Annotated in this window: 51 protein-coding genes and 1 tRNA gene; 37 read left to right on the plus strand and 15 right to left on the minus strand. The window is 61.5% G+C overall.

Translation table 11 applies throughout. The features are described from left to right. The first annotated feature begins 117 nt into the window (after positions 1-117). The 6 genes from msub_RS16420 (at position 118) to msub_RS16445 (ending at position 8,716) form a co-directional block, all read left to right on the plus strand. On the plus strand, positions 118-1,170 hold the full coding sequence (locus tag msub_RS16420) for a TRAP transporter substrate-binding protein (RefSeq protein WP_048497239.1): 1,053 nt from the start codon (positions 118-120) through the stop codon (positions 1,168-1,170). Between the two features lie 115 nt (positions 1,171-1,285). Beyond that, complete coding sequence (locus tag msub_RS16425) at positions 1,286-1,924, plus strand: TRAP transporter small permease subunit (protein ID WP_048497240.1); 639 nt, start codon at positions 1,286-1,288, stop codon at positions 1,922-1,924. Beyond that, positions 1,924-3,288: a TRAP transporter large permease gene (locus msub_RS16430; protein WP_048497241.1), complete on the plus strand. Its 1,365-nt coding sequence runs from the start codon at positions 1,924-1,926 to the stop codon at positions 3,286-3,288. Before msub_RS16425 ends, msub_RS16430 begins: the two co-directional genes overlap by 1 nt. Positions 3,289-3,301: 13 nt before the next feature. Beyond that, positions 3,302-4,081, plus strand: coding sequence for a 3-hydroxybutyrate dehydrogenase (locus msub_RS16435; protein WP_048497242.1), 780 nt, complete (start codon positions 3,302-3,304; stop codon positions 4,079-4,081). Positions 4,082-4,097: 16 nt separating this feature from the next. Then, positions 4,098-6,086, plus strand: a complete 1,989-nt coding sequence (locus tag msub_RS16440) for an acetoacetate--CoA ligase (RefSeq protein ID WP_048497243.1) — start codon at positions 4,098-4,100, stop codon at positions 6,084-6,086. A 389-nt stretch (positions 6,087-6,475) separates the two neighbouring features. Continuing rightward, positions 6,476-8,716 carry an NADP-dependent isocitrate dehydrogenase gene (locus tag msub_RS16445; protein WP_048497244.1) on the plus strand — a complete coding sequence of 747 codons (2,241 nt, stop codon included), beginning with the start codon at positions 6,476-6,478 and terminating at the stop codon, positions 8,714-8,716. A gap of 135 nt (positions 8,717-8,851) precedes the next feature. Here the strand turns inward: msub_RS16445 and ybaK are convergent, their stop codons facing one another. Next, positions 8,852-9,322: a Cys-tRNA(Pro) deacylase gene (gene ybaK, locus msub_RS16450; RefSeq protein WP_048497245.1), complete on the minus strand. Its 471-nt coding sequence runs from the start codon at positions 9,320-9,322 to the stop codon at positions 8,852-8,854. A 234-nt stretch (positions 9,323-9,556) separates the two neighbouring features. Here ybaK and msub_RS16455 point away from each other — a divergent pair, with 234 nt between their 5' ends. Further along, the gene (locus msub_RS16455) at positions 9,557-10,738 is read left to right on the plus strand and encodes a GGDEF domain-containing protein (RefSeq protein ID WP_227506828.1); all 1,182 of its coding nucleotides are present in this window, start codon (positions 9,557-9,559) and stop codon (positions 10,736-10,738) included. 115 nt (positions 10,739-10,853) lie between these two features. Next, positions 10,854-12,140 (plus strand): serine hydrolase domain-containing protein, encoded by a 1,287-nt coding sequence (locus msub_RS16460; RefSeq protein ID WP_048497247.1) that lies wholly within the window; start codon positions 10,854-10,856, stop codon positions 12,138-12,140. A 10-nt stretch (positions 12,141-12,150) separates the two neighbouring features. Here the strand turns inward: msub_RS16460 and msub_RS16465 are convergent, their stop codons facing one another. Next, a complete protein-coding gene (locus tag msub_RS16465) occupies positions 12,151-12,495 on the minus strand; it encodes a hypothetical protein (RefSeq protein ID WP_048497248.1) in 345 nt (114 codons plus the stop codon). A 198-nt stretch (positions 12,496-12,693) separates the two neighbouring features. On the opposite strand from msub_RS16465, the gene msub_RS16470 reads away from it, so the two are divergent. Then, the gene (locus tag msub_RS16470; RefSeq protein ID WP_048497249.1) at positions 12,694-12,945 is read left to right on the plus strand and encodes a hypothetical protein; all 252 of its coding nucleotides are present in this window, start codon (positions 12,694-12,696) and stop codon (positions 12,943-12,945) included. 12 nt (positions 12,946-12,957) lie between these two features. On the opposite strand, the gene msub_RS16475 is transcribed toward msub_RS16470, so the two are convergent. Then, on the minus strand, positions 12,958-13,716 hold the full coding sequence (locus msub_RS16475) for a hypothetical protein (protein WP_227506829.1): 759 nt from the start codon (positions 13,714-13,716) through the stop codon (positions 12,958-12,960). A gap of 54 nt (positions 13,717-13,770) precedes the next feature. Between msub_RS16475 and msub_RS22250 the strand changes: the two genes are divergently transcribed. The 4 genes from msub_RS22250 to msub_RS16490 all read left to right on the plus strand — a co-directional run bounded on the left by msub_RS22250 (position 13,771) and on the right by msub_RS16490 (position 18,703). Further along, entirely contained in the window at positions 13,771-14,070 is a 300-nt protein-coding gene (locus msub_RS22250) for a hypothetical protein (RefSeq protein WP_227506830.1), read from the plus strand. Between the two features lie 130 nt (positions 14,071-14,200). After that, on the plus strand, positions 14,201-17,686 hold the full coding sequence (locus msub_RS16480; protein WP_048497250.1) for a response regulator: 3,486 nt from the start codon (positions 14,201-14,203) through the stop codon (positions 17,684-17,686). A gap of 33 nt (positions 17,687-17,719) precedes the next feature. Further along, positions 17,720-18,277, plus strand: a complete 558-nt coding sequence (locus msub_RS16485) for a hypothetical protein (protein ID WP_048497251.1) — start codon at positions 17,720-17,722, stop codon at positions 18,275-18,277. Between the two features lie 12 nt (positions 18,278-18,289). Further along, complete coding sequence (locus tag msub_RS16490) at positions 18,290-18,703, plus strand: response regulator (RefSeq protein ID WP_048497252.1); 414 nt, start codon at positions 18,290-18,292, stop codon at positions 18,701-18,703. A 40-nt stretch (positions 18,704-18,743) separates the two neighbouring features. Here msub_RS16490 and msub_RS16495 read toward each other — a convergent pair whose 3' ends face one another. Further along, positions 18,744-19,016 (minus strand): hypothetical protein, encoded by a 273-nt coding sequence (locus msub_RS16495; protein WP_048497986.1) that lies wholly within the window; start codon positions 19,014-19,016, stop codon positions 18,744-18,746. A 428-nt stretch (positions 19,017-19,444) separates the two neighbouring features. Next, on the minus strand, positions 19,445-19,969 hold the full coding sequence (locus msub_RS16500; RefSeq protein ID WP_048497253.1) for a 3'-5' exonuclease: 525 nt from the start codon (positions 19,967-19,969) through the stop codon (positions 19,445-19,447). A 185-nt stretch (positions 19,970-20,154) separates the two neighbouring features. Here msub_RS16500 and queC point away from each other — a divergent pair, with 185 nt between their 5' ends. Both queC and queE read left to right on the plus strand, forming a co-directional pair. After that, the gene (gene queC / locus msub_RS16505) at positions 20,155-20,820 is read left to right on the plus strand and encodes a 7-cyano-7-deazaguanine synthase QueC (RefSeq protein WP_048497254.1); all 666 of its coding nucleotides are present in this window, start codon (positions 20,155-20,157) and stop codon (positions 20,818-20,820) included. Beyond that, positions 20,820-21,476 (plus strand): 7-carboxy-7-deazaguanine synthase, encoded by a 657-nt coding sequence (queE, locus tag msub_RS16510; protein ID WP_048497255.1) that lies wholly within the window; start codon positions 20,820-20,822, stop codon positions 21,474-21,476. The genes queC and queE overlap by 1 nt, the downstream gene beginning before the upstream one ends. Here the strand turns inward: queE and msub_RS16515 are convergent, their stop codons facing one another. The 4 genes from msub_RS16515 to msub_RS16530 form a co-directional block, all read right to left on the minus strand. Further along, complete coding sequence (locus msub_RS16515; protein ID WP_048497256.1) at positions 21,477-22,550, minus strand: AraC family transcriptional regulator; 1,074 nt, start codon at positions 22,548-22,550, stop codon at positions 21,477-21,479. A 155-nt stretch (positions 22,551-22,705) separates the two neighbouring features. Next, a complete protein-coding gene (locus msub_RS16520) occupies positions 22,706-23,593 on the minus strand; it encodes an alpha/beta fold hydrolase (protein WP_048497257.1) in 888 nt (295 codons plus the stop codon). Positions 23,594-23,714: 121 nt separating this feature from the next. Further along, positions 23,715-25,478: an ExeM/NucH family extracellular endonuclease gene (locus msub_RS16525; RefSeq protein ID WP_227506831.1), complete on the minus strand. Its 1,764-nt coding sequence runs from the start codon at positions 25,476-25,478 to the stop codon at positions 23,715-23,717. Positions 25,479-25,487: 9 nt separating this feature from the next. Next, positions 25,488-26,390, minus strand: a complete 903-nt coding sequence (locus tag msub_RS16530) for a helix-turn-helix transcriptional regulator (protein ID WP_048497988.1) — start codon at positions 26,388-26,390, stop codon at positions 25,488-25,490. A gap of 271 nt (positions 26,391-26,661) precedes the next feature. On the opposite strand from msub_RS16530, the gene msub_RS16535 reads away from it, so the two are divergent. From msub_RS16535 to msub_RS16565, 7 genes are all read left to right on the plus strand, one after another. Beyond that, entirely contained in the window at positions 26,662-27,945 is a 1,284-nt protein-coding gene (locus msub_RS16535) for an MFS transporter (RefSeq protein ID WP_048497258.1), read from the plus strand. 164 nt (positions 27,946-28,109) lie between these two features. After that, complete coding sequence (locus tag msub_RS16540; RefSeq protein ID WP_048497259.1) at positions 28,110-28,535, plus strand: MarR family transcriptional regulator; 426 nt, start codon at positions 28,110-28,112, stop codon at positions 28,533-28,535. Between the two features lie 6 nt (positions 28,536-28,541). Then, entirely contained in the window at positions 28,542-29,933 is a 1,392-nt protein-coding gene (locus msub_RS16545; RefSeq protein ID WP_048497260.1) for an MDR family MFS transporter, read from the plus strand. Positions 29,934-30,158: 225 nt separating this feature from the next. Next, positions 30,159-30,728, plus strand: a complete 570-nt coding sequence (locus msub_RS16550; protein ID WP_048497261.1) for a TMEM165/GDT1 family protein — start codon at positions 30,159-30,161, stop codon at positions 30,726-30,728. Between the two features lie 53 nt (positions 30,729-30,781). Beyond that, complete coding sequence (locus msub_RS16555; protein WP_048497262.1) at positions 30,782-31,864, plus strand: L,D-transpeptidase family protein; 1,083 nt, start codon at positions 30,782-30,784, stop codon at positions 31,862-31,864. A gap of 88 nt (positions 31,865-31,952) precedes the next feature. Then, the gene (locus msub_RS16560) at positions 31,953-33,347 is read left to right on the plus strand and encodes an NfeD family protein (RefSeq protein ID WP_048497263.1); all 1,395 of its coding nucleotides are present in this window, start codon (positions 31,953-31,955) and stop codon (positions 33,345-33,347) included. Between the two features lie 39 nt (positions 33,348-33,386). Continuing rightward, on the plus strand, positions 33,387-34,175 hold the full coding sequence (locus tag msub_RS16565) for a slipin family protein (protein ID WP_048497264.1): 789 nt from the start codon (positions 33,387-33,389) through the stop codon (positions 34,173-34,175). Between the two features lie 42 nt (positions 34,176-34,217). Here the strand turns inward: msub_RS16565 and msub_RS16570 are convergent, their stop codons facing one another. The 3 genes from msub_RS16570 to msub_RS16580 form a co-directional block, all read right to left on the minus strand. Beyond that, entirely contained in the window at positions 34,218-34,499 is a 282-nt protein-coding gene (locus msub_RS16570) for an Lpp/OprI family alanine-zipper lipoprotein (protein ID WP_048497265.1), read from the minus strand. Positions 34,500-34,711: 212 nt separating this feature from the next. Further along, the gene (locus tag msub_RS16575) at positions 34,712-35,275 is read right to left on the minus strand and encodes a L,D-transpeptidase family protein (RefSeq protein WP_048497266.1); all 564 of its coding nucleotides are present in this window, start codon (positions 35,273-35,275) and stop codon (positions 34,712-34,714) included. Between the two features lie 107 nt (positions 35,276-35,382). Next, complete coding sequence (locus msub_RS16580; RefSeq protein WP_048497267.1) at positions 35,383-37,107, minus strand: potassium/proton antiporter; 1,725 nt, start codon at positions 37,105-37,107, stop codon at positions 35,383-35,385. 70 nt (positions 37,108-37,177) lie between these two features. Here msub_RS16580 and msub_RS16585 point away from each other — a divergent pair. From msub_RS16585 to nuoN, 14 genes are all read left to right on the plus strand, one after another. Continuing rightward, a tRNA-Gly gene (locus msub_RS16585) sits at positions 37,178-37,251 on the plus strand. A gap of 167 nt (positions 37,252-37,418) precedes the next feature. Further along, the gene (ndhC, locus tag msub_RS16590) at positions 37,419-37,829 is read left to right on the plus strand and encodes an NADH-quinone oxidoreductase subunit A (protein ID WP_048497268.1); all 411 of its coding nucleotides are present in this window, start codon (positions 37,419-37,421) and stop codon (positions 37,827-37,829) included. A gap of 73 nt (positions 37,830-37,902) precedes the next feature. After that, complete coding sequence (locus msub_RS16595; RefSeq protein WP_048497269.1) at positions 37,903-38,580, plus strand: NuoB/complex I 20 kDa subunit family protein; 678 nt, start codon at positions 37,903-37,905, stop codon at positions 38,578-38,580. 50 nt (positions 38,581-38,630) lie between these two features. Then, positions 38,631-40,385, plus strand: a complete 1,755-nt coding sequence (gene nuoC / locus msub_RS16600; RefSeq protein WP_048497270.1) for an NADH-quinone oxidoreductase subunit C/D — start codon at positions 38,631-38,633, stop codon at positions 40,383-40,385. Between the two features lie 2 nt (positions 40,386-40,387). Then, positions 40,388-40,918 carry an NADH-quinone oxidoreductase subunit NuoE gene (gene nuoE, locus msub_RS16605; protein WP_197083916.1) on the plus strand — a complete coding sequence of 177 codons (531 nt, stop codon included), beginning with the start codon at positions 40,388-40,390 and terminating at the stop codon, positions 40,916-40,918. Beyond that, on the plus strand, positions 40,915-42,285 hold the full coding sequence (gene nuoF / locus msub_RS16610; protein WP_048497272.1) for an NADH-quinone oxidoreductase subunit NuoF: 1,371 nt from the start codon (positions 40,915-40,917) through the stop codon (positions 42,283-42,285). The genes nuoE and nuoF overlap by 4 nt, the downstream gene beginning before the upstream one ends. 38 nt (positions 42,286-42,323) lie before the next feature. After that, the gene (gene nuoG, locus msub_RS16615; protein WP_048497273.1) at positions 42,324-45,080 is read left to right on the plus strand and encodes an NADH-quinone oxidoreductase subunit NuoG; all 2,757 of its coding nucleotides are present in this window, start codon (positions 42,324-42,326) and stop codon (positions 45,078-45,080) included. Then, on the plus strand, positions 45,077-46,054 hold the full coding sequence (gene nuoH / locus msub_RS16620) for an NADH-quinone oxidoreductase subunit NuoH (protein WP_048497274.1): 978 nt from the start codon (positions 45,077-45,079) through the stop codon (positions 46,052-46,054). The genes nuoG and nuoH overlap by 4 nt, the downstream gene beginning before the upstream one ends. Before the next feature lie 18 nt (positions 46,055-46,072). Further along, entirely contained in the window at positions 46,073-46,642 is a 570-nt protein-coding gene (nuoI, locus tag msub_RS16625; RefSeq protein ID WP_048497275.1) for an NADH-quinone oxidoreductase subunit NuoI, read from the plus strand. A gap of 18 nt (positions 46,643-46,660) precedes the next feature. Continuing rightward, positions 46,661-47,179, plus strand: a complete 519-nt coding sequence (gene nuoJ / locus msub_RS16630) for an NADH-quinone oxidoreductase subunit J (RefSeq protein ID WP_048497276.1) — start codon at positions 46,661-46,663, stop codon at positions 47,177-47,179. Continuing rightward, positions 47,179-47,487 carry an NADH-quinone oxidoreductase subunit NuoK gene (gene nuoK, locus msub_RS16635; protein ID WP_048497277.1) on the plus strand — a complete coding sequence of 103 codons (309 nt, stop codon included), beginning with the start codon at positions 47,179-47,181 and terminating at the stop codon, positions 47,485-47,487. The genes nuoJ and nuoK overlap by 1 nt, the downstream gene beginning before the upstream one ends. Next, on the plus strand, positions 47,484-49,358 hold the full coding sequence (gene nuoL / locus msub_RS16640) for an NADH-quinone oxidoreductase subunit L (RefSeq protein ID WP_197083896.1): 1,875 nt from the start codon (positions 47,484-47,486) through the stop codon (positions 49,356-49,358). Before nuoK ends, nuoL begins: the two co-directional genes overlap by 4 nt. Beyond that, positions 49,355-50,893, plus strand: a complete 1,539-nt coding sequence (gene nuoM, locus msub_RS16645; RefSeq protein ID WP_048497278.1) for an NADH-quinone oxidoreductase subunit M — start codon at positions 49,355-49,357, stop codon at positions 50,891-50,893. The genes nuoL and nuoM overlap by 4 nt, the downstream gene beginning before the upstream one ends. Continuing rightward, on the plus strand, positions 50,890-52,326 hold the full coding sequence (gene nuoN, locus msub_RS16650; protein ID WP_406564710.1) for an NADH-quinone oxidoreductase subunit NuoN: 1,437 nt from the start codon (positions 50,890-50,892) through the stop codon (positions 52,324-52,326). Before nuoM ends, nuoN begins: the two co-directional genes overlap by 4 nt. On the opposite strand, the gene msub_RS16655 is transcribed toward nuoN, so the two are convergent. The 3 genes from msub_RS16655 to msub_RS16665 form a co-directional block, all read right to left on the minus strand. Continuing rightward, on the minus strand, positions 52,323-53,633 hold the full coding sequence (locus msub_RS16655) for an NAD(P)/FAD-dependent oxidoreductase (protein WP_048497280.1): 1,311 nt from the start codon (positions 53,631-53,633) through the stop codon (positions 52,323-52,325). The genes nuoN and msub_RS16655 overlap by 4 nt on opposite strands. A gap of 206 nt (positions 53,634-53,839) precedes the next feature. Then, positions 53,840-54,445 carry a TetR/AcrR family transcriptional regulator gene (locus msub_RS16660; RefSeq protein ID WP_048497281.1) on the minus strand — a complete coding sequence of 202 codons (606 nt, stop codon included), beginning with the start codon at positions 54,443-54,445 and terminating at the stop codon, positions 53,840-53,842. Between the two features lie 70 nt (positions 54,446-54,515). Then, entirely contained in the window at positions 54,516-56,624 is a 2,109-nt protein-coding gene (locus msub_RS16665) for a NosR/NirI family protein (RefSeq protein ID WP_048497282.1), read from the minus strand. Between the two features lie 109 nt (positions 56,625-56,733). On the opposite strand from msub_RS16665, the gene yghU reads away from it, so the two are divergent. Further along, positions 56,734-57,606 (plus strand): glutathione-dependent disulfide-bond oxidoreductase, encoded by an 873-nt coding sequence (gene yghU, locus msub_RS16670; protein WP_048497283.1) that lies wholly within the window; start codon positions 56,734-56,736, stop codon positions 57,604-57,606. The last annotated feature ends 65 nt before the right edge of the window (positions 57,607-57,671 follow it).

The following is a 57,671-nucleotide window of genomic DNA, read 5'->3' on the forward strand; positions in this document are numbered from 1 at the left end:
GGACCCCCGATATTAACCTGTCCGTCTGTTCCTGCGTTGTCTGATTACCTTCAGACCCGGCCTTTCAGGTTGCCAGCCGCCAGGCCAGCCAAAATAACAAAGCTAGGAGACTTGCCAATGAAACTTCTCAAGGCGCTCACCGGTGTCGCCGGTGCGATCGTTCTTACCACGGGTACCGCGTTTGCAGATGACTTGCGCTGGAAAATGCCCGTAGCCTTCGCCACCAACCTTCCGGGCCTGGGTTCGCCCGCCGCCTGGGTTGCTGAAAATCTTACCACCGCCTCCGACGGCAGCATCCAGGTTCGGGTCTATGAGCCGGGCAAACTGGTTCCGCCGTTCGACATTCTGCAGGCGGTTTCCGATGGCAAGGTTGAGGCAGGCTATACCTGGATTGGTTACGACCAGGGTAAGGTACCTGCGATTCCCCTGTTTGCGGCGGTTCCCTTTGGTATGAAGCCTTGGGCCTACACGGCCTGGTATTACTACGGTGGCGGCCATGAGATGCTGCAGGAAGTCTATGCCAACAAGGGCTTCGATGTGCACGCCCAGCTGTGCGGTATTATCGGGCCTGAAACAGCCGGCTGGTATGCGAAACCCATCAAAACTCTGAAAGACTATGAGGGCCTGAAGATTCGCTTTGCCGGCCTGGGTGGCAAGGTCCTGGAAAAACTGGGTGCGTCCGTCACCATGATGCCCGGTGGTGAGCTGTACCAGGCACTGGAAAAAGGCACCATCGATGCCACCGAATTCTCCATGCCCGCCATCGACCAGATTCTGGGGTTCAACCAGGTGGTCAAGTACAACCTGTTCCCGGGCTGGCACCAGCAGTTCACCGCTCAGTACATGCTGATCAACCAGGATCAGTGGGACAAAACCACGGAAGCGCAGAAAGCGCTGGTCAAGGCCTCCTGTACTGCTGCAACAACGCTGGCTCTGGCCGAGGGTGAATACAAGAATGGCAAGGTCCTGGCCGAGTTCCAGGACAAGGGTGTCCAGGCTGACCAGATTCCCCGTGATGTTCTGAAAAAGCTGAAAGCGGTCACCGAGGAAGTGCTGAAAGAAGAAGCCGCCAAGGATGCCGATTTCAAACGCGTCTATGAAAGCCAGAACGAGTTCATGGAAACCTACAAGGTATGGGATACCCGCGCCTACGTTCCCACGGACCTCTAAGGTCCGGGGCCGATCCCGAGCACCGGGGCACTCCCGGTGTTCTCTGACCTAGTCTGGGTGGCCCTGCGGGGCCATCCTTGTTTCACCATCGGCTTTTTGAGCGAGGAACTGTTGTATGACGGTGTCTGGTAAAGACTCGCTGCATAACGAGCAAACGTCGGTGTCTGACGCCGACAAATATCTTCATAAACATACAGAACTGCCGACCACCTGGCTCAGCCAGTGGGTCGACCGTGTGATTTCCGCGATTGGCAAAGCCGCCTCCTGGCTCTGGATCGTGGTGACAGGGGTCATTATCTGGGCCGTGGTTGGCCGTTACGTTTTTGGCGAGGGGTCCGTCACCCTGGAAGAGGTCCAGTGGCACCTGGCCGGCACGGGCTGGCTCTTGGGGCTGGCCTACACGCTGGTGGTGGATGACCACGTGCGAGTGGATGTGCTCCATGAACGTCTATCCCTGAGAAGCCAGGCCTGGATTGAGCTGTTTGGCCTGCTTTTCCTGCTATTGCCGTTCCTCGTTCTGGCCGTCCACGAGATGATTCCGTACGCCTACGCCTCCTGGCAGCAGGGCGAAACCAGTCAGGCGCCGGCGGGGCTGCCGCATCGCTGGGTGCTCAAGAGCATTGTGGCACTGGCGTTCGCTTTGTTGATCGTGGCGGCACTGTCCCGCCTGCTGAAAGTCACCGCACTGCTATTCGGCTTTCCGAAGCCGATACGGGTCGAGTCCGGTAATAACAAGAAAGAGGATGCGTCCTGATGGAACTTGAAACCCTGTTTGTGATCGGAATGTTCCTGACCTTCGGGGCATTGTTGATGACCGGTTACCCTGTTGCCTGGGTGCTGGGTGGCACCGCGGTAATCTGGACTGCAATCGGTGTCATGGCGGTCGAGAATTTTGGTGCCAACCTCTGGTTTGATTATCCCTCCTCCATGGGTCTCGTGCCCGAGCGCATCTGGGGTATCGTCAACAGCGAGACTCTGGTGGCGCTCCCCATGTTCATCTTCATGGGCATTATGCTGGACCAGTCGGGTGTGGCTGAACGCCTGATGAACAGCATGGTGAAACTGTTTGGTGCGGTTCGCGGTGGCTTCGCCGTGACGGTGATCGTGATTGGTGTCTTGCTGGCTGCAACCACCGGCATTATCGGCGCGTCGGTGGTCTTGCTGGGCATGCTGTCCTTGCCGGTGATGATGGAGAACAAATACGACAAGGGCTTTGCGGTGGGCACGGCCTGTGCCACCGGCACCCTTGGCATCCTGATACCGCCCTCGATCATGCTGGTGTTGATGGCAGACCGCCTGGCTGTCCCGGAGGCCTCGGTCGGCGATCTGTTCATGGGGGCGTTCCTGCCGGGCATCCTGCTGGGTGCCATGTACGTTGCCTATGCCCTCATCCGTCCGCTATTGCAGCCGAGCATTGCCCCGGTGCCTGCAGGCACCGAGAAAGTCTCCTGGGCCATTGTCTGGGAAGTGGCCAAGGCGGTACTGCCCACAGCGGCGCTGATACTCGGGGTGCTGGGCTCCATCTTTGCCGGCGTGGCAACGCCCACTGAAGCGTCCGGCGTTGGCGCTCTCGGAGCGCTGCTCCTGGCCCTTATGGCGGGGCGCCTGAATCTGAAGGTGCTCAATTCCTCCATGCAGCAGACAACCCGCACCGCCGCGTTCATCTTTGCCATTTTCCTGGGCGCTACAGCCTTCTCCGTGGTGTTGCGCGGACTGGGCGGTGACCGGGTAATCGAGGACGCGCTTCTGGGGCTGCCGTTCGGCCCCTACGGTGTGGTGCTGACCATCCTGTTTGCCGTTTTCCTGCTGGGCTTCTTCCTGGACTGGGTCGAGATTACCCTGATCATCCTGCCGCTGGTGGCACCGGTGGTGCAGCAACTGGGTTTCGACCTGGTCTGGTTCACCATCCTGTTTGCCATGTGCCTGCAGACCTCGTTCCTGACGCCGCCGGTCGGCTTTGCGCTCTTCTACATCAAGGGTGTGGCGCCGCCGGAGATCAAGGTAACCGATATCTACCGGGGTGTGTTCCCGTTCATTCTCATTCAGCTGGCCGCACTGGTCATCGTCTTCCTGGTGCCGGAGATAGCTACCTGGTTGCCCGCCGTGGCATACGATTAAGGAGAAAGTCACCATGCGTCTTGAAAACCGCATTGCACTGATTACCGGTGCCGGCCGGGGCATCGGCCGGGCCATCGCAGAAGCATACGGCCGCGAAGGCGCCAAAGTCGCTGTGGCAGACCTGACCCTCGACAGCGCCCGCGACACCGTAATGGCCATTGAAGCCGCTGGCGGCACCGCCATGGCCCTGGCCATGGATGTCACCGATGAACAGGCGGTGGATGATGGCGTTGCCGCCGTTGTGGAAAACTGGGGTGGTCTGGATATCGCCATCGCCAACGCCGGCATCCAGCACATTGATCCGGTGCATAAGCTGGCGTTCTCCGACTGGCGCAAAGTCATCAACGTGCACCTGGATGGCGCCTTCCTGGTGACCCGCGCCGCGCTCCGGCAGATGTACGCCAACGGCGGTGGCACCATGCTTTACATGGGCTCGGTGCATTCTGTCGAAGCCTCGCCCCTGAAGTCCCCCTACGTGGCGGCCAAACACGGCATGCTTGGCCTTTGCCGCGCCGTTGCCAAGGAAGGAGCGGAATACGGGGTGCGCAGTAACATCATCTGCCCGGGGTTTGTCCGCACGCCGCTGGTGGACAAACAGATCCCCGAGCAGGCAAAGGAACTGGGCATTTCCGAGGAAGAGGTCATCAGCAAGGTGATGCTCAAAAACACGGTGGACGGCCAATTCACAACGTTGGAAGATGTGTCTGAACTGGCGGTGCATCTGGCGGCCTTCCCATCGGCCGCGCTGACCGGCCAATCCATCGTGGTCAGCCATGGCTGGCATATGCAGTAAGGAACAGGAGAGACGGATGAGCAACACAGAACAATCCCCGGTAGTCTGGTCTCCCTCGGAAGACACCCTGACTCATTCCCGTATGGGCCGGTTCAAGGCCTGGCTGGAGCAGCAGGGCTATGGTCCCTTTGCCGGCTACCATGCTCTGCACAAGTGGTCGATTGGCGATCTGGAGACCTTCTGGCAGAAAGTCTGGGACTACTGCGGCCTGGTGTGTGACACCCCGGCTGACAAGGTGCTGGGCAAGCGCGACATGCCGGGCGCCGAGTGGTTCCCGGGCATGAAGCTGAACTTCGCCGCCAACCTGCTGCGGCTGGCCGACGGCGAGCATGCCGATCATGAAGCGGTGGTGGCCTACTGCGAAACCCGCCCGGTCCTGCGCAGGACCTACGCTGAACTGAAAGCCGATGCCGGGGCCCTGGAGGCCTTCCTTCGCAGCAAAGGCATCCAGAAAGGCGACCGTGTTGCCGGCGTGGTGACCAACGGCTACGAAGCCCTGGCCGGTATGCTCGCGGCGACCAGCCTCGGTGCCATCTGGAGTTCTGCGTCGCCAGATTTCGGCATTGGGGCGATCCTCGACCGCTTTGGCCAGATCGAGCCTTCAGCGCTGATCGTCGTGAACGGTTACGGATATGGCGGCAAGGTGTTCGCCCGCCAGACGGACTTCGCCGAACTCATTGCCGGACTGCCCAGCCTCAAGGCTGTGGTCAGTGTCCAGCAGCTGCCGGACGAGGCGCCGATTGCCGGCGACCTGGTGACCACCTGGGAGGATGCCCTGGCGTCCGGGCAGGGCCAGGCTCCATCCTTCACGCCACTGCCGCCGGATCATCCGGTCTACATCCTGTACTCCTCCGGCACCACCGGCAAACCCAAGTGCATCGTTCATGGCAACGCCGGCCTGTTGGTCAACCATGCCAAGGAACTGATGCTGCATGGCGATGTCGGCCCGGGAGACCGCTTCCTGTACTTCACCACCTGCGGCTGGATGATGTGGAACTGGCAGGCCTCGGCCCTGCTCACCGGCGCTGCCGTGATCACCGTTGACGGCTCCCCGGGTTACCCTAGCCTCAACTTCCTCTGGGACACCGTGGCCAAGGAAAACGTGACTCACTTCGGTACCAGCGCGCGATTCATCGCCGGCTGCCGCAAGGGCGAACTGCAGCCCGCCAAAACTCTGGACCAGAGCAAACTGCGGGTGGTGTTCTCCACCGGCTCACCGCTGCTGCCGGAAGACTACGACTGGGTATACTCTGACGGCGCCCCCAACGCCTTGCTTGGCTCCATCGCCGGCGGTACCGACATCTGCGGCTGCTTTGTGGGTGCCACCCCGCTGCTGCCGGTCCGCCGTGGCGAAATCCAGTGCCGCTTCCTGGGTGTGGATGCCGTGGCCTACGGCGACGACGGCCAGCCGGTCAGCGAAGGCCGCGGTGAACTGGTCTGCCGCCAGCCCCTGCCGTCCATGCCCGTGTGCTTCTGGGATGACCCCAACGGCGAACGCTACCGCGACGCCTATTTCAGCACCTTCCCCGGTGTCTGGGCTCATGGCGACTTCATCGAGTTCACCGAACACGGCGGCGCCATCATCTACGGCCGCTCCGACGCAACGCTCAACCCGGGCGGCGTCAGAATCGGTACCGCGGAAATCTACCGCCAGGTCGAAACCGTGGCCGAAGTCAAAGACAGCCTGGTGGTCGGTCGCCAGATCGACGGCGACGTAGAAGTGGTCCTGCTGGTGGTTCCGGCCGACGGCCAGGACATCACCGGCGAGTTGCAGAAACAGCTCAAGTCGCGCATCCGCGAAGGCGCCAGCCCCCGCCACGTGCCCAGGCACATCGTGCAGGTGAACGACATCCCGTACACCCGCAGCGGCAAGAAGGTTGAATTGGCCGTGGCCCGTCTGATCAACGGCTCGAAAAAGGCGGACAACCGGGATGCCCTTGGGAATCCCGAGGCGTTGGACCATATCCGGGAGCGGCTGGCTGCGGTTGGGTTGTTGTCCGAGTGACGTGTGGAAAGCCGATGTGGTTGTCGGATTACGCCTTTGGCTAATCCGACCTACTGTCCTGACCTGATCCGATTTACCATTCTGGTAGTGCGTATTGTTGACAATATTCGGTCTCAATACGCCAGCCACACCAGCGCGATACTCCCAGCTCAGCAAAATCAGAATGTTAGAAAATTTCGTAAATTCCCGACATTTCATCGTCCTGTAACGCAAGATCCGGCATTTTTAGTCCGTTCTTATACTAAGATCGTAACCAAAAATTACGAAAAAATGGTATCTTAGTAGGCCTATCAAAAGTTCCCAATCAGTCATTGCTCAGGTCGGACGTTCAAAAGACGCCTGACCCCGCCATGACCGTCCTGAACCCACCCATTAGCCTGAGGACGAAAATGACATCATCCAAAGCCAAGATTGTCTACACACTGACCGATGAGGCACCAGCCCTCGCAACACGGTCACTTCTTCCCATCCTGGAAACCTATGCCAAGCCGGCTGGTATTGAATTCGAGACCAGCGACATCTCCCTCGCGGCGCGTATTCTGGCGAACTTCCCGGACTACCTGGAAGAAGATCAGCGGGTTCCGGATGCCCTGGCGGAACTGGGTGAATACACCAAAGACCCCGATGCCAACATTATCAAGCTGCCGAACATCTCAGCCTCCATTCCGCAGCTGCGGGCTGCCATCAAGGAGCTGAACGAGCAGGGTTACAAGGTTCCGGAATACAAGGAAAACCCTGAGAACGACGAAGAGAAAGAAATCCAGTCCCGCTACGCCAAGGTTCTGGGCAGTGCTGTCAACCCGGTACTCCGTGAAGGCAACTCCGACCGTCGCGCTCCGGCCGCGGTTAAAGCCTTTGCCCGCAAATACCCCCATTCCATGGGTGAGTGGAGCCCGGCTTCACGCACCCACGTGGCACACATGCGCGGCGGTGACTTCTATTCCAGCGAGCAGTCCGTCACCCTGGACAAAGCGATCAACGCCAACATCGTGTTTGAGAACAAGAAAGGTAAGCAGACCGTCCTTAAAGAGCTGCCGTTGCTCGAAGGCGAAGTGCTGGACGGCATGTTCATGAGCAAGAAGGCGCTGGTGAAGTTCTTCGAAGACGCAATCGCTGACTGCGAGAACACCGGCGTTATGTTCTCCCTGCACGTGAAAGCCACCATGATGAAAATCTCCCACCCGATCGTATTCGGTCACGCGGTGAAGGTTTTCTACAAGGACCTGTTCGACAAGTACGGCGAGCTGTTCGACGAAATCGGCGTGAACCCGAACAACGGTCTGTCCAGCGTCATCGAGAAGATCAAGCAGTTGCCGGAATCCAAGCAGGAGCAGATTCAGGAAGACCTGCACGCCTGCTACGAGCACCGTCCGGAAATCGCCATGGTGGATTCGGTCAAGGGCATTACCAACCTCCACGTACCCAGCGATGTGATCGTCGACGCCTCCATGCCGGCGATGATCCGTAACTCCGGCAAGATGTGGGCCCGGGACAACAAGCTGAAGGACACCAAGGCGGTGATGCCGGAGTCCACCTACGCCACCATCTACCAGGAAGTGATCAACTTCTGTAAGACCCACGGCGCCTTCGATCCGACCACCATGGGCACCGTGCCCAACGTTGGACTGATGGCCCAGAAAGCGGAAGAGTACGGCTCCCACGACAAGACCTTCGAAATCAAGGAAGACGGTATTGTGCGCGTTGTTGCCGAAGACGGCACCGTGCTGACCGAGCATAACGTCGAGAAAGGCGACATCTGGCGCGCGTGCCAGACCAAGGATCTGCCAATCCGTGACTGGGTCAAGCTGGCGGTCAGCCGTGCCCGTGCCACCGGCATGCCGGCGGTGTTCTGGCTGGACGACGAGCGTGCCCACGATGCCCAGTTGATCAACAAGGTAAACACCTACCTGAAGGATCATGACACCGAGGGTCTCGACATCCGCATCATGTCACCGGTTCGCGCGATTCGCTGGACCATGGAGCGGCTGATCCGCGGCCTGGACACCATCTCGGTGACCGGCAACGTGCTGCGTGACTACCTCACCGACCTGTTCCCGATCCTCGAGCTGGGCACCAGTGCCAAGATGCTGTCCATCGTGCCGCTGCTCAATGGCGGTGGTCTGTACGAGACCGGCGCTGGCGGTTCCGCGCCCAAGCACGTGCAGCAGCTGATTCAGGAAAATCACCTGCGCTGGGATTCCCTGGGTGAGTTCCTGGCAACCGCCGTGTCCCTGGATGAGTTGGGTGAGAAGCACCACAACGATCGTGCCCGCCTGCTCGGCCAGACCCTGGACAAGGCCACCGAGCGCCTCTTGGAGAACAACCAGTCACCGTCCCGTGTGACCGGCGAGCTGGATAACCGCGGTTCACACTTCCACCTGGCCCGTTACTGGGCGGAAGAACTGTCCAAGCAGGAAAGCGACAAGGAGCTCAAGGAGTTCTTTACCAAGTTGTCGAAACAGCTGGAAGAGAACAAGGACAAGATCCTGGAGGAAATGACCGTGGTGCAGGGCCATCCTGCCGACATCGGTGGGTACTACCATCCGCCGATGGAAAAGGTTTGCGAGGTGATGCAGCCGAGCGCAACGCTTAACAAGATCCTGGCGGATGCCCGTGCATCGGTGAAGTGATCCTCTGCCAGGGCATTCGGGCTCCACTCCCGGAGGCCTGAAAAAAGCCGGAGAGTCCGCTGGGGCTGTCCGGCTTTTTTTGTCCGGGGCCGGCGTGAGCGAGGCTAAGCCGGAGATTGGCGGACTGGCCGCGCTTTAATCCTGGCGCAGCGGAGCAAAGGTCCCGTCGGTCAACCGGGCCAGATCCCCGGGTGCCAGCTCGATTTCCAGCCCGCGACGGCCACCGCTGACGAACATGGTGTCGAAGTTCCGGGCGGAGTCATCAATGAAGGTTCTGAGCTTTCGTTTCTGGCCCAGAGGGCTGACGCCTCCCAGCACGTAGCCGGTACTGCGCTGGACCGCCAGTTTCTCGGCCATGGCGGCCTTCTTGCCGCTGGCTGCCCTGGCAACCAGCTTCATGCTCAGCATGGACATTACCGGAATCACGGCGACGACCAGCTCCTTTTCGTCAAGAGCGACCACCAGCGTCTTGAAGATACGCTCGGACCCGACCGACATTTTCTCGGCCGCTTCGGTGCCATAGCTCTCACTGGCCGGGTCATGGGCATACTCGTGGATGGTGTGGACCAGCCTGGCCTTGCGCACCGCATTGATGCCGGGCGTCATGTTCAACTCCTCCGATGTAACAGCATCGGCAAATTAAAGCAGGTAACCGGCAGCGCAACAACTGCCGCCCTGTACCCCGGGCAAGCGCGAATTTTGCCGATTTTACCGGGTATGACAATTGACCCTCGACTTACCGTCCGCTTATGACTATTTTTTGAACATCATGATAATTCAGATAGTAATCGCGATTTGCCCATGGAGCCTTTGCGGGCGGACGATCCGGGAAGGCGTGTTGTGAGCGACAATCAGACACCATTGCGGCGGGCCTGCTGGGTGGCGCTGGTGTACCTGATCGCCGGCTTCGCCTGGATTGCCTTTTCCGATACCCTTGCCGAGGCCTGGTTTCCGGACCCGCGAACCCTGTCCCTGGTTCAGACCTGGAAGGGCTTCGGGTTTGTACTCACTACCGGGTTGGTGCTGTTAGTCGTGCTGGCTCGCCAGCTTATCAAGGACCGCGCCCTGCTCAAGCTCCAGCGCAGTCAGCGCCAGTCCCTGCGCATGCGGGAGCGCCAGCTACAGGTACTGATGGACAACCTGCCGGGTATGGCATACCGGTGCCGTTGCGACCCGCAATGGACCATGCTGTTTGTGTCCCAGGGTTGCGCCCGGCTGACCGGCTATGCCCCGGAGGAACTGATTGAAAACCGGGTGGCCAGCTATGCCAGCCTGATGGACGAGGAAGACAACGAACGGGTTTACTGCGAAGTGAAGGCAGCACTGGCCAACAACGAGTCGTTCTCGGTGGAATACAGCCTGACCCGCAAGGACGGCCGGCGCATCTGGGTCTGGGAGCGTGGCCGGGGCGTCGAGGAAGACGATGGCACGGTTGTGCTTGAAGGGATTGTGCTGGACATCTCCGACCGCAAGCGATTGGAATCCGAGCTTGAGGAAATGGCGACCCGGGACCCGCTGACCGGGCTCCTTAACCGCCGGGAAATGTCGAAAGTCCTGGATGACGAACTGGAGCGGGCCCAGCGTTATCAGCGGCCAATGGCCGTGCTCTGGATCGATTTCGACCACTTCAAGGACGTCAATGACACTTACGGACACGCCGCCGGTGATTCGGTCCTTCGCGCCATCAGCCGTCTGCTGCTGGAAAGCGTCCGCAGTGTGGACTCCATCGGCCGGTTCGGCGGCGAGGAATTTGTCATCGTCTTGCCGGAAATGGATCTGGAGGAAGCCAGGGATACCGCCGAGCGTTTGCGCCGCAAGGTGGCGGAGGCGCCCCAGCCGCTGGGCGATGGCCGAAGCGCGCCCCTGACCATCAGCGTGGGCATCGCGGTTTATCCCGAGCACGGGCAGACCGCGGCGACCCTTTGTGCCGCCGCGGACAAAGCCATGTACCTGGCCAAGGATCGGGGTCGCAATTGTGTGGCCATGGCGCACCTACGCCATCAGGTAGATAATGATTCCTGAGATTCGGCCAGGTGGAAGCGTTGACGCCGGCCCGGTCGCCGTCCGGCCAATGTAATTTGTGCCGGCTGACCGGAAGATAGAATAACAACAAATGCTCTGACAAAGGCCTGACCAGATGAACCGACTTGCCCGCCGTGCCCTTCACACCTGCCGGATTCCAGCGGATCTCGAAACCGTGAGCTTCCGGGATGCGGCGGGTGAGAATCCGGCCGCCGCAGGCGTCAGTGAAGAGGCTGTCGAGGCCATCTGGCGCAGCGTTCAGGCGATGTACCGCACCGGTGTGCATCCCGGTATCCAGATTTCTGTGCGCCACCGGGGCGAACAGGTTCTGCATCGGGCCATTGGCCACGCCAGCGGTAATGGGCCCCATGATCCTGCAGACGCAGTCCGGGTTCCGATGACCACCGATACCCCCATCTGCTATTTTTCCGCCTCCAAGGCAGTGACTGCCCTGCTGATCCACATGCTCGCCGAACAGGGGCTGGTTAACCTGATGGATCCGGTGTCTTACTATTGCCCCGAGTTTGCCAGTGCGGGCAAACGTACCATCACCGTCCACCAGATCCTGTCCCACCGGGGCGGTATTCCGGCCATTCCCCGGGAAACGCCCATCGATGTCCTGTGGGACAACGACGAAATCTGGCGCCTGCTGTGCGCCGCCAGGCCCGTGGAGGTGGACGGCGCCAAGGTCGCCTACCATGCCATCACCGGTGGCTTTGTGCTTCAGCGGGTGCTGGAGCGTGTTACCGGGGACACCATCGGTAACTACCTGGATCGGCACCTGCGCCAGCCAATGGGCATGAAGTGGTTTACCTACGGCATCGCACCGGAGCATCTGACCGAACTGGCCAGCAATTACGCAACCGGTCCGACCCCGCGCTTTCCCGTTTCCTGGGTCGTCAACCGGGCCCTGGGCGGTGACATCCGGACGGTTGAGCGGGTGACCAACGACCCGCGCTTTCAGGAATCGGTGATTCCGGCCGGAAACCTGTGCGGCACCGCGGAAGAAATGAGCCGGTTCTTCCAGATGATGCTGAACGGGGGACGATGGAATGGCCGGCGGATCTGCAGTGAGCTGACCATTCGCCGTGCCATCCAGCAATTCGGCTCGCTGCAGATTGACCGGACCATGTTGGTGCCCATGCGGTTCAGTGCCGGAATGATGTTGGGTGGCAATCCGGTGGGCCTCTGGGGCCAGCAGAGCCGCCATGCCTTCGGCCACGTGGGGCTGATCAACAAGCTCTGCTGGGCCGATGCTGCCCGGGATATCTCGGTCAGCCTGCTCAACACCGGGTTTCCGATTGTCGGCCACCACCTCCCGGCTCTGGCGAAGTTCGTCTATACCGTGTGTGACCGGTTCCCGCTGATTCCCGAGCACCGGCGGCCGGCCATTGCCGCCTGAGGCGAAGGCGTCACAGCGTTCGCAGCTGTGCCTCCAGAATGCCCAGCACGGATGACAGTATGTCCCGGAAGTCGGTCAGGGTCTGGGTGCGCTGGATCACGTCTTCCCGGTTTTCATCCAGCCGTTCCAGTTTTGGCACTACCCGCCTGATGCCCTCGGTGATTACCTCATAGGGGTAGTGGTGATCCTGGATGCTCAGCTTGTTGATCTCGGCCACTTCCTGGCTGAAGATGCTGATGATGTCATACAGCATGTCTTTATGGCGGATGCTGCTGGCTTCCCAGTAGGCGTCATCCAGCAGTTCCAGCAGCGACGAATACTCACGCAGGGTATCCGCCACGGAGGTCTGGGTCATGGTAGCTCCTGTACGGGTTACAAATTGCATTTCTATGGGGAACTATAGCAGGGGTTCGGCCGTGTGGATCGAAAGCGGGTGTGCCCGCACCCAACGAAAAATGAAACTATATTCATTTTTATTGCAGTCTGTCGGACAGTTGGGCAGACTTGCATGCTGGGAAAAGGATCTTTCACGACTCAATGGACGAGAAGCCGAATGGACAAGCCCGCACTACCAAGCTACGAGCTGGCCTCCCGCGAGGTCAAGCTGGACCACCACGACAGTGTTCGCCACCATGTGCACCAGCAGGTACGCTCGGAAGTCGAGCGTCTTGAGCGCCGGATTGAAACACTTCGCCTGGTAAAAGCGCCCCACGCCGCCATCATGATTTCCAGCTACGAGCGGATGATAGACCGCAAGAAGGGATTCCTGCAGAACTGGGATCTGAGAGACGGCGGTTTCAGCTAGCCGCCCGGGCACCTAACGCCCGGTAACGGCCTGTGTGGCCCAGCTGGTGATGGCCTCCGCATCGTCCTGGTAGCTGCAGTAAGCCGGGTTGGCTATGGTGTCCTGCTCGTTTGCGGAATTCGGGTCATCAATACGGGCCGGTTCGCCATTCGAGGCGAAGATCCTCAGCGTTTCGACGTTGTAGTCCAGTTCGACCCGCAGGCAATCCGGGCTGTTGTCCGCCGGGGTGTACCCCGGGTAGCGATTCAGCCCCAGCACTTCCGCGTCGGCGCTCTTGATGAACAGGGTGTCGGTGTTGTCCACGACAAAATCCTGCCGGAATTCAATGCTGCCGTAACTGCGGCTCAGGTAATCCGCTGTGGCATATTCCGTGGGGCTGTAGCCCAGTTCCATGAAGCTGTTGGCGTCGAAGCGACTGCCCGCCAGAACGCTGACCAGCTCCGGCTGTGCCGCCTGGTCCTCCGGATCAACACTTCGGCTGACGTACTGGATTGTGCGGTACACCTTTTCAGAAAGGCCGGTGCCTTCGGCGCCGTCCGGCAGATAACGCCAGTCGAGCGTCGGGTAGATCCAGGCCTGATCGTTCAGGGGCAGATCAGCCAGCACCGCGGACTGATCCGTAAAGCGGATCTGGGCGCCATTGCCGCGGCTGTTGTAGACGCCGGCCACGCCCTGGGCAATGCGCTGGCTGATGTACGCCTTACCTTCCTGGAAGTTGCTGACCTCGCCGGAGGCAAGCACCTGATTCATCAGGTCCAGGGGATTGCGCACGCGGGTGTATTCGATACCGGAATCCGACGGCGTGGCGCGGATAAAATTCCCGATGTGGCTGCGGACCTCGGCGGTGGTCTTCAGGTCATCCGGGTCCGTGCCGGCCGGCTGGATGCCCCGTTAAAAATCGTGGAAGCGGGTGTGTTCCAGATTGTTCGGGGCCCTGGCGGTATTCTCAAGATCAAAGGTCGAGAAAGTGATATCAACATCGGTGGCCGGATTGAGCGCCGACGAACCGCTGTCCTTGGCGCCACAGCCACTCAGGCCGAGAACTGTGGCGCAAATGGCAGCGAACATGCAGGAATGTCTCATTTCAGAAGGCCCCGGGATGCGAAAAGCGGCGTGAACGGCTAAAGTGAACCACCGGGCTGGTTTCCCGGTGCGGCTACTGACAATAAAACATAAAACCGGTGTCTACCCTCGCGGAGATCACATTTTGCAGCAACGGCTCACATTCGCGCCCCCGGCGGCGACAGGTTCGTTGATGGCACTGCTGTTTCTGGTTGCGGCTCTCCTGCCGGTGGCGGCCAGTGCTGCGGGGCCCTGCCGTAATGGCGAGATTGTTCTTGGCAGCGGTGTTGAGAGCATCCGTGATCTTGGTGGCTGCATCTGGTTCCTGGAAGATCCGGACAAGAGCCTTACCCTGGAGGAAGTACGGAGCCTGGAGCCGGGCGCGTTCACCCTTCATGAGGGCGGTGTGCTGAACTTCGGCTACACCGAATCTGCCTACTGGGTGCGTCTTGACCTGCGCACACGTGAGAACCCCGGGCAAACCGACTGGATCCTGGAGCTGGCGTTACCGCTGGTGGATGAGGTGGCCCTGTTCATGGTGCGCGACGGCACCCTGGTCGAGCAGCGTCGGGCCGGCTACGAGGATAACTGGGCCGAACGGGATCTGGCAGTCCCCAATCCGACCTTCCGACTGTCCCTGGCGCCGGATACCCTGAACCGCGTCTACCTGCGGGTGATCAACACCAATACCTTCCGCCTGCCAATCAGCCTCTGGCAACCTGACAGCTACATCGAAAAGGTCTCCGTGGACGAGGCAGTCCGGGGCATTCTGCTGGGTGCAATCCTGGCGATCCTGGCCTACAACCTGTTTGTGGCGGTCTCGGTCCGCGAGCGCAGTAACATCTACTACGTACTCTACCTGGTGTCGGCGACCATATTCATTGCCACCGAGCAGGTTCATGGCATCCAGTTGCTGGACAGCCGGCCGGCGCTGTTCGACAAGCAATACCTGCATTTCCAGATCATTCTGACCTGGTTCTGGGGGTTGCTCATGGCGCGCTCCCTGCTGGAAACGCGGGAGCGGTCGGCGGATCTCGACCAGGTCATTCGGCTCTGTCTCTACTCGGTTGTCGCCACTTTTGTGCTGTCGCTGTTTCTGCCCTACCACGTGGCCATGGAATGGATTGTCGTTGGCACCATCGTCCTGAGCCTGATCATGATCATTGTCAGTTATCTGTCCTGGCGCTACTACAACCCGGCAGCCAGGGCCTACTTCTTTGCCTGGAATCTGGCACTGGTCGGGTTTGGAATCTATGCCCTGACGGTGATGGGGCTGCTGCCGCTGAATACCTTCACCATCTATTCGCCCCAGTTCGGCCTGACCGCCCAGATCATCCTCTTCTCGTTTGCCCTCGCAGACCGGATCAAGCAGGTTCAGGGCGAGGCGCTGGGCTGGAGCCAGAGGGCACTGTCGAACCTGCAGCGTTACCAGTCACTGTTTGATAACGCCATTGAGGGCGTGTTCCAGGTCTCTCCGGACCGGCGTTTTGTCACCGCCAATCCCGCCATGGCGCGGTTGCTGGGTTACAACAGCAGCCGGGAGCTGCTCCAGCGCAACCCGGATGTGCTGGAGACCTGCATTGCCGACGACCGGTTACGCCGGCTGGTGGTGGAGCAGCTTGAGGCCAGGGGCACGGTGAAGGGCATCGAGGCCCGTTACCTGACCCGCGACGGTGAAGAGCGCTGGGCGACCATCTCACTGCACACGGTTTATGACTCGGCAGGCGAACCGACACATCTCGAGGGCACCTGTATCGATGCCACGGAGAGCCATAACCGCCAGCGCATCGAGCGGGAGCGGGAGCAGGAGCGGCTGGAAAAAGAGCTGGCCCGCAACTCCGCCGAGGCCAAGAGCCAGTTCCTGGCCAACATGAGCCATGAAATCCGCACGCCGCTGGCGGCGATCATCGGTTACGGCGAAACCCTGCTGGATCCCGACCTGAACGAGCGGGAGAAGCGCAGCAGCGCCGAGACCGTGGTGCGCAGCGGGCGCCACCTGCTGGAACTGGTCAACGATATTCTTGACCACTCGAAAATTGACGCCAACAAGCTGGATGTCGATATCGTTTCGGTCAATCTGCCGGAGCTGCTGGATGAAATCCGGGCCTTCTTTGCGCCCCGGGCCCGGGAAAAGGGCCTGGATTTCACCATCATCTGCGACTATCCCTTGCCGGAGCAGATCCTGACCGACCCGACGCGGTTGCGTCAGATCATCATAAACCTGTGCGGCAACGCCCTGAAATTCACTGAAAAAGGCTCGATTTCCCTGATTGTCCGGTGTGATCGCGAAGAGGAGCGGCTGGTGGCCCGGGTGGTTGATACCGGCATCGGCATGAAGTCCGAGCAGCTGGGGCGGCTGTTCGACCCCTTCGCCCAGGGCAGCGCTGCCATCTCCAGGCAATACGGTGGCACCGGGCTGGGGCTCAGTATTTCCCGGCGCCTGGCGGAAATGCTGGGCGGCAGTATCCGGGTGGACAGCACCTACGGCGAAGGCAGTGAGTTTGAACTCTCGATCCGCACCGGGCCGCTGGCAAAGGTGCATTTCCTGCGCGATGCCTCGGAACTGAGCCAGCGTCGCAGGGCCATACCCATGGTGGTGGCACCGAAGCTGTCGGGCCGGATCCTGTGTGCCGAAGACAACGACGTGAACCGGCGCCTGGTGTCCCTGCTGGTCTCCCGCACCGGGGCCGAGCTGGTGCATGTGGGCAATGGTGCCGAGGCCCTGGAGCTTGCCATCCGCGAGCCTTTCGATCTGATTCTGATGGATATCCAGATGCCGGTCATGAACGGCCGGGATGCCACGGCCGCGTTGCGCGAGGCCGGAGTGAACACGCCCGTGATCGCGCTTACCGCCAACGTGATGTCTGAGGATATTGCCGATTACCGGCTGGCAGGCTGTAATGAGCATCTGGCCAAGCCCATCGACAAGCAACGCTTCTTCGAAACCCTGGCCCGGTATCTGGTGGTGGCCCCGGACAGCCTGTCCAGCCCGGTGCCACGGTTCCAGGGCAAGGTTCTGGTGGCTGAAGACAACGAGGAGAATCGCCAGTTGGTCGAGCGTATGCTGCGGCGCGAGGGGTTGGATGTTGTGGCGGTGACCAGTGGCGAGGAGGCGGTGCGTGCCGCGCTGGCAGACACGGTTCATCTGGTTCTGATGGATCGTCATATGCCGGGTATGGATGGTGTTGCCGCGACCAGGCTGCTGCGCCAGGCGGGCTTCCGGCGGCCAGTGATCGCCTTTACCGCCGGCGATCAGCAAGAAACCGATGCGCTGCTCCAGGCCGGCTGTGACGGAGTTTTGAACAAGCCGATTGACCAGGCGCATCTGCGGTCGCTGCTGGAACGGTTGCTGGGCCTCAGCCCGGTCGCCCTCTCCGAGGCCGATGAAGATGCCGAGATTGCCCACCTGGTTGGCCAGTTTCTGGGCAGTCTGGCGGGTCGACAGCAAAGGATGAGTGACGCGCTGGCCCGGGGTGACCGGGGCGTAATAATAACCGAAGCCCATCAGATCAAGGGCACAGCGGGGGCCATGGGCTATCCGCTGATGACCCGCCAGGCGGGTCAGCTTGAAGAGCTTGTGAAAGCGACGTCGCCGGACTGGGAACGGGTTCGCAGCGAACTTGACGGACTGGGTGAAATGATAGACCGTGCCCTGGCCGCTGCCGGGGCGCGAGGCTGACTTGCCCCAGGAATAAACAACAGGAAGCACGCAATGAGTGAACTGCCGGAACGCCAGGAACACCACTCCCTGAGTATGATGTATGGGACCTACGCAGACATTCTGTTCGTCCTGTTCCCCTTCCTGATCATCGGCATGCAGCGGCTCTGGGAAGGCCGGCTCTATGAAACCCTGCTGCGCCCCGATCTGAGTATTGCAGCGGCCATTCTGGCTGGCCTGGCCATCGGCAAGTTTGTGCTCGGGCTGGTAACCAACCGTGACCTGGGCCGCTACAAGGAGCGTATTGTTTTCTTTATCGCGCTGACCCTGTTTGTGGTGCTGGGACCGGCGATCATTCTGATACTGAGTATACTGGGCAGTGCCGATGTACCGGGCTTTGTCACTTTTGTTCAGCCGACCCTGCTGATCATTGCCATCTCCCTTTACTCTACAGCGGTCAGTATCAGTAATATCCTGACCCGATCTGACAGGGAGGAATCGCTGGCCGACCTGCAGGATATATCAGTCCGTCCGGATCCGAGGGAACCGGATATGCCTCGCCCTGCGCCGCTGGATCTGCCCCGGCGCAGAGGCAACGACTCAACAGTATGACAGGAGCAACCCATGACGGACCTTAAAGTGCTGGTAGTGGAAGACGAGCCGGTAATGCGAGAGCGGCTGGTGAACATGCTCTACAAGGCCGGAGCAACGCAGGTCGCCGAGTGCGTGGATGCCGGCTCTGCCAGGTCGGCCTTCGAAGCCGGTGAGTTCCAGATCATCCTGCTGGATCTCGGGCTGCCGGACGGCGATGGCCACGAGCTGATGCTGGAGTTCAAGCGGCGCCGGGAGGAGCAGCACATCGTTCTGGTGACGGCTGACGATTCAATTGAAAGTATTCAGCGGGCCATCAGTGCGGGCGCCAACGGCTATGTGGTGAAACCCTACTCCCAGGAAAAGATTCATGATGTAGTGAACAATTACGCCATGGTTCACGGCGGAGACATGGCGACCATGCAGGGTCTGAACCGTCGCCACTGACCGGTCCAGACCCGGAATGGTGTAAACCCTGGCAAGGCGCTCAGGCTACCTGCCTGGCGATCCAGGAGTTGTAACGGGTCGCCAGCGCCCTGACATAGCGCGCTTCGGCGTCGTTCAGGTTGCCCAGGACTCCCTTGAAGATCCAGCCTCGCTCGTACACACCCAGCACCCGCTGTTCGTCGTCCAGATTGACGCGCTGATTCAGTTTCTTGCAGATTGCATCCAGCAGCGGCAGCTTCTCAGGCCGCTTGATCGGGCCCTGACGCGTGCCCATGGGCTGGTTCGCGGCGCGTGTTGTCGGATGTCTTTTCATGATGTTCTCCTTGTCGTTTTGCGGCTGCAAAAACAAAACCCCGGTGCCGAGAGCAACCGGGGTTTCGCGGAGAAGCTGACCCGGTCGCTACAAAGGCTCCCGGGACTGACCGAAAGCCGTTAGATGTCTTTCACCATCGCGCGAACAGACTGCCCTGCGTGGCAACCTGCGGCTATGTAAGCAATGAGCTGTGGAATCATTCTGGTCATACCGGCTCTTTTGTTTCGGTTCACTTGCCAGTGTATAGGCTATCAGGCCGTTTGCAATAGGCCGGGCTCTTCGGCAAACCCCTACAGACGGCGCCCGGGGCGATTGGCATAATTTTCGGCGTCACGTGTTTTACGTTGTGCAATCCCGATTGTCTGCCGCGCCAGACAGTCGATGGATCTCTCCTTTATACGCAGCCCTCAGGGCTGCGTTTTTTTTGGTCAGAGAAACTTCGTAGTCGGTACGGCGGTGTGATCTTCCACGGCGAGGCGTTGCCAGGTTTTATGCAGGATCAGGGCGTCATTGGCCGCCCGGTGCACGGGCAGGCCGAGTTCCGAGATGACCTGTTGGCGCGTGGCGGACCACTGCCGAACCTGCCGTGAATCCAGCAGGGCCGAGATAGACTCGAGCTGGAACGCCGGCCGTATGCGGGTTGCCTTGAACAACCGGTGCAGCCAGAAACTGTCAAAGGTCCAAGCATCGCAAAACACCTGTTCCGGCACCAACTCATTCAGCGCCCGCGCCACCTCGCTGACCGCCGCACCGTCCCTTTCCAGGGTCTGGCGGGAAATGCCGTGGATCTGCTCGGCACTCTCGGACCAGTCCTGCCAGAGCACATGGGGACAGATCAGCCAGCTGTGCAGGCTTCCGTCCGGCATGCAGATGCCTACTTCAATCGGGTAGCTTGCGATGAGATCAAGACTGGATGCCTCGAAATCGATGAATGCCGGGCGGATAGTGGTCATTGCGTCAGCTTGGAAGATGAAGTGTTTTTAGCTGAGTTTACCCGCCCCGAACCCGGGACGCGAACCCAACCTGTGCCTGCACTGTTACAATATGTCCATTGATTGTAAAAGCCCGATGACAGCGACCGGTCAAGGGCCCGACAGTAAACCAGCTAAACCAGAATCGCACCATACGGGGAGCCCGAATGACTGACACCGTGGTTGTAATCTATTCCGGAGGCATGGACTCCTACACCCTGCTGCATCTCGCCAGGGAGCGTGGCTATAAGGTACATGCCCTGTCCTTCAATTATGGCCAGCGGCACGTCAAGGAGCTGGACTGCGCGCGTTCGGTGTGTACGGCCCTGGGCATTCCCCACAAGGTGATCGATATCCGCGCCATGAGTGAGGTGATGGCCGGTTCCTCGCTGACGTCGGATCTCGAGGTGCCGGAAGGTCACTATGAAGAAGACAGCATGAAGGCCACTGTGGTGCCTAATCGCAACATGATCCTGCTGTCGCTGGCGACCGGTTACGCGGTGACGATGGCTGCCGATGCTGTCTGGTATGGCGCACACGGCGGTGACCACGCCATCTATCCGGATTGCCGGCCGGAATTCGTGGCGAAGATGGATGCGGTGTGCCGGGTGGCCAACTATGAGCCGGTCGGCATCGAGGCGCCCTTCATGGCCATGGACAAGGGCCGGATTCTGGCGGAAGGTCTTCGTCTCGGGCTGGATTACGCCCGCACCTGGACCTGCTATAACGGTCGCGACCGGGCCTGTGGCCGTTGCGGCTCCTGCGTCGAGCGTCTCGAGGCGTTTGCCGCCAATGGCGTCACCGACCCGCTTGAGTATGAGGGTAATCGTTGATGTATCGGGTCAAGGAAGCTTTCTACACCCTGCAGGGTGAGGGTGCCCAGGCCGGTCGTGCCGCCGTGTTCTGCCGGTTCAGCAAGTGCAACCTCTGGACCGGGCGGGAGAAAGACCGGGCCAGTGCGATCTGCAATTTCTGTGACACGGATTTTGTCGGCACCGATGGCCAGAACGGCGGCCGGTTTGACTCGCCGGACGCCCTGGCCCGCCACATTCGTGCGCTCTGGCCGGATGCGCCCGGCAAGCCCTACGTGGTCTGCACCGGCGGCGAACCCCTGTTGCAACTGGATACTGCCCTGATTGAGGCTTTCCATCGGGCAGGCCTTGAAGTCGGCGTGGAAACCAACGGTACCCTGCCGGCGCCGGAGGGCATTGACTGGCTGTGTGTCAGCCCGAAGGCCGATGCGCCGGTGGTGATCGATACCTGTGATGAGCTGAAACTGGTGTACCCGCAGCCTCTGGCGATGCCCGAGCGCTTCCTGGGCATTCGCGCAAGCCATTACTTCCTGTCTCCGATGGCATCGCCCGCCGTACCGGAAACCGCCGTGGACGAGATCAAACAAAGCAATACCCGCCGTGCTACGGATTACTGCCTGGCCCACCCGCAATGGCGCCTGACCCTGCAGATGCACAAGATCATTGGCATCGACTGACTACCCGGCTACCGGCACCCGCTCGGCGGTCTTTTTCCCGACGCCCGCTGCTTTCCAGGTGTTCCGGTACTGGCTCGGGCTGGTGCCGGTCCAGCGCTTGAAGGCCCGGGTAAAGTTGGCCGCATCGGCGTAACCCAGGGCATCGGCAATCTGGCTCAGGTTCATGGCGGTATTGCGGAGCAGATCCGCCGCCCGTTCCAGCCGAACCCGGTCCACCAGCTGCTGGAAACTGGCGTCTTCCTCGTGCAGCCGGCGCTTGAGTGTTCGGTCGGAGACGAAGAGCGTACCTGCAACCCGGGCGAGTTTCGGCGGGAAGGGGTAACTGGTTTCAATCACCCGGCGCACCCGGCAGGCGAATCCGGCATCCTCGGTGAGTTGCTGAAGCGCCTCTTCGCACTGGGCCCGGGAGGAGGCAGCCAACTGGTCGTCGGTGAAGCGAACCGGCAGGCTCAGGCGGGCCAGCGGAATGACCAGGGCATTTTCCGTGGCACCGAATTCCACCGGTACCGGAATCCGGGCGCGAAAGCGCTGGAAATAGGCAGGCTCCGGGCCACGGCGAAGAATCCGCAACCCGTCAACCACCGAGCCGGTCAACTGGGCGCCCATGGACACGCACCCGAACAGCATGGCATCCATGATAAAGCCCTGCAGCGGCCCCAGATCAATGCCACAGGACACGAGGTACCACGCGAGACTGCCGTTTTCCCGTTTGCTCACCTTGAGGTGGGGCACCCGAAGGGTCAGGTAGCGGGTCACCAGCTCCATGGCGTCACCCAGGGTGCGGCTGCTCATCACCGCCGTTCCCAGGGCGCCGTGCAGGGGAAGTTTCAGCTCCCGGGCCAGCAGTATGCCAAGCCCCGGCTCGCCGCTCTCGATAATGGCCCGGGTGACAAATTCGCTGGCCTGGGGCTGGCTGACCCGGAGATTGGTGGATTGCAGGCGGGCCGGATCCAGGCCGACCCGGAGCAGGAGATCCTGCTCGTCGACACCGATGGTGTTCAGCAGCTCGGCCAGAAGGTGAAGATAGATGGCCGGCATGCCCAGATCCTGGCCCGTTGATACGGAGGCGCGCATGGGTTTCCTCGTCTGACGCTGTTTTTGTTATGCCGTGGAATGCGTGGCTTTCACAATTATGGCGCCTTCCGGGCCATTCCCCCATGACTTCGCTGACGGAAACAATGGCCCGAAAGGCCAACTCGTGGCCAGAGTTGCGGGCGGGTAGTGAACTCTCACGGCCCTTGGCGGCGAATGAAGCGCTCCAGGACGCTCGCGGAACGCCCGGGCGTTTCCAGCATCGGCAGGTGCCCGATACCCCGGAACATATGGATCTCGGCGTGAGGTGTGGCCGAGCTGAGCCAGTCAACGCATCGGGTGGGTGTGATAACGTCCCGGTCGCCCCACTGGACTTGCAGTGGTGGCGTGTCCGGCCCGAGATAGCGGGCCGGCGCCAGGGCGTCCGCCAGCATGTCCCGGAAGATATGCTGAAGGGCACTCCGGCGCTCCAGAAGATCGGGTCCCAGCAGGCCGGCCATGGCCAGCCCGGAGACTGAGGGCCTGCCCGTACCGACACTGTTGAACATGCGGTAAACGCCTTTCCAGTCCCGGGGAATCAGAATGGCGTCCCGATCGGACTCAACGGGCGCGTGGATGTCCACCTGGTCGTGCTCGGGGATCCCGGCACTGTTCAGCAGGGTCAATGAACGTGGCGCAGAGGGCAGTGAATGGGCCAGAACCGCCGCAATCGCACCGCCCATGGAACTGCCGGCGAGGTGAAGGTTGTCCGTATGCACGCTGGCCAGCCAGTGCTTCAGGCGTTGTGCCTGGGTTTCGTAGCGGTAGCAGGCATCCGGCCGGTAGTCGCTTTCACCGAAGCCGGGCAGGTCGGGTGCGAGCAGGTGCCAGTCCCGGGGTAGCCGTTGCAGCCACAGCCCCCAGTTTTCCTTCATCGCGGCAAACCCGTGGATCAGCACCAGGGTCGGGCGCCCGGCGCCCGGCTTGCCGCGTTCCAGATAGACCATGTTGTGGCCGTCAACCAGGGTTTGCCGGCGGCGCGCCTGCAACAGGACGCGTTGCCCTATGCGTGCAGCAGGCCAGAGGTTGGGCGTGGGAACTCTCATGGTGGTGGATGATTTCCGGTTGTGGGTCTGGCTTCCAGTGTATCCTGAGCGGCGCCCGGTGCTTTGGCTAAAGTGCCGGTTTGTCGCGGCGGACGGGCAACCACGGGCGCCCGGACTGCCCTCAGAGCCTGAGGTCGATGATCACCGGGTTGTGGTCGGAGGATCGCCAGGGCCCCTGCTGGCCGTTCTGGCGGATGCCCTGGTAGCCGATCGCCCGGGGCTCATCGGTGTTCACCAGCCAGGCCTTGGCGCCCAGCACCCGGGGGCGCAGTTGTTCGGAGGCCAGGGCGTGGTCCAGCGTGCCTTTTTCGCCCTTGTAACGGTAGGTGTAGTGCCGGCAGCGGGCCGGCGTACAGGGATGAAAGTGATGCACCATGCTGGTAAAGCCGGCGGCGGAAAACACCGCCAGTGGCTGTTCACTGAGGTAACTGTTGAGGTCGCCGGCGATCAGGGTGCCGATGGACTGCCCGTCGCCGGAATGGACGCCCGGCCAGTTGACCAGCGCGCTGGCCTCGGCCACCCGCCGACGGGTATAGCAGCCCTGTCCATCGGATTGATCCCGGTCGGCTCCCCGCGCGCCGCGGCAGGATTTCGACTTCAGGTGGGGGGCAACAATCCGCACTGTCCGCTCACCGCCAATGCGGCGAAAGTCCTGGGCCAGCGGGGGCCGGCCCTTGGTCCGGAAGGTACCGTCGGTCAGCCGGGAGGGTGCGCCGACGGGTGTTATCCGGTCGCTGCGGTATAACAGGGCGGTGCGGATTTCATCGCCACCGTCCTCGCCCGGCGTGCGGACATACTGCCAGTGATCGCCCAGGGACCGGGCGAGCCCGGCAATGGCGCTGGCGGGACCATAGCCATCATTCTCCAGTTCGGAAACGGCCAGGATGTCCGGGTCCGGCGCCAGCAAGGTGTGGATCAGGCGCTGTCGCTGCTGTTCAAAGGCCGCGAGCGTCCCGGCGCCGCGGGAGGTGGGAAATCCCTTGCCCTGGCCGTTGCCGTTGAAGTAGTTGCCCAGGTTCTGGGCCATCATCCGGACAGTATCGTTCTGCAGGCGAGTGGGCGCCCGCGATCGGGGGTTGCTGGCAATAAATGCCGGTTCGCCCGAGGGCTGGATGCGCCACGCATCAAACCGAAAGTCCAGCACGCCGGTGAGGTTGCCGACCCGGTCACCGGCTCTCACCGTGGATGCAAGCGACAACCCTGCCGGTGGCCAGGGCACCGGGCGGGGATCGCGCACCGAGCGGTTGTCGTCCAGCAGCACCCGGTTCTGCCGGTGGCTGGCGGATAACCGATAGGCCTCCTGACCCGGGGCACGGTATTCGGTGGGCTGTACCTGATCCGAGGCGGCCAGTGCCAGTTCGCCGTATTCTGCGAGATTGTAGTTATCCACCACCGTTAGCGGGTAGCGGAAGCGTACCCGCATGTTTTCCCGGCTCTCGGGATGCATGGACCATGGCAGATCGACCATGACCGGCTCGGGTTGCGCATCCCGGCCACACTCCCGGATGCTCCGGACCGCCACCAGCTCTGTCAGGCCATGGAACTCCTTGACCTTGCCGGTTACCCGCAGGCGGCTGCCAGGTTTGCCGGTATCGCGGTTGGTGTAGACGAAGATCGCCTCGGAGGTGGCCGGATTGCTGTCGGCCTGGTGATCTGCCTGTTGAAGGTAGAAGCCGCCGAATCCGCCTTCGGCCCGGGAGTCCTGGGTAACGATGCCTTCCACGGTCACCGTCTGCCCGACCAGTGTCGAGGCCGCGCCACTGCCCTGGACAGCCGAAATCGCAGTGGCGGGATCACCACAGTCGGCCGCTGCCGTTGCAGCGCCCTGCAGCAACGGCAGTACCAGATAAAAGAAACGGAAAAATAACCGGTGTCGGAGGTTCACACCCGCAGTCTAGCAGAGGCCGGCAACCGCTTTGAGCGCCTGCTCACGTTTGCTGCCGAATCCGAGCTGATCCGGATTGGCCAGCTCAAGCTGCTGAACCAGCGGATCCGGGTGCAGGTTGTCGAAGGTAATTCCCAGCCGCGAAAGCACATAGGGCGCCAGGGCTGCCCGGGTGCCAATCTCCAGCCGGCCACGGTCCATGCCGTAGTCACCGGCGATAATTTCCTGCTGGGCTCTGGTCAGGCGCTGATCCGGTGTGATCACCAGGGTAACCTCGCGGTTCCAGTCCTTGTCCTGCTCGCGCGGGTGTTTTGCCCGTTGTCTCAGGGCCTCCGGCGCGGTGCGGAACCGGCTCAGGGCGAAATCACGGAATTCCCGGTTTGAATCACACCAGGCGCGCAGGTGCCAGCTGTTGCCGGCACACACCAGGGTATGGGGCTCAAGGATGCTTTCAACCGCTTCCGGCCGGCTCAGGGAGGCGTAGCTGGCTCGCAACTGGCGCCCTTGCCGCGTCGCGGCAACCACCGCCCGCATTGTTTCCGGGGCGATAACACGGTTCGGGCCCGGCACGACAATGCTGTCAGGCAGGCCAATGTCGAGAGACTCGAAGGTATTGCTCAGGCTCTGCTGGCGGGCCAGCAGATCCAGATACTCGTTCACCATGCCCCGGGTAACCACCGGGCGGAATTTTGCAGCGGGAACGTAACCTTTGAGGTGGCGGTCATAAACCAAGTTGCCGGGAGCCAGCTCCCGCAGATAGGTATTGATGTCCTTGGACGCTTGCTGGCGACCAATACCAAAACTGTGGCAGATGTGGTTGGTGGTCAGACGACCTTCCCACAGGGCAACGGTTTCAATCAATCGGTAGCGAAGCAGCAGATCCCAGCGGATGGGCCATTCCGTTTTTTTCATAACCAGGCGCTCGTGGTCCAATGAATAGCTCGCATTTATGTTACCTGCTCCGGCCAGCAGGGTCTGTTACGGCACATTAATGTAAAACTCTGTTAAACCGCACCATAACTGCCTTTGCGGGTTTTTGTGACCGGGTTAACAGGTTTCGGGAAGTGCTTAGTGGCTTCACCTCGGGCGCCTGATCTAATACGTGCCCGGCAAAGTCCGGTGCTTGCTGCTACTTTGTGTTCCATCAACCCGAAAACATCCTGTAACGCCCGGAGCTGCTGTAATGACCCGAATGGTCACCTCCCTGTCTGCCCTGATTCTGAGCATTATCCTGCTGGTCAGTGGCAATGCGTTCCTGATGACATTGCTGGGCATCCGCCTCAGTATCGAAGCGGTATCGCCGGATATCATTGGCTGGATCCTGGTCTGTTACTCCATCGGTTTTGTGTTGGGCACACTTTACGTTCACCGGGTTATCGGCCGTGTTGGCCATATCCGGGCCTTTGCGGTATTTGCCGCCATTGCCGCCGTGACGGCCCTGCTTTACCCGATGGCGGTTTCCGAGCTGTTCTGGGCCGCTCTGCGCGTGCTGTCCGGGTTCAGCATTGCCGGCGTGCTGGTGGTAATCGAGAGCTGGTTTTCCAGTCGGGCCACCAATGCCAATCGCGGCGCACTGTTCGCCGTGTACCAGATTGTATTCTATCTCTCGGCGGCCGGTGGCCAGTTAATCGTTAATATTGGCGACCCGGCCAATTTCATGCCCTTCTCGATTGCTGCGATTTTGCTGGTGCTGGCGCTGGTACCCCTTTCGATGACCCGGATGGAAGCCCCGGTGATTGAGCAGGTGCAGCGTATTTCCTTTTTTACCCTCGCCCGGGAGTCCTTCACCGGCGTCACCGGTGCTCTGATCTGCGGCATAATGATCGGCGGTTTCTACGCCCTGGGACCGGTCTACGCGACCCTGGTCGGGCTGGACGTTGCCAGAACGTCCACCTTCATGGCCAGCGCCATCGTGGCCGCGATGATAATGGCCTGGCCACTCGGCCGGCTGTGTGACCGGTTTGATCGCCGCCGGGTGATGTTCTGGGTGGCTTTGACTGCCGCTTCCTCGGCGGGCGGCGTTGTGCTACTGGGGGCCGCCAACCTCTGGCTGCTGACCCTGCTGGTGGGCTTGTTTACCGGGCTGTCCGCCACGCTTTACCCGATCGCGGTGGCCATCACCAATGACCGCATGGAAAGCACACGGATTGTCGCGGCCAGCGCCACGCTGCTGCTCAGCTACGGTGTCGGGAGCGTGATCGGACCGGTCGCCATGGCGGAACTGATCAACCTGCTCGGGCCGAAAGGGCTGTTCCTGGGCAATGCCGCGTTCCTGCTGGGACTGGCCGTTATCACCAGCTACCGCATCACTCACACCGAGGACGTTGCGGTTGAGGATCAGGAGCACTTTGTGCCGGCGATGCCGGAAACCTCTCCGGTGCTGACCGAGATGGATCCACGGAACAGCGATTTCCACCAGTCGACCAAAGTCGACGACATGCAGGAAGAGCTGCGCCAGGCTGGCTGACGCAGCGCCCTCTCGGTTTTCCCCGATTTTGTTTTGACTTTCGCATCTGTTTTTATTTCAATTGTTAGCATACTATTGGTAACTTTCCGATAGGGTTATTGATTGGCCGATTACCGGCCTTGCCGAAGGCTGGCCCCGGTTCCATTTGAATGGAGTGACGACAGATGAGAGAACAGTTTCCTTTTGCGGTAGCCCGGGTTACCCGTCGCTGGCGAAAAATGCTGGATGAGCGCCTGAAGGATCTTGGCGTCACCCAGGCACGGTGGAGCACCATGGTGTATCTGGAAAAGGGCGGTGAAGGCCTGACCCAGCGAGAGCTGGCCAGCCTCATGGCCATCGAGAATCCGACGCTGGTCCGCCTGCTGGACAGTCTGGAGCAGCAGGGGCTGATTGAGCGCAGGCCCTGCCCGAACGACCGCCGGGCCCGCCGTCTGCACCTGACAACCGCCGGCCGTGGTTTTATGGATGATCTGTCCAGGCGGGCCAGCACGCTTCGGGAGGAAATGCTCGAAGGGATCAGCGACGAAGATATCGAGTGCACCGTCCGGGTGTTCAACCGAATCCTGGAAAACGCCGAAAAGCAGAAGTAATCATCCTTGGCTGATAATTCGGTTGAGGGCCTGAAGGCCCGCTACGGGGATCGCTGGCGTTGGCTGGCACTGGTTACGGTAGTAACCGGTACCATGGCCACGGTTCTCAGCGCCACGGTGGTCAACGTGGCGCTGCACGACATCATGGTGGAATTCGGCATCCGCCAGGGCCAGGTGCACTGGCTCGCCACGGGCTTTATCGCCGCCATGACCACCACCATGCTCGCCTCGTCCTGGCTGCTGGATCATTTCGGGATCCGGAAAACCCTGGCCATGGCGATGTTCCTGTTCACCCTGATTTCTCTGGCCGGTGGATTTGCCGTCACCCCGGAACAGCTGATTGTTGCGCGTATTGGCCAGGGCGCCATGGCTGGCCTGATGCAGCCCATGGGCATGTTCCTGGTGTTCCGTATCTTTCCCCGGGATCGCCGTGGCCAGGCCATGGGCATCTATGGCATGGGCGTGATCCTGGCGCCGGCTCTGGGCCCGGTGCTTGGCGGCTTTCTGGTCGATCAGCTGAGCTGGCGATATGTAATGTTTGCTCCGGCTCCGGTGACCCTGATCGGGGTTCTGATGGCCTGGCGTTTTCTGCCAGTGCCGCCGGACCGTCCTGCTCCCTATCGGTTTGATCTTGCCGGCCTGTTGCTGCTCGGTGCTGCCATTGCGTTGTCACTGGATACGCTCAACAGGCTGCAGCAGGCCGATGGGCAGTGGGCATGGATCGGGGCCGAGGCATTGTTGGCGCTGGCTGCCCTGTGGCTTTTTGTCTTCCGGGAGCGGCGCACCCGAAACCCGCTGGTGAACATTGACCTGTTGCGCAAGCCGACGTTTCTCTTTGCCTGCCTGGGGGCAATGGCGCTGGGTCTTGCCCTGTTCGGATCGACCTATCTGATTCCTCTGTTTGTGCAGACAGCTCTTGGGTTCACGGCGACCGAGGCCGGTCTGTTGATGTTGCCGGCCGGCATTGTCCTGGGCATGATTTTTCCGCTCGCGGGCCGGCTGGCCGACACGCAGAGTGCCCGCAAGCTGGTTATCTTTGGTATCGCCGTATTTGCCCTGTCTGCGGCGCTGTTTGCGCTTTCTGATCTGGAACTGGCTATGGGCTGGCTGGCTCTCTGGGCGGTGGTGGGCCGAATCGGCATCGGCTTCATGCTGCCCGCGCTGTCCACGGGCGCGCTCAATCCGCTGGAGCCCCATGAACTGGGGGCCGGCTCCAGCACCCTGAACTTCATGCGGCAGCTCGGTGGCGCATTCGGTGTCAATCTTGTGGCCTTGACCATTGAGTTCGGTGAGCACGCTGGTGGCATGCCAACCATCAGTGCCTTTCATTCGGCCTGGTGGCTGGTGGCGGCATTTGTCGCGGTCGCCGCAATACCGGTATGGAAAATGCGGGGTTAGTTGCCCTGCCTCCACGAATCCATTACTATTCGCTCACTCTTCAGGGGAGTAGCCTCCGCACCCGGTATTCCGGTCGGATGGTAGTCAACACACTTGGGGCCCAATCCCCATGGCTATCATGTTTCACCGGCGCCTCGGTGAAATTGGCAAGACCTGAGGCAGTTTCACCTCCATAGGGCGGAAGGTGAGCTGTCTCATGTCTGACGATCCGCCCTGGAGTTTTTCATGGACGCATTCCTTGCCTCAACGGTCGCTGTCGCCATAGCGGAAATCGGTGACAAGACCCAGCTGTTATCGCTTTTCCTCGTTGCCCGATATGCAACCCGCTTGCCGATTATCCTCGGCATCCTGGTGGCCACCATTCTCAATCATGCCTTGTCTGCCTGGCTCGGTGCCTGGGTCGCCAGTCTCATTCCCGAGGCCTGGCTGCCATGGATATTGGCGGTAAGCTTCGTGGCCATTGCGCTCTGGTTACTGATTCCGGATAAAGACGACAGCGATGATTCGAAGTTTCTCGGCATGGGGGCTTTCATGGCCACCACGATCATGTTTTTCCTGGCCGAGATCGGCGACAAAACCCAGGTGGCGACCGTTGTCCTTGCCGCCCGCTTCACTGAAACTTTCTGGGTTGTGGTCGGAACCACGGTGGGGATGCTGCTGGCCAATATACCGGTTATCATGGCAGGACGCTGGCTGATGGAACGGTTGCCCCTGGCCACTGCGCGAATTGGTGCAAGCGTTCTTTTTGTTGCGCTGGCCATCGTTACTGTGTGGGCGATCTATGTGAACTCCTGACGGTACCCGCTGTCATTATCCGGGTGCCATGATGATTTCGGAGCATTATCTATATGTGGTTGAGATTTTCAGCGGTGCTGCTCCTGGCCCAGATGCTGACGCTGCCGGTACTTAACGCGGCAGAGCCAGCGAACTCCGGGGCCGCAGCAGGCGGGGCAGAGGGAACTGACGGAGCCAAGGGTACTGACGAGCCGGAAACCATTGACCGGAGTCCCCGGGTTCCCACGTTTCCCATCAAGGGCGACCTGGCGGGTGAACTGGGGGTCTATGAGACCAGCTACGAGGATACCTTTGCGGGCATCGGCAACCGCCTGGCGCTGGGGTATCTGGAGCTGGTGAAGGCCAATCCCGGTGTCGACCCCTGGCTCCCGGGGGAAGGCACCCTGATCACCCTGCCGCGACAGTATGTGCTTCCGGATGCCCGGCGCGAAGGTATTGTTATCAACCTGGCGGAATATCGCCTGTACTACTTTTCCGATAACGGCGTGCAGGTGTATCCGGTCGGGGTGGGCACGGCAGAGAATCCCTCACCGCTGACCAACGCCAGGGTGACCATGCCACTGGAATCGCCGGCCTGGTATCCCCCCGCCAGTATCCGGGCAGAATACGAGGCCTCCGGTGGCTTTCTGCCCCGAATGATTCCGCCGGGCCCGAATAACCCTCTGGGCAGTCACGCCCTGCTGCTCAGTGAAGACGGCTACCTGATTCACGGTACCAACAAGAAGTTTGGCGTCGGTATGCCGGTCAGCCATGGCTGCTTCCGGATGTACAACGAGGATATTTCCCGGTTCGTGTACCAGGTCGAGAAGGGCACTCCGGTTCAGATCGTGCGTGATGCCGTCAAGATCGGGCTCTCCCGGGGCGAAGTCTGGCTCGAAGTGCATCGCCCTCATGAGGAGTACACGGGCGAGGATCGTGACCGGTTATGGCAGCAGGTTTTCACCGAGGTTGAGGCGTTCCGCGCCAATCATCCGGGTGTTCAGGTCAAGCGCGCTGCGATTGAGCTGGCTGTGGATCAGGCCGATGGCATTCCCACCATGATCGGTGAACGGGTGACCCAGATGGCGGCCGACAAGACCGTCGACGAAAAAGCACCTGAATCCACCGCGGAACCCGAACAGCGGCTCTATTTCTGAGCGGGCTCCGGCCCGTTCGGTTTTACCCGGCAGCTGACAGAAACCGGTTTTCTGTCTCTCTGCCGCATCCCGGGGAGGCGTAAGGCAGATGCACCGTCCCACTCGATTACCGAGCCCTGCCCGCCTGAAAATCCGGGCACTGGTGCTGCTGGCCGGTCTGTTAATGGCTCTGGGATCATTGAGCCATCAGGTGCTTGCCCAGCAGGCATCCAGCGGAACCGCTCTGGTACTCACCGTTGACGGCGCCATCGGCCCCGCCACCATGGATTACGTCACCCGCGGCATTGACCGGGCTGAATCGGAGGGTGCCGGGCTGGTGATCATCGAGATCGATACCCCGGGCGGCCTGATGAGCTCCATGCGGGACATTATCCAGGCCATTCTTGCCTCTGAAGTACCTGTCGCCACCTACGTTTCTCCCCAGGGCGCCCGGGCTGCCAGCGCCGGCACCTATATCCTCTACGGCAGTCACATTGCCGCCATGGCACCGGCGACCAATCTCGGGTCGGCAACGCCGGTCCAGATGGGTGGCCTGCCTGGCAGCCAGGAACCGGCCAGTGAGCCGGACGCCGGAGATGGCAGCACCGCCATGGAGCGCAAGGTGCTGGAGGATGCGGTCAGTTACATCCGCGGGCTGGCGCAGCGCCACGGCCGCAATGCCGACTGGGCTGAGGAAGCGGTGCGCAAGGCCGTCAATCTCAGCGCCACAGAAGCACTCGAGAAAAACGTCATAGACGTGGTTGTTCCGAATCTGCGGGAACTGCTTCAGCAGATCGACGGCCGCAAGGTTGCCATGGCGTCGGGAGAGGTGACCCTGGCTACCGCCGACCTCGAGATTGTCCGCGCCCAGCCAGACTGGCGTACCCGCCTGCTGTCGGTGATTACCGATCCGAACGTTGCCTATTTCCTGATGATTATCGGGTTCTACGGCATTGTTTTCGAGCTGGCCAGCCCCGGCGCGGTCGTGCCCGGCGTGGTTGGTGCCATCTGTCTGGTTCTGGCGCTGTTTGCTTTCCAGGTGCTGTCCGTCAACTACGCCGGCCTGGCGCTGATCCTGCTCGGCCTCGCCTTCATCGTGGGAGAGGCCTTCGTGCCCAGTTTCGGAGTATTGGGGGTCGGAGGCATCGTGGCGTTTGTGACGGGCTCGGTCATCCTGATGGATGGCAGCCACCAGGATATATCCCTGCCGACCATTGGCGGTACCGCCCTGGTCGCCGGCGGTTTTATCCTGTGGACGGTCACCCGGTTTATCGGATTGCGGCGCAGGTCCCCGGTCAGCGGTGTCGAGCAGTTGAGCCATGAAGAGGGCGTGTCGCTGGAAGATTTTTGCGCAGAGCATGAGCATTACCGGGGGCATGTCCGGGTCAGTGGTGAACGGTGGAATGCCATCAGCAGCCAGCCGATCCGCAAGGATGACCGGGTGAAAGTAACAGCAGTTGAGGGTTTAACGCTGAGTGTCAGGGTGCTGCCGGGCAACGGCTGATCCGATAGGCACAGGCAAACGGCAAAACAAGGAGGCCGTATGATTGGTGAACTGGTTCCCTATATCGCACCTGTTGTGGTGTTATTGCTGATTCTCGGCTCGGCCATCAAGATAATGCCGGAGTACGAGCGCGGGGTGGTGTTCTTCCTCGGCCGCTTTCAGGGCGTGAAAGGGCCCGGCCTGATCATCGTGATTCCGGTGATCCAGCAGATGGTTCGGGTGGATCTGCGGGTGATCACGCTTGACGTTCCCAGCCAGGACGTCATCTCCCGGGATAACGTCACCGTGCGGGTGAACGCCGTGCTTTATTTCCGGGTGGTGGATCCTGAGCGGGCTATCATCCGGGTTGAGGACTTTGGTTCGGCCACCAGTCAGTTGGCCCAGACCACATTGCGGTCGGTGCTCGGCAAACACGATCTGGATGAAATGCTTTCGGAACGTGACAAGCTGAATTCCGATATCCAGGAAATAATCGATGCCCAGACCGAGGAGTGGGGCATCAAGGTCGCCAACGTTGAGATCAAGCACGTCGACCTGAACGAATCCATGATTCGGGCCATTGCCCGTCAGGCGGAGGCCGAGCGTGAGCGCCGTGCGAAGGTGATTCATGCCGAGGGCGAATTGCAGGCCTCGAAGAAGCTGGTGGAAGCCGCAGATGTGATGTCCAGCAATTCGGGCTCAATGCAGTTGCGGTATCTGCAGACCCTTGCGGACATGAGTAATACCAATTCGGCGACTATTGTGTTCCCGCTGCCGATGGAACTGATGACAACCTTCCTGAAGCAGAACAAGCCGGTGACCACGGGCAAGCCCGAGCCCGAGGCATAAAAAAGGCCGGCAGTGCCGGCCCTTTCCTGAAACGTTTCAGCCTTACTTCTGGCTGGAACGCTCGAGCATACGCTTGGCACGCTCGTTTGCTTCCTCGGCAGCGCGCTGAGCAGCCTTGGCAGCTGCCAGTGCTTCTTCTGCGGTCTGCTCGGCAGAGCGAGCAGTGCTGGCTGCGCTGTTAGCAGTGTTCAGTGCCTTCTCAGCGGTGGTCTCGGCGGAGTTGGCTGTTGCATTAGCTTCGTCGATGGCACCCTGATCGGTAGTGGCACAACCTGCAGTCAGTGCAGTGGCCAGTGCAATCCCGGCGATCGTCAGTTTACGCATGGTAAATCCCCTTATTGGTCGAGTTATTTCCTGTGATCCGAAAGTCAGTGTAGACGACTTCCTGTCAACTTGCCCGACAGTTTCGGGCAATGACTACCGGAGTCGTAAAACAGTGTAAAACACTGTAAGGAAAAATGTTAACTCAGTAAGGGTAAATTTTCTTTGCTTATGACAACAACTTAATGCTGCTGTCAGGTTTTTCCGGGAACGTTTCAGGGCTGAATGCTGATCGGCGTGCCGTTCGACACCAATTGCCAGATTTCATCGATCTCTTTATTGGTCACGGCAATGCAGCCGTCCGTCCAATCCAGGCCCCTGTAGGCAAACGCCATATCTTCCTCGCCGTTCGGCAAGCCATGAATCATGATGCTGCCGCCGGGATCCAGCCCCCAGGCCGACGCCAGCTCCCGGTCCCGTTCGCTGGGGTAGGAAATGTGGATGGATTTGTAGAAGTCGCTCTCGGCATTGCGCCAGTCCAGGGTGTAAGTGCCCTCGGGGGTGCGTTCGTCACCTTCGTAAAGTTTATGGCCCTTTGGATTATCGCCCAGGGAAATACGATAGCTGCGCACCACCTCGTCGCCGCTCATGAGGTAAAGCCGCCGTTCACCCTTGCGCACAACGACCTTGCTCACGTCCTGGATATCGGCTGCGTTGTAGGTGGTTTTTGCCGGCATCCGGGTGTCGGCTTTGGCCAGCAACCCGGCCGCCAGGGCCTGGGGTGAGGCAGCCAGCGACAGCAGGACCAGGGCGGAAAAAACAGCACGGAAAATCAGCATAGCCTGAACTTACCAATGATTAATCTTTATACAGGCGTTTTATACCATAGCCCGCCGGGGGGCTGTTAAGGGATTTTGTTAACTTTTTAGGCTATCTCGTTTACTGATCAACCGTTTTGTGAACTGTCCATCTTAAGCCCCACCTTGGTGACCTGATCGGCACTGGTGGCCCGGGCGACCAGTGTGACCGGGCCGAGGATCACCACGTCCCCGACAACAGGGTGCCCCTTGGTTCGCCTGGCAAAGCATTCGGCCAGGGACAGCTCCGGTGGCAGGTCATCGAACTCGATGCCGTAGACCTGCTCCACATCCCCCAGCAGGGCGTCGCCATTGAGTACGAAATCACCGAAGAACGCCCGCTCGGCAAGGTATTTCGGTGCATGCCGGCCACTGAGTGCCTTACCCAGCTCCGGCAATACGCCGGGCGTGGCAAACATCGCCACCATATCGCCGCTGGCGACTTCCAGGTCGCCTTTCGGTTGCAGGCAGACCCGGTTGCGGAACACTCCGGCTACCGCCGTGTTCTCCGGGAACCGGAGCTGGCTCAGGCGACGGGGCGTCTCCCAGTTCTCGCCGCGCAGCGGGAACAGCATCAGCTCATGATCACCCGCTGCCGGGGCATCCAGCGGAAGCCGGCGATAAGGGACTTCCCCGGCCGGGACCTCCAGGCGCAGCCTGCGGGCCAGAGGCGCCATGGTCGTGCCCTGAACCAGCAGGGACACCAGCACAATGAAAAAGGCCGCGTGGAACACCAGATCCGCCTCCGGCAGGTGCGCGATGATCGGGAACAGGGCCAGAACGATGGGTACTGCGCCGCGCAGGCCCACCCAACTGATAAAGCCCAGCTCCCGCCGGTTAAAGGCGAACGGCCAGAGGGTGAGCATGACGGTGAGCGGGCGGATCACGAAAATCAGCGACAGTGCCAGTATCAGGCCCCCGCCGGCCAGCGGAACCAGGTCGGACGGATTGACCAGCAGGCCGAGCATCAGGAACAGACACAACTGAGCCAGCCAGGCCAGGCCGTCATGGACCTGCAGGATCATCGGCATCATGCGCACATGGCGGTTGCCGATCACCACACCGGTCAGGTAAATCGCCAGGAAACCGCTGCCTCCCAGGGCGTTGGTGGCGGAAAACACCGAAATGCCGGCGGCGGCCACCAGCAGCGGGTACAGCGACGGTGTCAGGCGGATGCGGTTGGCCAGTTCTACGATGGCAAAGCCGCCGAGGATGCCGGCTATGCCGCCAATCCCGAACTGTTTGGCCAGCATGGTCAGCGCTAGCCAGCCGGCCTGATCGCCGGAATTGCCGATGAAGGTCACCAGCATCAGGGTCAGGAAGATGGCCATCGGGTCGTTACTGCCCGATTCAATTTCCAGGGTGGCACTGACCCGTTCGTTCAGGTGTAGGCCACGGCCCTGGAGCAGGGAGAATACTGCCGCGGCGTCGGTGGAGGAAATGATGGCGCCAATCAGCAAGGCGGTCAGCCAGTTCAGATCAAACACCCACCAGGCGATAATGGCCGCGCCGCCGGCCGTCATGGCTACGCCGAGGGTTGCCAGTACCAGGGCGGGGCGCAGGCCGACACGGAAGGTCTCGGCCCGGGTGCGCATACCGCCATCGAGCAGGATGACCCCCAGCGCCAGGTTGGCAATGACGAACGCCAACTGGAAATTATCGAATTCAATCCCGCCCGGGCCGTCTTCGCCCATCATCATGCCCACCACCAGAAAAATCAGCAGCACGGGCATGCCGACCCGGCTGGAGAGCGGGCTCAGGACAATGCTGATGACCAGCATCAGGGCGCCAATCAGGGTCAGGATGGGATCCATTCAAGCTCCAGACAGAATGCTTGCCCTCGGGCGGGCGAAGCGCTTATATTGCTCTCGCGGTGATTGCGTCGCGGGTGTAGTTCAATGGTAGAACGGCAGCTTCCCAAGCTGCATACGAGGGTTCGATTCCCTTCACCCGCTCCATCAGTATCTTCTCATATTCACCTGTATCATCTGTAATATCTTTCCCATCATATAGTTGCATATTAACGAGCTGTTTTCCCCCAGGGGTTTGCGCAATCGGGAAGCCATTGCTAGCTTTTAAGTCAGGTATTCAAAACCACGGCAGCAGACTGTCGAGGGGAGACTGGATGATTGAAGGCACGGCGCATGGCGTGGCCCAATACTGGGCGACCGGGTTTTTTATCGTTGCGGTACTGGGCCTTTGCGCCTTTATGGTGGGTGCGTCGAGCCTGCTGGGTGGCCGTAGCCATGGCATCAGCAAATCCCTTCCGTTTGAATCCGGCATTATCGGCGCCGGCAGCGCCCGCCAGCGCTTTTCAGTCAAGTTCTACCTGGTGGCCATGCTGTTCGTGATCTTCGACATTGAGGCGGTGTTCCTGTTTGCCTGGTCGCTGGTTATCCGCGATGTCGGCTGGACCGGGTTCTGGGGAGCTGCCGTGTTTATATTCATCCTGCTGGCCGGCCTGATCTACGACAGCCGCACCGGCGCCCTTGACTGGGCTCCGCAAAGCAGGACAGCGGACAAACGCGGTTCTTAGCAAGCGCCCATCAATGACCCGGGCCTGTCAGGCCGGCGAGTAACGATGGCGCGAGTATCACTGGAGGAACTCAATGGCCTATACCCTGACCCGGGCCGAGGGTCCGACGGGGGATGACGCCCGTTATCCCATTGATCACCGGAAAAAAACCGAGGACCCGGTGAAACAGCAACTGGAGCGTAACGTTTTTACCGGCAGGCTGAGCGAAGTGCTCAACTCGGCGGTCAACTGGGGCCGGAAAAACTCCCTGTGGCCCTACAACTTCGGGCTGTCCTGTTGCTATGTGGAAATGACCACCGCGTTTACCTCGCCCCATGATATCGCCCGGTTTGGTTCGGAAGTGATCCGGGCCTCCCCCAGACAAGCCGATTTCATGGTGATTGCCGGCACCTGCTTTATCAAGATGGCGCCAGTCATTCAGCAGCTTTATGACCAGATGCTGGAACCCAAGTGGGTTATTTCCATGGGCTCCTGCGCCAATTCCGGGGGCATGTACGACATTTACTCGGTGGTGCAGGGCGTGGACAAGTTTCTGCCGGTCGACGTTTACGTGCCCGGTTGCCCGCCACGGCCCGAGGCCTTCCTGCAGGGTCTGCAACTTTTGCAGGATTCCATACAGGAAGAGCGGCGGCCGCTATCCTGGGTAGTAGGGGATCAAGGCGTCTACCGGGCCGAGATGCCCTCGCAGCGGGAAAAGTGGCGGGATCAGCGTATCCAGGTCACGGAGCTGAGGACGCCAGACAAGCTGTAGAACGGTACGCCGTTGTTTACCCACCTGGTTTCAGGAGTCAAACCACGAGCATGAGCACAGATACCACCGAAGCCGAACTGGTCGAAGCCCTGCAGCGGGATTTCGGCCATGGCGTGCTGAGCTGCCAGCAGACTCGCACTGGTATGCCTGTGCTCTGGGTAACGCGAGAGTCCCTGACCGATGTCCTGGGCTACCTCAAGGGCCTGAACGCACCCTTCGACATGCTCTACGATCTGTCGGCCACGGACGAGAGGCTGCGTGGTCATCGTCACGGATTACCGCCCTCGGAATTCACGGTGTTCTACCAGTTGATGTCGGTTACGCGAAACCGCGACATCATGCTGAAAGTGCCACTGAGTGCGGACGACCTGAGCGTACCCTCAGCCACTGGCGTGTTCCCGTCCGCCAACTGGTACGAGCGGGAAGTGTGGGACATGTTCGGCATCGGCTTTGCCGGCCACCCCCACCTGGAACGCCTGTTGATGCCGCCAACCTGGACCGGCCATCCCCTGCGCAAGGACTACCCCGCCCGGGCCACGGAATTTGATCCCTACACCCTGACCGTGGCAGGCCAGGAGAAGGAACAGCATGCCCTGCAGTTCGTGCCCGAGAACTGGGGCATGGCGCGGGAACGGGATGGCGCGGAGTTCATGTTCCTGAACCTGGGGCCCAACCATCCCTCTGCCCACGGCGCCTTCCGCCTTGTGCTCCAGCTCGATGGTGAGGAAGTGGTCGACTGCGTGCCGGATATCGGCTACCACCACCGGGGCGCGGAAAAGATGGCGGAGCGCCAGTCCTGGCACAGCTTTATTCCCTACACCGACCGCATCGATTACACCGGCGGGGTAATGAACAACCTGCCCTACGTGCTGGCGGTGGAAAAGCTGGCGGGCATTGAAGTGCCAGACCGGGTGAAGACGATTCGGGTGATGATGGCCGAAATGTTCCGGATCACCAGCCATCTGCTGTTTCTGGGCACCTACCTGCAGGACCTGGGGGCCATGACACCTGTGTTTTTTACCTTCAGCGACCGGCAGAGGGCCTACAAGGTGATTGAAGGCATCACCGGCTTTCGCATGCATCCGGCCTGGTTCCGCATCGGCGGCGTGATGCAGGACCTGCCCCAGGGCTGGGAGAAGCTGGTGCAGGAGTTCCTGAACTGGATGCCGCCCCGGCTGCGTGAGTACGAGCGGGCGATGATGGAGAACGCTCTGGTGCGCGAGCGGACCCGCAACGTGGCGGCCTTTAACACGGCCGAGGCTCTGGCCTGGGGCGTTACCGGTCCGAACCTGAGGGCCACCGGATGCAATTTCGACCTGCGCAAGCAGCGCCCCTACTCCGGTTACGACAACTTCGAATTCGAGGTGCCGCTGGGGGATCGCGGGGATGTTTTCGATCGGGGCCAGCTCCGCATCGAGGAAATGCGCCAGAGCCTGCGGATTATCCAGCAATGTGTAAACCACATGCCGGCGGGCGATTTCAAGGCCGACCACCCGCTCACCACGCCGCCGCCCCGGGAGCGGATGCTGGAACACATTGAAACACTGATTACCCATTTCCTGCAGGTGTCCTGGGGACCGGTGCTCAAGCCCCAGGAATCCTTGCAGATGGTAGAGGCCACCAAGGGCATCAACAGTTATTACCTGACCAGTGATGGCAGCACCATGAGTTACCGTACCCGGATCCGGACCCCCAGCTTCCCGCACCTGCAGCAGATTCCCAGTGTGATGCGGGGCGGCTTTGTGCCGGATCTGATCGCCCACCTGGGCAGCATTGATTTTGTGATGGCAGACGTGGACCGCTGATGATGGAACACACACAGGCTTCAAACCAGCAGACCTCGAGCGGGCAGATTCTCGCCACCGATGGCTTTCAGCTGCATCCGGAGGATGAGACCGCGATCCGCGAGGAGCTCAGCCACTATGAGCAGCCCCAGGCGGCCTGCATAGAAGCGCTGAAAATTGTCCAGCGCCGCCATGGCTGGGTGCCGGATGCGGCCATCCCGGCGATTGCCCGGGTGCTGGGGGTGGGCCCGGCCAGCGTTGAGGGGGTGGCCACCTTCTACAGCCTGATTTTCCGCCAGCCGGTGGGTCGCCATGTGATTCTGGTCTGTGATTCCAGTTCCTGTTTCCTGACCGGCTTCGACCAGCTCCGCCAGGCCCTGAGCGAACACCTGGGCATCGGCCTGGGGCAAACCACCGCCGACGGCCGCTTCACCCTGCTGCCGGTATGTTGCCTGGGCGCCTGTGACGGTGGCCCGGCCATGATGATCGACGACGATGTCTATGGGCCGGTAGGCGCCGATGAGCTTGCCGGGCTCCTGGAGGGCTATTCATGAACAGCCAGCGCCAGTCTGCGGTGTACCGGAGCCGGATACTCCAGCCCGCTGCCGAGCGCAGGCCGGAGACCCATCCGCTGACCTGGCGGCTGCGGGACGATGGCCAGGTGGTGAATCTGCAAGATTACCAATCCAGGGAGGGCTATCTTGCGGTCCAGCAGGTCCTGAACGAACACGATCCCCGGGCGGTTATCGCCACCATGAAACAGGCCAGAGTGCGCGGCCGTGGCGGCGCCGGCTTCTCCGCCGGCCTGAAATGGAGCCTCACCCTGCAGGGCGGCGACATGCCCCGGGGCTATATCGTCTGTAACGCCGACGAGATGGAACCGGGCACTTTCAAGGACCGCCTGCTGATGGAGCAGCAGCCGCACCTGCTGATCGAGGGCATGATCCTGGCCGCCTTCGCCAACAACGCCCGCTACGGCTACATCTTCCTGCGCGGCGAGTACGTGGAATCCGCCAGGGTTCTGGCGGAGGCCCTTGTGGAAGCCCGGGAGGCCGGCTGGCTCGGGCGGGATATCGCCGGTAGCGGCTTCGATTTTGATATGGCCGTGCATACCGGCGCCGGGCGCTACATCTGTGGCGAGGAAACCGCCCTGCTCAATTCCCTGGAGGGCAAGCGCGCCAACCCGCGGGCCAAACCCCCGTTCCCCGGCCAATCCGGCGCCTGGGGCAAGCCCACGGTGGTGAACAATGTGGAAACCCTGTGCAACGTGCCGGCGGTGATGCTGCGGGGTGCCGACTGGTACCAGGGGTTGTCCGGTGGGCGCACCGAGGATGGCGGCACCAAACTCTACGGCGCCTCGGGCCTGGTGAACCGGCCCGGCCTCTGGGAACTGCCCATCGGCATCACCGGCCAGGAAATCCTGGACCGTGCCGGTGGCCTGCGGGACGGCCGGGCGCTCAAGGCCTGGCTGCCCGGCGGTGCCAGCACCGGCTTTCTGTTGCCGAAGCACCTGGACCTGCCACTGGATTTCGACACCGTGGGCAAGGAAGGCAGTCGCCTGGGCACGGGGCTGATTACCGTAGTCACAGAAGACCAGAGCATGGTCTCGCTGATGCGTAATCTGGAGGAATTTTTCGCCCGGGAGTCCTGCGGCTGGTGTACCCCCTGCCGGGATGGCCTGCCGTGGACCGTGAAGCTGTTACTGGCGCTGGAGCGGGGCGAAGGCCAGGCCGGCGATGTCGAGCTGCTGGACAAGCTGGCGGCGGACTGCGGGCCGGGGCTGACCTTCTGCGCCCACGCCCCGGGCGCAGCCATGCCATTGCAGACCGCCCTCCGGCACTTCCGGCACGAATTCGAGCAGGGCGTTCATTACCCGAAGGGCAAGGCCCATGCGGATCCGATTCCGGTGGGGGAAGTATGACCCGATCACTGACCGCGAACAGGGAGTAAACCGGCACCATGGCAACCATTCATGTGGACGGCCAGAGCTACGAGGTCAACGGGGCAGACAACCTGCTCCAGGCCTGCCTGTCCCTGGGCCTGGACATACCCTACTTCTGCTGGCATCCCGCGATGGGCAGTGTCGGGGCCTGCCGCCAGTGTGCTGTGCGCCAGTACAAGGGCAGCGACGACCATAAGGGCACTCTGGTGATGTCGTGCATGACCCCAGCGGCAGACGGCACCCGGATTGATATCGAGGACGAGGAGGCCCGGGCCTTCCGGGCCAGTGTCGTCGAGTGGCTGATGATCAACCACCCCCACGACTGCCCGGTGTGTGAGGAAGGCGGTCACTGTCACCTGCAGGATATGACCGTGATGACCGGCCACGACCGCCGCCGTTACCGGTTCCGCAAGCGTACCCGCCGCAACCAGTACCTGGGCCCGTTCATCGCCCACGAGATGAACCGCTGCATCACCTGCTACCGCTGCGTACGCTTCTACAACGACTACGCCGGCGGCAAGGATCTCGGAGCGTTCGGGGCCAAGGACAACATCTATTTCGGGCGCCACGAGGAAGGCACTCTCGAAAGCCGGTTCGCAGGCAACCTGACCGAAGTCTGCCCCACCGGAGTGTTCACCGACCAGAGCCATTCGGACCATTACACCCGCAAGTGGGACCTGCAATTTGCACCCAGTATCTGCCACCAGTGTGCCGTGGGCTGCAATATCAGTCCGGGTGAGCGTTATGGCGATATCCGCCGGATTGAAAACCGCTACCACGGAGAAGTGAACGGCTACTTCCTGTGTGATCTGGGGCGGTTTGGCTATGGCTATGTCAACCGCACCGACCGGCCCCGTGTGCCGGAGTGGCGGCCGAGCCCCGGTGAGCAGCCGGCAGAGCTCGAGGTGGATGCGGCGCTGGCGCGTATTGGCGATGCCCTCAAACATGCCCGCCGGGTGGTTGGTATCGGCTCACCCCGGGCCAGCCTGGAGAGCAATTACCAGCTCCGGCAACTGGTGGGACTGGCGAACTTCTCCACCGGCATCGAAGCACGGGAGCAGGACTGCCTGGAGCGCATGAATGACATCACCCGCAGCTGCGGTTTGCCCGTACCCACGCTGCGGGAAGTGGAGCAGCACGATGCGGTGCTGGTGCTTGGCGAGGATCCCATGGAAAGCGCGGCCCGTCTGGGGCTGGCCATTCGCCAGGCGATAACGGCCCCACCCTCGGAACGGGCAGCGAAGCTGGGGATTCCGGGCTGGAACGCCGAAGCCATGAAAACCCTGGCCCAGGACCACCGCCAGCCCCTGTTCATTGCCTACCCGGCGGCCACCGAGCTGGATGAAATTGCCCGGCCCAGGCTGTCCCTGGCGCCCGACGACATTGCCCGGTTGGGCTTTGCCATCGCCCATGCCATTGATGCATCGGCACCGGCGGTTACGGATCTGGATGATGGGCTTCACAAGCAGGCCGGCGATATTGCCCGGGCCCTGATGGAGGCGGATCGTCCGCTGGTGGTCAGTGGCGGTTCGCTGGCTTGCCCGGCGGTGCTGGATGCCGCCGGCAACATCGCCCGTGCGCTGGCCCGGCGGGTATCCGGGGGCGGCCTGATGCTCATACGTCGGGAAGTGAACAGCACCGGTCTGTCCCTGATGGGTGGCCAGCCCCTGGACTGGGCACTGGCGCAGTTGTCCGGCGGCGAGGCCGATGCGGTGGTGATTCTGGAGAATGATCTGTACCAGCGCCTGCCGGATAACCAGGTCGATGCGGCGCTTGACCGTGCCGAGGTTCGGGTTGTGCTGGATCACCAGCGTACCCGTACCCTGGCCCAGGCCAACTTTTCACTGCCGGCGGCCAGCTTTGCCGAAGCCGATGGCACCCTGGTCAGCCTCGAAGGCCGTGCCCAGCGTTTTTTCCAGGTATTCGACCCGGCCTACATGCGGCCCGAGGCCCGGATTCACGAGAGCTGGCGCTGGCTGCACGCGCTGTCGGCCCGGAAAAACACGTCGGGCTCCGGGGATATTACCCTGGACCAGGTCACCGGGGCCTGTGCCGGTGCCTGTCCGGAACTGGCCGCCATTGTGGGTGCCGCGCCGGATGCCGGCTACCGGGTTGAGGGGCTCCGGCTGGCCCGGGAGCCACACCGGTACAGTGGCCGCACTTCCATGCGGGCGAACCAGAATGTCAGTGAACCCCGGGCGCCCCAGGATCCGGATACCGCCTTCGCGTTCTCCATGGAGGGCTACAGCGGCTACCAGGAACCCCGGCAACAGGTGCCCTTTGCCTGGGCGCCGGGCTGGAATTCGCCCCAGGCCTGGAACAAGTTCACCGATGAGGTGGGGGGGCACCTGCGCGGCGGTGATCCCGGCGTCCGGCTGCTTGCTCCCCGGCCCGGTCAGTATCACTACGCCACGGCCATTCCCCACGCGTTCCGGCCCGGAGGCGATGATTGCCAGGCCGTCGTCTTGCCGCGACTGTTTGGTGGGGATGAAACCTCTGCCCGGGCGGAGCAGATTCGCCAGCGTATGGAGCGCCCGGTGTTGCTGCTGTCGCAAGCCGACGCCACACCTTTGGGCGCAGAACTCGGCGGGCTGGTGACTGTCACCGGCGAGCACGCCTGTGTCAGCCTTCCGGCCTGCGTGCAGACTGACTGGCCCGCCGGCCTGGTGGGCCTACCAGCGGGCAGCGTGCCGGCCGGGATTGCCGGCGGCCGGGTCACGCTTACTGCCGGCCCGGGGTCGACGCCGACCCCTGGTGAGGAGGTGCAACCATGAGCTGGCTGAGCCCCGATCTGCAGGCCATTCTCTGGGGTATGTTCCAGGCCCTGGTGATTCTGCTGGGCGCGGTTTTGCTGGGCGCGGCCATGACCATTGTCGAGCGGCGCCTGCTCGGGTTGTGGCAGGACCGTTATGGGCCGAACCGGGTGGGGCCCTTTGGCACTCTCCAGCTGGTGGCGGACATGATCAAGATCTTCTTCAAGGAGGACTGGATTCCACCCTTCGCCGACCGGCCGCTGTTTGTGCTGGCGCCGATGGTCGCGTTTGCCTCTCTGCTGCTGTCGTTCATCATCATCCCCATCACCCCCGGCTGGGGCATTGCCGACCTGCACATCGGCCTGCTGTTTTTCCTGGCGATGGCCGGAATCAATGTCTACGCCGTATTGCTGGGCGGCTGGGCCAGTGGCAACAAGTACGCCCTGATCGGGGCCATGAGGGCTTCGGCCCAGACGCTCTCCTACGAAGTATTCATGGGTCTGTCACTGATGGGCGTGGTGGCCCTGGCTGGCTCGTTCAACATGCGCGACATAGTCGTGGCCCAGGAAGGCCTCTGGTTTGTGGTGCCCCAGTTCTTCGGTTTCTGCACCTTCCTGATTGCCGGTATCGCGGTGACCCACCGCCATCCGTTTGATCAGCCGGAGGCCGAACAGGAGCTGGCGGACGGCTACCACATTGAATACTCCGGCATGAAGTTCGGCCTGTTCTTTATCGGCGAGTACGTCGGCATGGTGCTGGTGTCGGCCCTGATCGTCACCCTGTTCTTCGGTGGCTGGCAAGGCCCCTGGCTGCCGCCGATTCTCTGGTTCGCAATCAAGACCGGTTTCTTCCTGATGCTGTTTATCCTGCTGCGGGCATCGCTGCCGCGGCCCCGCTATGACCGGGTGATGAGCTTCGGCTGGAAGGTGTGTCTGCCGCTGACCCTGATCAATCTTCTGGCCACCGGCGCAGTGATGCTGCTGGTTGGCCCGTAAGCCTGGGAGGACCCTGTTATGGAGAAGGAAAAGGTCCCGTTTATCCGGTCGGTGCTCTGGTTGGTGCCGGCCACCTGGACCCAGTTGCGGACTCTGGGCATGGTGTTCATGCACGGTTTCCGCAAGCGTGAGACGGTGAACTACCCGGAGGAGGCTGTCTACCTGCCGCCCCGCTACCGGGGCCGGATCGTGCTGACCCGGGACCCGGATGGCGAGGAGCGCTGTGTGGCCTGCAACCTGTGCGCGGTGGCCTGCCCGGTGGACTGCATCTCACTGCAGAAAGGCGAGCAGGAGGATGGCCGCTGGTACCCGGAATTCTTCCGTATCAACTTCTCCCGCTGCATTTTCTGCGGCATGTGCGAGGAGGCCTGCCCGACCTCGGCAATCCAGCTGACCCCGGATTTCGAGATGGCGGAATACGATCGGCAGCAACTGGTGTACGAGAAGGAAGACCTGCTGATCAACGGCCCGGGCAAGGACCACGATTACCACTTCTACAAGGTGGCGGGCATGGCCATCGGGGGCAAGGACAAGGGCCAGGCACTGAATGAAGAGGAACCGGTGGACGTACGTTCCCTGTTGCCATAAATCGGGAGGTGAAGACCCATGGAGCTGGCATTTTATCTGAGTGGCCTGGTGGCGGTTCTGGCCACAGTGGGCGTGATTACCGGCCGCAACCCGGTGCATGCCGTGGTGTATCTGATCGTCTCGCTGATCGCCGTGGCGCTGGTGTTCTTCGCCCTGGGAGCGCCCTTTGCCGGCGCCCTGGAAATCATCGTCTATGCCGGTGCCATCATGGTCCTGTTCGTGTTTGTTGTGATGATGCTCAACCTCGGGGCGGACGCCGAGGCCGACGTCGACGGCTGGCGCCATCCGCGGCACTGGATCGGGCCTTCGCTGCTGGCCCTGACGCTGTTCGGCGTTCTGGTGTATCTGCTTGCCGGCGGCGACATGGCGCGGGCCATTGACGGCGAACTGCTGACCGCACGGGCGGTGGGGCTGACGCTGTTCGGGCCCTGGCTGATGGTCGTTGAACTGGCGGGTCTGCTGTTGCTGGGGGCGCTGGTGGCGGCCTCCCATGTCGGGCGCAGATCGAATCCACTGCGACACAGGAGAGGTTCCTGATGGCGGGTATTCCGGTGGAACACGGCCTGTTTCTGGCCGCCATTCTGTTTGTCCTCGGACTGGCGGGCCTGATGCTGCGCCGCAACATGCTGTTTGTACTGATGAGCCTGGAGGTCATGCTGAATGCCGCGGCCCTGGCCTTCGTGGTGGGGGCCACGGCCTGGAGCCAGCCTGACGGCCAGGCCATGTTCCTGCTGGTAATCACCCTGGCCGCCGCGGAAGCGTCCGTGGGTCTGGCGCTGATGATCCAGCTCTATCAGCGGGTACGGTCTCTCAATCTCGATCTGGTAAGCAGGATGCGCGGATGATGGAGCTGTTGGTCACCCTGTCCTTTGTCCTGCCCCTGATGGGCACCCTGGTACTGGCGCTCACCGCTGGTCGTCTGGGGCCACGGGTCGGCGCCTGCATTGGCGTTGCCAGTGTGGGGCTGGCGGCCCTGGCGACGGCCTGGGCGATAGCGATCTACCCGCATGCTGGTGGCGCGGTTCGCTTCGCGCTCTGGACCTGGATGGAGGTGGGCACATTCAAAGCGACCATCGGTCTGGCGGTGGATGGCCTCGCCCTGGTGATGATGGCAGTTATTACCGGTGTGGGCTTCTTCATCCACCTGTTTGCCGCCTGGTATATGGCCGGCGAGGCTGGCATTACCCGGTTCTATGCCTGGATGAACCTGTTTGTCTTCAGCATGATGGTGCTGGTGCTCGGGGACAATCTGCTCCTCTTGTTCCTGGGCTGGGAAGGGGTTGGCCTGTGCAGTTACCTGCTGATCGGCTACTACTATCAGGACAGCGCCAACGGCATGGCCGCGTTCAAGGCCTTCGTGGTGACCCGGATTGGCGATGTGTTTCTGGCCCTGGGTCTGTTCCTGATTTTCCGGGAGCTGGGCACCCTGGATATCCAGCAGGTGATGGCGCGCGCCTCCGAGGTCTGGTCGCCGGGGGATCCGATGGCCAGTCTTATCGCATTGTTGCTGCTGGGCGGTGCCCTGGGCAAGTCCGCCCAGGTACCGCTGCATACCTGGTTGCCGGATGCCATGGCGGGCCCGACCCCGGTCTCGGCCCTGATTCACGCGGCGACCATGGTCACCGCCGGGGTCTACCTGATTGCCCGCCTGAACGGGCTGTTCCTGCTGGCCCCGGATGTCCTCGGGCTGGTCGGCATCATTGGCGCGGTCTCTCTGCTGCTGGCGGCCTTCGCTGCCCTGGCCCAGACCGATATCAAGCGGGTGTTGGCCTATTCCACTATGAGCCAGATTGGTTACATGTTCCTGGCGCTCGGCGTCGGGGCGTTCGATACCGCCATTTTCCACCTGGTCACCCACGCCTTCTTCAAGGCGCTGCTGTTCCTGTCGGCCGGTTCGGTGATCACCAGTTGCCACCATGAGCAGGACATGGCCCGGCTGGGCGGGCTGAGAAAGCGCCTGCCGGTGACCTATGCCGGTTTCCTGGTTGGGGGAGCGGCCCTGGTGGCCCTGCCGCTGGTGACGGCCGGCTTTTACAGCAAGGATGAAATCCTCTGGCAGGCCATGGCGGCCGGCAACTCGGGCCTTTTTCTGGCGGGCCTGCTGGGCGCCCTGCTGACCTGCCTCTACACGGTGCGGCTGATTCTCGGCATCTTCCATGGCGAGTACGGCAGCGACAACGCCCGGAACGCCGAGCCCGGCACCCAACTGCTGACCCATCACCTGCCTCTGGGCGTGCTGGCGGTGCTGTCCACCTTCGTGGGCGCCTGGCTGTATCCGCATCTTGGCAGTCTCTTCCCGGCGCCCCCCGGGGAAAGCACGAAGACCGGCCATACTCTGGTCCAGGTGCTGGCCATCGGCACTGTCATTGCCGGCCTGGCGCTGGCGGGATGGCTGTTTCTGGCGCGGGCCGGGTGGTTGCGGCAACAGGTCAGTCGGGGGCCGGGCGCCATGCTGTGGTCCCTCTGGCACCGGGCCTGGGGTTTCGATGCCCTGTATGACCGCCTGCTGGTGCGGCCCTGGCTGATTCTGGTTCGCATACTGCGGCACGACCTGGTGAATATGGCGGTCAACCTGCTGGCGCTGCTGGCCCGGCTGCTCAATGGCGGCCTGGTGCGAGCCCAGAATGGCCGGGTGCGCAGCTATGCAACCGCGATGATTCTGGGCGCGACGGTGATCTTGCTGGCGCTGGCCATTGGCCCGGGGGGTGTTTCGTGATCCTGGTGTGGCTGATCGTGATTCCGTTCCTGGGTGGCCTTTTGTGCTGGTACTCCGATCGGTGGGGCAAACAGACGCCCCGCTGGATCGCCCTGGCCACCATGCTGTTCGTTCTGGTGATCAGCCTGTGGCTCTGGGTGACCGGTGATTTTGCCCTGCCCGCGAAAGGGCAGAGCCAGTGGCTGCTGGAATGGCGGGTGGACTGGATTCCCCGGTTCGGCATTCAGATCCACCTGGCACTGGACGGACTCTCGCTGATCCTTGTGGCGCTTACCGGTTTTCTCGGCGCCCTGGCGGTGCTTTGTTCCTGGCAGGAGGTCGGTGACCGGATCGGTTTCTTTCACCTCAACCTGTTGTGGATTCTGGGTGGGGTGGTCGGCGTTTTCCTGGCCCTGGATCTGTTCCTGTTCTTCCTGTTCTGGGAAATGATGCTGGTGCCCATGTATTTTCTGATCGCGCTCTGGGGCCACAGTGGTTCCGCGGGCCAGACCCGGATTCGTGCCGCCACCCGCTTTTTCATCTATACCCAGGCCAGCGGCCTGCTGATGCTGGTGGCGATTCTGGGTCTGGTCTTTATCCACTACGGCAACACCGGCGAGCTGTCATTCAGTTACGGGGTATTGCGCCAGACAGAGGTCCCTGATGCCATTGCGCCCTGGCTGATGCTCGGATTCTTCATTGCCTTTGCGGTCAAGCTGCCGGTGGTGCCCCTGCACGGCTGGCTGCCCGATGCCCACACCCAGGCGCCCACCGCCGGCAGTGTCGACCTGGCCGGTATTCTCCTGAAAACAGCTGCTTACGGCATGCTCCGTTTTGGGCTACCACTGTTCCCGGAAGAATCCGTGGCCTTTGCTCCGGTTGCCATGACCCTGGGCCTGGTGAGCATCGTGTATGGCGCCGTGCTGGCCTGTGGCCAGCAGGACATCAAGCGGCTGATCGCCTACACCAGCATTTCCCACATGGGCTTCGTACTGATTGCTATCTATTCCGGCTCGGAACTGGCGATCCAGGGCGCCATCGTGCTGATGGTGGCTCACGCATTCTCCTCCGCCGGGCTGTTCATCCTGAGCGGGCAGCTCTATGAACGCCTCCATACCCGGGACATGCGCAAAATGGGTGGCCTCTGGGGCCGGCTACCGGTGCTGCCGGGGTTTACCCTGTGTTTTATTGCCGCCTCCCTGGGGATTCCGGCCACGGCCAATTTTGTTGGTGAGTTCATGATTATGTTTGGCACCTTTCCGACGGCCCCGGTGGTCGTGGTGATCGCCAGTAGCGGGCTGGTGCTGGCGGCCCTGTACTCGCTGATCCTGATGCAACGGGTGCATTTCGGCCCGGTGTATCGGGAGGGCCCGCTGCCGGGGCCGCACTGGCGGGAGTACTTCATGATGCTGGTTCTGCTGGCCCTGGTGCTTCTGGTCGGCCTATACCCCCAGCCGCTGCTGGATACCACTGCCGTCCTGGCGGGGAACATTGCGGAGTTGTTCGCCGGCGCCGCCGGTGACCATCTGATCGACCTGTCCGGGGAGGTGCGCTGATGCTGACCGCTGCCCACCTTCTCGCGCTATTGCCGCTGATCATTGTCGGGGTCACGGCGGTGGTGGCCATGCTCGGAATTGCCTGGCAGCGCCATCACGCCGGCACCGCCCTGGTCTCTGCGGCGGGGCTGGTGGCGGCCCTGCTGAGCCTCCCTCTCAGCTATCCCGCGGCCAGTTCCCCGCCTCTGATGCAGGTGGATGGCGTGGCGGTCATGGCTGGCGCCCTGATTCTGCTATCGGCGCTGGTAACGGTGATCCTGAGCCATCACTACCTGACCGGCTATATCGGCCCCCGGGAAGAGTTTTACCTGCTGCTGCTGTGTGCGACGACCGGTGCCCTGGCCCTGGTAAACAGCGATCACCTGGCGATGCTGTTTATCAGCCTGGAACTCTTGTCCATGCCGCTCTATGGCATGCTGGCCTACAGTTTCCGGGCCGAGCGCTCACTGGAGGCAGGCATCAAATACCTGCTGCTCTCGGCGGCCGCCACGGCCTTCCTGCTGTTCGGCATGGCGCTGATCTATGCCCGCACCGGCCATCTGGATCTGGCGGGCCTGGCGGGCGCTCTGGCCGCTGCCCCAGATGCCTGGATGCTTGCCGGCGCGGCACTGATCGTGGTGGGGCTGGGCTTCAAACTCTCGGTGGTGCCCTTTCACCTGTGGACGCCGGACGTCTACCAGGGGGGACCGGCACCGGCCACCATTTTCCTTGCCACGGTCAGCAAGCTGGCGGTGTTTGTGGTATTGCTGCGCCTGGTGCTGGCGGCGCCGGTGTTCAGCAGTGAGTGGCTGCAGACCCTGGTCACGGTGCTGGCCCTGCTGACCATGCTGGGGGGGAACCTTCTGGCGCTGTTCCAGGCCAATCTCAAGCGGCTGCTGGGGTATTCGTCCATCGCCCATTTTGGCTATCTGCTGGTGGCCATCGTGGTGGGCAACGCCCTGGCTATCGAAACCACGGGGGTTTACCTGATCACCTATCTGGTGACGACACTGGTAGCCTTCGGCGTGGTGACCCTGGTATCGAGCCCGTTCGGCGGCGAGGATGCGGACGCGTTGCCATTATACCGGGGCCTGTTCTGGCGCCGGCCCTATCTGGCGGCCGTGATGACCGTCAGTTTCCTGTCGTTGGCGGGTATTCCGCTCACCGCCGGATTCATCGGCAAGTTCTACGTGATCGCCCTGGGTGTGGCAGAAAACCGCTGGTGGCTGGTGGGAGGCATCGTTGTCGGCAGTGCCATCGGGCTGTATTACTACCTGCGGGTGATGGTGACCCTGTACCTGCCAGAACCGGGCATGCGCCAGCGGGATGTGACCAACGACTGGGGCAGCCGTATTGGCGGGATCACCCTGATGGCCCTGGCTGTGGCGATACTGGTGCTGGGCATTTACCCGGGCCCGATGATTGACTGGGTGCACCAGCTGCACTTCGGCTAGTGCAGCTTGAGCCTCGGATGCATGGCCCGGCTGATCCGGTCCATCAACCAGATGATGCCGGTACGGAGCATGCCGTGCAGCGCGACCTGGTGCATGCGGTAGAGCGACAGATAGAACAGGCGCGCGACCTTGCCTTCTACGTACATGCTGCGGCCGGACAGGTTGCCCATCAGGTTGCCAACGGTGGTGTAACGGCTGAAATTGATCAGTGAGCCGTGATCGTTATAGACAAACGGCACGGCCTTACCGTTCTCCAGTCGGTTGCACAGGGTCTTGAACAGGGTGTCGGCCTGCTGGTGAGCCGCCTGGGCCCGCGGGGGCACCGGCCGGTCGGAATCCGGTTGCGGACAGGCCGCGCAATCCCCCAGGGCGAAGATGTCGGTGTCCTGGGTGGTTTGCAGGGTCTGCTCCACCACCAGCTGGTTGCTGCGGTTCACTTCCAGGCCACCGAGTTCGGCGAGAAACGCCGGCGCCTTGATGCCGGCCGCCCAGATGGTCATCTCGGAAGGCAGCTCGGTGCCATCTTTCATGACGATGCTGGTGGCCCGGACTTCGCTTACCGGCTGGCCGGTGAGTACCTTTACGTTCTGCCGCTCCAGCTCGCGGGTGGCCGCGGCCGAGAGCCGGGCCGGCAGGGCCGGCAGGATGCGGTCTGCGGCTTCGATGACGTTGATCGAGACGTCGGATGCCTGCAGATGATTCATGCCGTACACCGGCAGTTCCCGGGAGGCCAGGCGCAGTTCCGCTGCCAGCTCCACGCCGGTGGCGCCGGCGCCGATGATATTGACATTCAGTGCGTGTTCCGCCCCCTGCATGGCCTCGTGGTTCTTGCGCAGAAAGGCGTTAAGCATCAGTTTGTGAAACCGGCGGGCCTGTCTCAGGCTGTCCAGGAACAGGCAGTTGTCCTGGGCGCCGGGGGTGCCAAAATCGTTGGCGGTGCTGCCTACGGCGATCACCAGGGTGTCATAGCTAATGTGGCGTTCCGGCACCACTTCCGCGCCATCCTCGTCATAAAAGGGGGCAATAACGAGCTTTTTGGCGGTGCGGTCGAGCCCGCTCATGCGCCCGAGCTGGAACTCGTAGCGGTGCTTCCTGGCATGGGCCCGATAGTTGATCTCGTTGGCGTTGGCGTCCAGGGAACCGGAGGCGACTTCGTGCAGAAGGGGTTTCCAGACATGAGTCAGCCCGGCATCCACCAGGGTGATCCGGGCTTTGCGTTTCTTTCCCAGTTTGTTGCCAAGACTGGTGACCAGTTCAAGACCGCCGGCGCCGCCGCCGACAACAACGACGTGATGAAGGTTGTCCATTGCAATCAGACCTGTAAGTGAAGAGAGCCAAGCGCTCTTCCGGGAAAGCGCTTGGCTGTCCTCACTGGATAGTCAAAAAAGGTAGGTTGCTAATGCTACCACAACAGGCAAGTAATGGTCACTTGGATAAGTGGCCAATGCAATGCTACCTAAGTACAACCGGCTTCAGCCCCGGAGCGAACGTCCGGAGCTCGTGGCGGGCCTACTCAATGGTGGGCCCGGTAGCCGTCCAGAATGGCGGCGATATCGTCGCCGAGTGCCCGCATGGCCCGGGCGTCGAGCTCGCGCTCCCCCATGGACCGGAGCCCCATGATCTGGGCCTGAATCAGCCGGCCAAGGCGCCCGCAATCCACCGCCTGCACCAGCTCGCCCCGGGCCTTGGCCTGTTCCAGAAGGTCAGTGAGGGATTGTTCAATGGCGGCAAGAATACGGTTGGCCTGAGCGGCCAGGGCCGGGTGTGTGCTGCTGGATTCGAGCAGGGTTTTCACGATCATGCAGGCGCGGGAGGGTGGTTGGTTTCCGCCGCCAGAACCGCTGGCGATGCCGCGCAGGTAGTCCTGTAACCCTTCCACGATGGAATCGTAGCTCTTCAGGTGGGCTGACAGTTCGCGCCCGGCCTCTTCCGCGTAGGCGGCAAGGGCTTCTGAGAACAGGCCGTCCTTGCTGCCAAAGGTGGCATAGATGCTGCCCGGGCGCATATCCAGGGCCTGCTCAATCTGTTTCATGGAGCTGCCGTGATACCCCTTTTCCCAGAACAGGCCGACGGCCTTCCCGAGGGCGGTTTTCCTGTCGTAGCGTGCATGTCTGGCCATACCAGCAGTTCACCGATTTCGTGGTTTGAATGACTGCTCAATCATAACTTGAGCAACTATTCATGAACAGTCAGCCGGCGTCCGTGGCCAGTATGTTGGCCTGCTTCGCTCGTTTTTTCTGTTCAAGCCGCTTGTCGACGCAGGCGTCCTCATCCCGAAGGATAACCACGCATTCCAGGCACTGGATGCACTCGTCGTAATCCACTTGCCCGTCCTTGCGGATCGCGTTGATACCACAGGCGTTCTTGCAGTGCTGGCAGGGGTTGCCGCAGAGCTCGACCCGCTCCAGCCAGCTGAACAGGCGTAACCGGCCCAGCACCGCCAGGCCGGCGCCCAGCGGGCACAGGTAGCGGCAATAGAATTTGTGAATGAACATGCCGATCACCAGCAGCCCCGCCGCGTAGGCGACAAACGGCCAGTACCGGACGAACAGCAGCGTGATGCTGGTCTTGAAGGGTTCCACCTCCGCCAGCCGTTCGGCCAGGGTGAGGGAGTAAAAGGCGCTGCCGACCAACGCCAGCAGTATCGGATACTTGAGCAGGATCAACCGGCGGTGCCAGCGCTCGGGGATTCTGATCTGCCGGAACTTCAGTTTTTCCCCGAGCCAGGCGGCTATTTCCTGAAGCGCGCCAAACGGGCACAGCCAGCCACAGAACAGGCCTCGGCCCCAGATAAACAGGGTGATGAAGGTGTAGGTCCAGAGGATGAACAGGATCGGATCGAGCAGGAACACGTCCAGTGTGAAGCCGTCCCAGACCGCCAGCAGCAGGGTGTAGATGTTGACCACCGAGAGCTGGCCCTGGGCATAGAAACCGATGAAAAACAGGGTAAAAAACAGGAAGCCCCAGCGGAAGCGGTGCACCAGTTTCGGACGCCGGCTCAGGGTTTTCTGCCGGGTAAAGAATACCGTCAACACCACGAGGCCAAGCACCAGCAGGCTGATCTGCCACCAGCGTTGCTGCCAGAGCCCGACCCAGACCGGTTGCCGGGTCTGTTCCGGCAACGGTGCCACCTCGACCGTTTCGAACAGATCCGGGTGGAAGGCCACGGGAATATCCAGCGTGGTGCGATCCACCATCAGGTAGTTGCGAGCCAGTTCGATATTGAGCTTGAGCGTGGCACTGGCGCCCGGATTAAAACCGGCGTTGCCGCCGATGCGGAACAGGGTCTCGCGGCCGAACGCGGGCATGCCATCGGCCCGGAAACCGATCGCCTGGTCAAACATGTTCAGGTCCCGCAGGGTTACCGACAGGTTATTCTGCACCATGCCGAGCCGGTCTGGTGTGCTGGCGGGGACGAAATCCTCCGACAGATGGCTGAAGGCCCCGCGGGACATCACGGCCAGAATCTGTGCGTTGTCGCCGGCTTTGCTGATAAGCCGCCGATAGCCCTCGTCGCCCAGCAGATTCCGGCCAACCATGGGCGCGTTAATATAGCCGAAATACAGCTCAATGAAGGGTTCGCCCGGCTCCGGTTGCGGGGCATCGGGATAATCCGCCAGCGGCCGCCCCAGGGCCTGCTCGACCGCTTCAGCACTGATCTTCCAGTGGCCCAGGTAGCCGCGTTCGACCAGCGCCTGCCAGCCCAGGGGCTGGAAAAAGTCAGGCCTGGCCCGGGTTGGGGGTGCCTGGGTAAAGCCCTCAAGTTTGTTGCGGGCCACCTTCAGGGCAGAGGACAGCACGGTATCGTTGATGATGAGGACCGATACCGTTGCCTTGCTGACACCGTCAAAGTGCACGATGTTGCCCTGGGTATCCCGGCCGGAGCGCCCGGAATTGGAAGTGTCGACGATGATCTGCTCACGCAGGGAGTGGCCGGCGTACTGGTCGACAAACTCGAACAGGGGTGCTTCACCGAGCCCGTGCAGGAATACCGGCTCATGATGATTGAGCACCGTCACGCCGGTAAAACGGCCACGGGTATCAAGGCCGATCAGCATGCTGATGGGTTTGCCGGCAAAACCCTGCAGCCGGCTGAGATCCACCGATTCATAGGCGTAGCCCAGCAGTTCCTGAAGCTGGTAGACCGGGTACACCGGAAAGTCTGACCGCTTGTCCTCGATCACGGTGGCCTTGGGAAACATCGCCTGGATCAACTCCCGTTTCTGCGCGGACAGGTCTGCCTGGGCATACGGTAACGTAAAGAGACAGGCAAGAAGGAGCACGATGCGCCCTGCCATGGGGTACTCCTGTGGTTCTTTTTGTTTGACCTTCCATGCTAGAGTTTTTGAACATTGGCTCAATGCGACCTCGGAGCCACCTGGATGCTACTTTGTGAGGAGACGTAACATGACCGACGCAACCTATACGCCACCCAGAGTCTGGAAATGGGAGGCCGAAAGCGGAGGTCGGTTTGCCAGCATCAACCGACCCATTGCCGGGCCGACCCATGACAAAGCGCTGCCGGTGGGCAAGCATCCGCTGCAACTGTATTCCCTGGCGACCCCGAATGGCGTGAAGGTCACGGTAATGCTGGAGGAACTGCTGGAATTGGGCATTTCGGGCGCGGAATACGACGCCTGGTTGATCCAGATTACCGAAGGCGATCAGTTTGGCAGCGGCTTTGTCGAGGTGAACCCCAACTCGAAGATCCCGGCCATGATGGACCACAGCGTCACGCCATCCATCCGCCTGTTCGAATCCGGATCGATCCTGCTGTACCTGGCGGAAAAATTCGGTGCCTTCCTGCCCAAAGACACCGCGGGCCGCGCAGAAACCCTGAACTGGCTGTTCTGGCAGATGGGCAGTGCGCCCATGCTGGGCGGTGGCTTCGGCCATTTCTATGCCTATGCACCGGAGAAGTATGAATATCCGATCAACCGGTACGCCATGGAGGTCAAGCGCCAGCTGGACGTACTGGATCGCCAGCTGGCCAACAACCGGTACATTGCCGGTGATGAGTACAGCATCGCCGATATGGCAATCTGGCCCTGGTACGGCGCCCTGGTAAAAAACAAGGTGTACGACGCGGCCGAGTTCCTTCAGGCCCACACCTATACCAATGTGGTGCGGTGGGCTGACGAGATCGCCCAGCGGCCGGCGGTCAGGCGCGGGCGCATGGTGAATCGTACCTGGGGTGAGCCGGAAAGCCAGCTTCACGAGCGTCATGATGCCAGCGACTTCCAGACCCGGACCCAGGACAAGATCGGGGACGGCGAATGAGGTTAGCGGTCTATTGCGGCTCCCGGTTCTTCTCACTCGGCCGGTTGGTTTGAAGATCAACGCAG

Origin of the sequence: Marinobacter subterrani (assembly GCF_001045555.1) — a bacterium.
Classification (GTDB): domain Bacteria; phylum Pseudomonadota; class Gammaproteobacteria; order Pseudomonadales; family Oleiphilaceae; genus Marinobacter; species Marinobacter subterrani.

Bases quoted from the DNA above. Each gene is read 5' to 3' on its own strand.
- msub_RS16420 (WP_048497239.1), top strand. From the start codon at position 118: ATGAAACTTCTCAAGGCGCTCACCGGTGTCGCCGGTGCGATCGTTCTT.
- msub_RS16425 (WP_048497240.1), top strand. From the start codon at position 1,286: ATGACGGTGTCTGGTAAAGACTCGCTGCATAACGAGCAAACGTCGGTG.
- msub_RS16430 (WP_048497241.1), top strand. From the start codon at position 1,924: ATGGAACTTGAAACCCTGTTTGTGATCGGAATGTTCCTGACCTTCGGG.
- msub_RS16435 (WP_048497242.1), top strand. From the start codon at position 3,302: ATGCGTCTTGAAAACCGCATTGCACTGATTACCGGTGCCGGCCGGGGC.
- msub_RS16440 (WP_048497243.1), top strand. From the start codon at position 4,098: ATGAGCAACACAGAACAATCCCCGGTAGTCTGGTCTCCCTCGGAAGAC.
- msub_RS16445 (WP_048497244.1), top strand. From the start codon at position 6,476: ATGACATCATCCAAAGCCAAGATTGTCTACACACTGACCGATGAGGCA.
- ybaK (WP_048497245.1), bottom strand. From the start codon at position 9,322: ATGACGCCCGGCATCAATGCGGTGCGCAAGGCCAGGCTGGTCCACACC.
- msub_RS16460 (WP_048497247.1), top strand. From the start codon at position 10,854: ATGAACCGACTTGCCCGCCGTGCCCTTCACACCTGCCGGATTCCAGCG.
- msub_RS16465 (WP_048497248.1), bottom strand. From the start codon at position 12,495: ATGACCCAGACCTCCGTGGCGGATACCCTGCGTGAGTATTCGTCGCTG.
- msub_RS16470 (WP_048497249.1), top strand. From the start codon at position 12,694: ATGGACAAGCCCGCACTACCAAGCTACGAGCTGGCCTCCCGCGAGGTC.
- msub_RS16480 (WP_048497250.1), top strand. From the start codon at position 14,201: ATGGCACTGCTGTTTCTGGTTGCGGCTCTCCTGCCGGTGGCGGCCAGT.
- msub_RS16485 (WP_048497251.1), top strand. From the start codon at position 17,720: ATGAGTGAACTGCCGGAACGCCAGGAACACCACTCCCTGAGTATGATG.
- msub_RS16490 (WP_048497252.1), top strand. From the start codon at position 18,290: ATGACGGACCTTAAAGTGCTGGTAGTGGAAGACGAGCCGGTAATGCGA.
- msub_RS16495 (WP_048497986.1), bottom strand. From the start codon at position 19,016: ATGAAAAGACATCCGACAACACGCGCCGCGAACCAGCCCATGGGCACG.
- msub_RS16500 (WP_048497253.1), bottom strand. From the start codon at position 19,969: ATGACCACTATCCGCCCGGCATTCATCGATTTCGAGGCATCCAGTCTT.
- queC (WP_048497254.1), top strand. From the start codon at position 20,155: ATGACTGACACCGTGGTTGTAATCTATTCCGGAGGCATGGACTCCTAC.
- queE (WP_048497255.1), top strand. From the start codon at position 20,820: ATGTATCGGGTCAAGGAAGCTTTCTACACCCTGCAGGGTGAGGGTGCC.
- msub_RS16515 (WP_048497256.1), bottom strand. From the start codon at position 22,550: ATGCGCGCCTCCGTATCAACGGGCCAGGATCTGGGCATGCCGGCCATC.
- msub_RS16520 (WP_048497257.1), bottom strand. From the start codon at position 23,593: ATGAGAGTTCCCACGCCCAACCTCTGGCCTGCTGCACGCATAGGGCAA.
- msub_RS16530 (WP_048497988.1), bottom strand. From the start codon at position 26,390: ATGAAAAAAACGGAATGGCCCATCCGCTGGGATCTGCTGCTTCGCTAC.
- msub_RS16535 (WP_048497258.1), top strand. From the start codon at position 26,662: ATGACCCGAATGGTCACCTCCCTGTCTGCCCTGATTCTGAGCATTATC.
- msub_RS16540 (WP_048497259.1), top strand. From the start codon at position 28,110: ATGAGAGAACAGTTTCCTTTTGCGGTAGCCCGGGTTACCCGTCGCTGG.
- msub_RS16550 (WP_048497261.1), top strand. From the start codon at position 30,159: ATGGACGCATTCCTTGCCTCAACGGTCGCTGTCGCCATAGCGGAAATC.
- msub_RS16555 (WP_048497262.1), top strand. From the start codon at position 30,782: ATGTGGTTGAGATTTTCAGCGGTGCTGCTCCTGGCCCAGATGCTGACG.
- msub_RS16560 (WP_048497263.1), top strand. From the start codon at position 31,953: ATGCACCGTCCCACTCGATTACCGAGCCCTGCCCGCCTGAAAATCCGG.
- msub_RS16565 (WP_048497264.1), top strand. From the start codon at position 33,387: ATGATTGGTGAACTGGTTCCCTATATCGCACCTGTTGTGGTGTTATTG.
- msub_RS16570 (WP_048497265.1), bottom strand. From the start codon at position 34,499: ATGCGTAAACTGACGATCGCCGGGATTGCACTGGCCACTGCACTGACT.
- msub_RS16575 (WP_048497266.1), bottom strand. From the start codon at position 35,275: ATGCTGATTTTCCGTGCTGTTTTTTCCGCCCTGGTCCTGCTGTCGCTG.
- msub_RS16580 (WP_048497267.1), bottom strand. From the start codon at position 37,107: ATGGATCCCATCCTGACCCTGATTGGCGCCCTGATGCTGGTCATCAGC.
- ndhC (WP_048497268.1), top strand. From the start codon at position 37,419: ATGATTGAAGGCACGGCGCATGGCGTGGCCCAATACTGGGCGACCGGG.
- msub_RS16595 (WP_048497269.1), top strand. From the start codon at position 37,903: ATGGCCTATACCCTGACCCGGGCCGAGGGTCCGACGGGGGATGACGCC.
- nuoC (WP_048497270.1), top strand. From the start codon at position 38,631: ATGAGCACAGATACCACCGAAGCCGAACTGGTCGAAGCCCTGCAGCGG.
- nuoE (WP_197083916.1), top strand. From the start codon at position 40,388: ATGGAACACACACAGGCTTCAAACCAGCAGACCTCGAGCGGGCAGATT.
- nuoF (WP_048497272.1), top strand. From the start codon at position 40,915: ATGAACAGCCAGCGCCAGTCTGCGGTGTACCGGAGCCGGATACTCCAG.
- nuoG (WP_048497273.1), top strand. From the start codon at position 42,324: ATGGCAACCATTCATGTGGACGGCCAGAGCTACGAGGTCAACGGGGCA.
- nuoH (WP_048497274.1), top strand. From the start codon at position 45,077: ATGAGCTGGCTGAGCCCCGATCTGCAGGCCATTCTCTGGGGTATGTTC.
- nuoI (WP_048497275.1), top strand. From the start codon at position 46,073: ATGGAGAAGGAAAAGGTCCCGTTTATCCGGTCGGTGCTCTGGTTGGTG.
- nuoJ (WP_048497276.1), top strand. From the start codon at position 46,661: ATGGAGCTGGCATTTTATCTGAGTGGCCTGGTGGCGGTTCTGGCCACA.
- nuoK (WP_048497277.1), top strand. From the start codon at position 47,179: ATGGCGGGTATTCCGGTGGAACACGGCCTGTTTCTGGCCGCCATTCTG.
- nuoL (WP_197083896.1), top strand. From the start codon at position 47,484: ATGATGGAGCTGTTGGTCACCCTGTCCTTTGTCCTGCCCCTGATGGGC.
- msub_RS16655 (WP_048497280.1), bottom strand. From the start codon at position 53,633: ATGGACAACCTTCATCACGTCGTTGTTGTCGGCGGCGGCGCCGGCGGT.
- msub_RS16660 (WP_048497281.1), bottom strand. From the start codon at position 54,445: ATGGCCAGACATGCACGCTACGACAGGAAAACCGCCCTCGGGAAGGCC.
- msub_RS16665 (WP_048497282.1), bottom strand. From the start codon at position 56,624: ATGGCAGGGCGCATCGTGCTCCTTCTTGCCTGTCTCTTTACGTTACCG.
- yghU (WP_048497283.1), top strand. From the start codon at position 56,734: ATGACCGACGCAACCTATACGCCACCCAGAGTCTGGAAATGGGAGGCC.